We start from the raw sequence: 53,495 nt of genomic DNA on the forward strand, positions 1-53,495 counted from the left end.
GTTTGTTTACACCGGCTTGTTTTAACCAAACAGCTAATGATTCGTGACCGGCACCATCGGTTCCCAGTATTTGGCTGGCAGTAATGATATTATTTTCTATCGTATAAATCTTAAATTGTTCCGTATGACCGAAATGTTGGAATACAGAGCCATTTTCATAAGTAACAGCTATTTTCATATAATACCTCCCAAACTATCAAAAAACAGATTCTAAATATGCAGCCGTTTCTTCTAAATAATTTTTGTTAAAGCTTTCTATGTCACCGGCATCACAATGAGCTGCAAATTCCGGATCGATTGGTAACTTCATGGAATGAGGAATTTGATACTTTTCGGCGGTTTCTGCAACATGGCTGGCCCCAAAAATTTCATGCTGTTCATGACAATCAGGACATTCAAAATAGCTCATGTTTTCAATGAGACCTAATACGGGAATATGCATCATTTCTGACATTTTAAGTGCTTTTTCCACTATCATGGAAACAAGTTCCTGGGGAGAGGTGACTACAAAGATACCATCGACAGGAAGTGATTGGAAAACGGTTAACGGAACATCACCTGTTCCCGGGGGCATGTCTACAAACATGTAGTCGATGTCGCCCCAAACGATATCTGTCCAAAATTGTTTTACGGCGCCGGCAATGACGGGACCACGCCATACAACGGGCGAAGAAGTATCTTCTAATAAAAGGTTAATGGACATGACTTCAATGCCTTTTTTTGTATTTACTGGGAAGATTCCGTGTTCATCACCGGTAGCTTTTTCGGTCATACCGAAAATTTTTGGAATTGAAGGACCTGTAATATCAGCATCTAAAATCGCTGTTTTATATCCTTTTCGCTGCATTTGTACAGCTAATAAAGAGGTTACCAAGGATTTACCAACCCCGCCTTTACCGCTAACGATACCAATAACATGTTTTACGTGAGTGCCCATATGTGGAGCGACTTGCATGCTTTCTGGTTTTGTACGACTGTCACAAGAGCTGCCGCAGCTGGAACATTCATGATTACATTCTTCACTCATTTTATCAATCTCCTTTTTTTATGTGTTGTGTAGAACGGCAATGGCAGGAATTACAGCATTTGCCGGATTGTTTACATAGTTCAATATTACCGCCTTCGATAAGCAGGCGTTTTCCATGGACGAGGGCATCGGCAATTTTACGGCGGGCAACATCATAAATACCGGTAACAGTTGTTCGCGCAACATTAATTTGCAAAGCACATTGTTCCTGCGTTAATCCGACCAAGTCAATCAAACGGATTACCTCATATTCATCAATACTCATAATTACAGTATCTATAGTATTTGGACAAGCTATTCCAGCAGGAGCAAATTCTCCTGATCTTGGCATAGAACAAACACGGCGGCAACGTTGAGGACGTGGCATAGGAAAAAACCTCCCTTTTAAGGTATGGCATTATTATATGATTATTTGTGACATATGTCAATAATTAAAACCATATAAATAACATATATACACTGTTATTTAAAATCATTTGGTATACGTTGCCAAATGAAGCTTGCAATTTTTTTTCAGCTTGTTATAATGGAGAAGTACACTTGGGATTATAGCTCAGCAGGTTAGAGCGCCACGCTCACATCGTGGAGGTCGAGAGTTCGAGTCTCCCTAATCCCACCAAAGAGTTGTTTTTACTTTTATTTTGAAACTTTGCCACTGCATAAGGTAAGGTTTCTTTTTTTGTTTTCATTTGACTAGTATAATGTTTAGCCATCTTCGCCCTATTGTGCAGCAATTTACTATCGTCTCCACTCTCTCCTCCTGCGGTTTTGATCATAGCTGTTTGCCGGTTCTGTATAAGGAACATGTAAAAGGGACTGACCGATAAACCGTCAGTCCCCAATAAGTTAAATTTTAAGTAAACCGTCTATTTGTCTAGGGTGGGGCGGTTTACTTTTTTTGTTGCAAAAGTGCAACGAAGTGCGATTAAATATAACAAGATTATATTTTATTATATCGTTCATGCGTATCACTCTGTTTTAGAGGCAATATTGACTGTCTATCGTTTTGTAACAGTACCTTGTAAGAGCGTATCAGGTTCTAAGAAGTCAGTCGAGGTGTCCCCTTTATACGAGCACTGCATATGCGGCGGCTTTTTTTTATTTGCAAGCATACATTAGAATTCAATTATTTTAGGATTTGTTGTGAAAGAATAAATAGTAGCTGTGCCATGTTCAAAATAAAACACAGTCATTAAATTATCATCAACGGTGTACATACTGCTTAATACTGACTGGTTGGCATTCATCATAGCTGCTCTGGCTTCTCGGCGTAAGTCTTCTTTGACATTGCCTTCGACTCGAATCCATGTTCCTTTGTACATGCCGCATATTTCGATTTTTTCATTTTTTTTCATTTGATGATAAACTTTTTTTTGATTATTGGTAACAATGTACAATTTCCCTTCAAAGGAACATACCGCTCCAAATGGTCTAACATGAGCTTGTCCGGCATCACTGGTGGCAAGATAAAATGTTCCGCAAGATTTTAGATATTCCATTATTTCATTCATTTTAAAATCTCCTTCCATAGATACAGTTGTATTTGTTGTTATTTGCAAGTATAATTATAACGTACAGGATAAATAAAGCAAGTACGATATTTATTGATACCGGTATCAGAAAGGAACGTGTATGGAAAAGAAGGAATTGTTTGGACGTTGCCCTTATGTAACTGCGCAAAAGGTATTAACTGGAAAGTGGTCTATGTATATTTTATATCTTTTATCTGAGGGGGCGATTCGTTTTAATGAACTTCAGAGACGAATGCCTGAAGAAATGACACACACAACATTATCACGTCAATTAAAAACGCTGGAAAAGGAAGGATTGATTATTCGGACAGAATATCAGCAGATACCTCCCCGAGTAGAATATCGGTTAAGTGAAGTAGGCGAGAAATTTAAAAGTGTTTTGTCGGTGCTTAAAATATGGGGAGATGAATATATTTTGTATTTAAATAAAACAAAGAAATAGCGTAATAGATACAATTTATCTTTATGGCATATAGATTATTTTTTAAAGCTAATTTATTATAAAAATGCGTTACAAAAAAGCGATTCAGCCATCGTCTTTTTTGTAACGCATAAAAATCTTTTTCGTATTACTATTAAACTTTATTTGCCGCTTCCTAAGCGATAGGAGGCGCCGATGATAGCACCTTTATAGGTAAGATTGATATCATCATTAATTTCCGTATTGACATACCGATATCCTGCATTGACGTCCAGATTTTTAGATACAGCATAATTGATGCCGGCTTCCCACAAGGAAGTCTTTTTTGTTCCCAAAGCGCCTTTAGCGTACACATCAAAATTATTTCCAATAGATTTTTTTGCAATAACACCTAATTGCAGTACGTTATTTGTACAGTTATAATTGCGGGCACTTTCATCGCTTCCGACATTATTGAACGAATTTTTAATGCGGTTCCAGCCGCCATACACGGCAACATTTTTATTAAGAGAATATACAGCATTTATTTCCTGCGAATTTCCGGTAGTATCGTCATGCTTTGTCTTTAAACCGGAATATTCATATTGTACGGCCCATTGGTCGGTTAAGCCGTAGGTTGCACCGCCGTTTACATTCCATTTACTGCCCGTAGAACCGCCGGATTCGGCTTTCGCATTCCAAAGACCTAAATCAATTTGAGTTTCTCCTTTGTTCCATTGTGTCTGTGGGGCTGCAAAGGCAAAAGAAGTAATACATGTTGCTAACATAGCTGCTAATACTAAAGATTTATTTTTCATGTTTTTACATCCCTTTCTCGGTATAAGAACTTTTATAAACATAGATTATCATATCATTTTGTGAAATAAAATACAATATTATTTTGCAAAATGTAATTAAAATATTGGTCATATGCATAGGAATAAACATAGTGTTGACGTGATGCCGGGTTGGTTTATGTCGACGGATTTTTATTTGGAATAGGATTACATAAGGAAGGATGCAGCAAAAATATTTTTTATTATATAATACAAAAAAATAATATGGAAGTACCCCCTATATAGTTAATCGAAAAATAACATAGGGGGTACAATCTATTCCGGGTATATGTTGGTACAGAGTGTGATTCGGTTATCGTATATGGATTTGACAAGCCTGCATAGCAGTTAGGGCCGTTTGATGTGCGTCTTCAGTACTTCCGGCACAGCAGTTGCTGTATACTGCAATGTTTTTTTCAGGATAAAAAGCCTTAAGCAGCAGTGCATTGGAAATGATGCAAATATCGGTACAAAGTCCCATAAGGATCAGTGTATCATAAGGCACGGCTTCTTCTATGAGTGCAGTGCATCCAAATGTGGATTTTTCTAAAACAACAGCATCCAGTGTATACGGCAGAAGATCGCGACAAATATTCCAGCCATGACTATCCTTTTGACAGTGTTGTATGGGGAGATTTTTTCCTTCTTGTGTGTCCAAATACCGCTCATCGTGTGTATCTTGTGTGAAAATGAGTTTTGTCGTATCGGCTGCATTTTTCTTTACTTTGATAATTTCCTCTTCAATGCGGGGAACAATACGTTGTGCCGATGCCGATCCCAGCGTACCTGTAATAAAATCATTCTGCATGTCTATTATAATGTAAGCTTGCTTCATACGAAGGCTCCTTTTTAGAATGGCTATACAAGTAGTTAGTTATTGTCCAGCTGTCTTAAATATGCAGGTATATCGGAGCAAGTCATTAAGCTGGACATAAGCGCTATACCTGAAATAGGAAGAGCGTTCAGCGCAGCAATATTTTTTTCAGTAATTCCGCCTAAGGCATATACCGGAATGGAAACAGCATTACAAATATTTTTTAGTTCGCTGATTCCGATGGGAGGGGAATCCGGCTTGCAATTTGTCTCAAAGATGTGGCTGGCCATGATGTAGGTAGCCCCAAGTTCTTCTGCTTCTTTTGCTTCTCCTGCCGTATGCACAGAAACTCCTAAGGTAGTCATAAAATAACGAATAGAAGAATGAATCCGTAGATAGGACAAGGAACATTGAAATCGTGGAACATGAAGCTGAATAGCTGTTTTCCCAAAGTGATGGAGAATGCACGTCTTTCCGTGAGCATTGCAGATTTGCAATGCTTGCCGGGCATATGTCATGTAATCCTCTTCATTTAGTGTTTTTTCTCTCAGAATCAAGGTGCTTACATCCGATGCGGCTATTTTTTCTAATTGTTCCCAATAACTGTTGGGAGCTAATGTGCGGTTCGTTATGGCAAGTATATTTTGCACGTTATATCACCTGTTCATTGCAAGTTTATTTTATATATAATACTATACCTTAATATCATAGGTGAGTCAATGCATAGACTAACTTGCAGCATCTGGTAAAATATCTACCAGAAGTTTTACAATCAGGTTAGCTTCGTGGGCGGAACAAATAGCGACCCGGGGGGCCATAAGACCCCGCCCGGGTATGGCACCTTGTGTGCCGTCACCACAAAGATAAAAGTGGTCTGTAATTTTTCGTGTTTGAATATCGTTACTGTTTCCGTAACCTGCCATGCCAGAGGCAGATACAATATATTTTTTGGGACACTGTGTTAATATTGTATTAATAAGCATCGCTTTGGCAGCCGGATTATCAAAAGCTTCACAGATGATGCAATCATCTGCAAAAAGAGAAGCAGCATTTTCGCTAGTCACTTTGACAAAGTCTGTATGTACATGAATAAATGGGTTTATTTCTGCAATCTGAGCAGCTAGGGCAGCCGTTTTTTGTTTACCTAAATCATTGATTCTATAAGCTTGTCGATTTAAATTGCTGACATCGACAGTATCAAAGTCGACAAGATGCAGTGAACCTACCCCGGTACGTGCTAAAAAAATAGCAGCATGAGAACCGAGGCCGCCAAGTCCGGCAATAGCAACTTTTCCTTGCTTTACTTTCTCGTGAACATGAGGAGTATGACGGGAACACATCATTGCTTCTAATGATGTACGGGATGGCAATTTGTTCTTTTCGATAAAATAAATGTCATCACCTGTTTGCAACGGTAAGTTTTCAGTAGTGGCATATCCGTTTAAAATTGATAGATCTGCCGAAGGAAAGCAATGATGGTGCAAGTCTTGGAGAAACAGAAATTCTGTTGTTTGTGCCTGTCCGTTTATGTTTATTTTTTTTGTCATGGCATACCCTGCTTATAAATAAATGTATTCACTGGTCACAGGCTGGAGATGTTCTGATTTAACAGCAGCATAAATTTCGTCGAAAGAGCGGGTGTCGCTGATTTCAAACTGTTCATCGCCTTTTTGTTCATCTTCTATTATATGGCCGCCTATACCAGTACATACACCGGCAGATATTTTTGTAGCAGCGATTTTGATAATATTGTTGCGGAAATAAGGACTTTCTCTGCTGGAAACAACGATGCTGGCGTATGGCATAAATAAACGATAGGCACAAATTATCTGGACCAACTGCTTTTCATGTACGTCTTTTGGATTTATTTTATCATTATTAATAATAGGACGAAGGCGTGGACATGACAGCGAGATTTCTGCATGAGGATATTTTTTTTGCATAAGCCAGGCATGCATACCGGTAGCAACAGCATCTTTTTGATAATCATCAAGTCCTAAGAGTGCTGCAAAACCAACCCCTCTCATGCCGCCTAAAATAGCTCTTTCCTGAGAATAAAAACGATAAGGGAAAATACGTTTGTGACCGGCGAGATGAAGCGTTTCGTATTTGTCAGAATTATACGTTTCTTGAAATACGGTGACATAGTCTGCGCCGCATTCGTGTAAATATTTGTATTCATCTACATTTACCGGATAAATTTCTACACCTACAATACGGAAATATTCCCTGGCAATTTTAATGGCATTACCGATATACGCGACATCGGACATATGACGGCTTTCCCCGGTTAACATAAGAACTTCTTCTAATCCGGTTTTAGCAATATTTGTGCATTCTTGACGAAGTTCAGCATCAGACAACTTGGCACGATGTATTTTGTTGTGAGAATTGAAACCGCAGTAAATACAGTAATTTTCACAATAATTTGCAAAATAGATAGGTGTAAATAAGTTAATGGAGTTACCAAAATGACGACGCGTTATCGTGTGTGCCTTTTGAGCCATTTCTTCCAGAAAAGGCAAAGCTGCCGTAGAAAGAAGAGCCATAAAATCCTGAGGTTCCAAATGGGTTTTGGCAAGAGCGCTTTTTACATTTTTTGCGGTAAAGTCTTCATTGCGAAAAGCATCGTGATATTGCAGTACATCCTCCAGCATAGTAGAGTCGATAATTTCCATATCCGGTAAATATTTCATGTGATCGATACGTTTTTCTTCCATTATAACACCCCCTAATCTCCTAAAAAGCCTGTAAGCGGATCTGATGCAGAAGCCGTTTCACGAACTCTGCCAAGTCCAGATAGATAAGCGGCTCGGCCTGCTTCGATAGCTTGTCGGAATGCTTTTGCCATAAGCGGTATATTACCAGATGTGGCAAGTGCGGTATTAGCCATAATTGCGGAAGCACCCATTTCCATGGCTTCACAGGCTTGGGAAGGACGGCCGATACCTGCATCGATAATGACTGGCAAATCTATTTCATCAATGAGAATTTGAATGAAATCACGAGTAGAAAGTCCCTTATTCGTGCCAATTGGCGAAGCAAGGGGCATAATTGCGGCAGCACCGGCATCACGGAGAGAACGGGCCGCATATAAATCCGGGTACATGTAAGGCAATACGATGAACCCTTCTTTGGCAAGTTGTTCTGTTGCCTTGATGGTTTCGGCATTATCGGGGAGCAGGTATTTTGTGTCACGCATAACCTCGATTTTAATAAAATCTCCGCAGCCAAGTTCTCGGGAAAGATGAGCAATGCGAATTGCTTCTTCGGCAGTACGGGCACTAGACGTATTTGGCAGCAGTGTTATTCCTTTGGGAATGTAATCAAGAATGTTATCTTTTTGACCAGCTTCGACACGCCGCAAAGCCATCGTAATGATTTCTGCACCAGCTTGTTCGACCGCCGCTTTAATTAAATCTACATTATACTTACCTGAACCTAAAATAAAACGAGATGAAAATTCATGACCGCCTAATACGAATGTATCGTTTGTTTCCATTATGACCACTCCTTGTTTTTTTATAGGGTACAACTGTCTTTTAGATGACGGGTCAGCCGCCGCCGACAAATTGCACTATTTCTATTTTGTCGTTATCGGTAAGGCGCGTTTGCTCATAGGCACTGTGCGGTATGATGGAACCGTTAAGTTCAACTGCGACTCGTTCCTTTTGATAGCCCGCTTGTGTCAGATAGTTGTTTAACGTGATACCGTCAGCAACAACTTTTTTTCCATTGATGGTAAGCATAATATGAACCTCCTTTCTAAAAAAAATAAAAGCCGCACGAAGAATTACACCCTAGGTGGTGTACCCCTTCGTGCGGCTTTTATAGTTAGCACTCTAAGAAAAAGTATAGCCTTTTTTGCTGAAAAGTCAACTATTAATAGTGGAAAAATTTATTTCGTACATTTTCTGAATATGGTATGATATACATATGGGAGGTATCCGTCATGAGTGAAGAATATACGCATATTTCAAAACAATTTTATTGGCATGATGAACAATTGAAAATGTTTTCGGATCAATTTTGTCATTCTCTGCATGATGCGATGAATGGACGGCCTTCTTCTCTTTCCAAATTGGATGCGTGCATCGGATTACCGTCGGGATATGAAAAGGGAGTCTACTTGGCACTGGATTGGGGCGGCACAAATATTCGAGCTTCTCGTGTGCGATTAATAGGAAAACGGTGTTATATTATAGAAAGGCAAGTAGCACGGCCTTTGAAAAGTATAGGACAATATGATTTTACCAGCCCTGATACAGATATGGAGACATTATTTGATTTTATTGCTGATTGTGTAGCGGCAGTGGCTTTGCCAAATTGCACGTATGTACTGGGCCACAGTTTTTCTTTTGCTGTTTGCCAGGATCACATCCGAGATGCCCGGCTTCTGGCATGGTCTAAAGAAATCAAAGTACCTCATATGAAAGGGCGTTATATTAACGAATTATTGCAGCAGGCATTGAGGCGGAGAGGATTGACGCATATCATTCCGACCGCTTTGATTAATGATACGACGGCGGCTCTTTTGGCATCTTCTTATCGCGGCGGAGCATCCAAGGTAGCGGTTATCTGTGGAACTGGTTTTAATATTTGTTTTTATGATGCGGCAGCAGCCCGTATTTATAATATCGAAGCAGGAAATTATAATGGCGGAAGACAATTAAAATGGGATAAGGAAGTAGACAAAGAATCGGAAAAACCAGGAGATCATTGTTTGGAAAAAATGGTAGCGGGTCGCTATCTTTGTGAGATTTTCCGACGTACAGCGATGACTTATTTTGACATCGCAGACATTCCGGCGTGTACAACAGAGGAAATGAATGCGTTACTGCATATCACAGATGTACAGCAACTGCGGTTTATGATGGGGCGGCTATGGCATCGTATTATTATTCAGCAAGATATAGAACGGCTGAAGGATATGGCCGTTAGTATTTTTATTCGGTCAGCTCAGTTAACGGGCGCTGCATGCAGCGGTGTTTTGCGATATCTTTATCCGAGTGGAGAGGTTCCAGAACAGACGCTTGCTATTGAAGGCAGTGTAATAGCAAATGTTACAGGCAGTATTGTAATGGTCCAAGATGCAATGCGTGCCTGTTTAGCCGTCGATGATTCAGGCTGGACTCGCCCGGTACCAGTTAAGCCTCTTATTGTTAAAGAGGGACCTGTTATTGGCGCGGCGGTTGCTGCGGCTATGTGTGTTTCTTCATAAATGCGGGGCTGCAGTCCGGCGGTTTAAATCACGAAGCATTTGTTGGTCTTCACTAATAGTGCGTCCCTTTGTTGTCAGATAATCGCCAATCATCAATCCGTTTAAACCCCCGGTTAAGGCATAAGCCTGCATGGACCGGAGGTTTATTTCGCGTCCGCCGGCGGTGCGGATGAGGGCATAAGGCAGAATGAATCGGAATACAGCAAAGGCTCGGAGAATTTCCCAGGGATCAAGAGGGCTGTTGTTTTCAAAAGGGGTTCCTATGATGGGGTTCAAAATATTTAAAGGGATAGAATCAATGCCAAGAGACTTCAATGTAAAAGCCATTTCTATACGCTGACTGCGTGTTTCACCTAATCCGAATATTCCGCCTGAACAGAGTCGAAGACCAGCCTTTTGTGCAATATGAATGACGGACACTTTATCTGTAAATGTGTGAGTGGTACAAATTTGGGGAAAATATGAAGGTGCGGTTTCAATATTAGCATGATACCGGGAAATGCCGACTGTTTTTAGTGCTTTGGCTTGTGTAAGATTGATAAGACCCAAAGAGCAGCAGGTTTCTATTTTTATATCGTTTTTGATATGCTGCAGTGTTGTAAGAATTTGGTTGAATTCTTCTCCTTCTGAAACAGAACGTCCGCTGGTAACTATAGAGAAACGAGCAGCTCCCAAGGCTTTTGCTTTTCTTGCAGCGTTGATAATTGTATCGGAATCAAGTAATTTGTGGGTTGTGGCACCCGTATCGTAATGAATAGATTGAGCACAAAAACGGCAATTTTCAGAACATTTTCCCGAACGTCCATTAATGATGGCACAACAATCTACTTCATTATTTGCAAAATGCTGGCGGATTTTGTCGGCCATAGCCAGCAATAACGGAGTATCCTCATCAGTAACAGAAATAAGTTCATTTCCTTCTTGCGGGGTGATATCTTGCCCAGACATTACTTTTTTTGCGTATTCGATAATCATAAGTATGAATATCTCCTTTTTTTGTAGATAAGTATACGGTAAAAAAAGCCATAAGTCAACTTTTAAAAAATAAAATTGGTTTACAATTAAATAGTACAGATTTTTTATGTTTTACCTCTTTTCACTATGCCAGTTTTTGAGTACAATATATAGTATATCAATAATAAAGAAAAGTGATAGTATGTGGAAATTGGAGATATAATATGCTGCAGATAGAGAAAACAATTAAAAAACCATATTATGTACAGATATATGAATATTATCGGGATGAGATTGAAGCACGACGTATGCAAGCAGGAGATCGGCTTCCTTCCGTGCGTGAATTAGCACAGACCGTGGATGTCAGTAAAATGACCATTGAAAAAGCCTATTATCAACTGGCGAGTGAAGGGTATATTATGAGGCGCAATAAGGCACGTTATGAGGTAGCTTTTTTAGGCAGCGAAAAAGAGGATGGACAGAAAAAACCGATTTACCATCCCGGTACCGTACGGCGTTCCTTTTTTCGGTATGATTTTGGCAGTGGCGATATGGATATGGAACGATTTCCATTAGAAGTCTGGCGCCGCTATATGAATCATGTTCTTTCTCAGCCAGAATATTTGATGCAATGCAATGATGAGCAGGGAGTTCCGGAATTACGAGAAATTTTAAGCCAGTATATCTATCAAGTCCGTGGTGTTTATGCAAGTGCGGAAAGTATTATTGTGGGAGCCGGAACACCTTCCTTGCTCGGAATTTTAACAAACATACTTCGCTCCTATTCTTGTATTGGAGTAGAAAATCCTGGGTTTAAACTGGGGCGTGAAATATTTCGCAATAGTGGTTATGACATATTCCCTTTTTCCGTACAAAACGGTATGATGGATATGGATATTTTGGAAAAGAATGGGATTCGGTTAGTTTATGTCAGCCCGTCTCATCAATTCCCTACAGGTACCATTATGCCGGCAGGGATGCGGCATCGTTTGCTGCAATGGGCGGAACAGATGGATGGGTTAATTATAGAAGATGATTATGATAGCGAACTTCGTTATTATGGCAGACCTGTTCCGGCGCTGCAAGGTTTGGATACCCATGGAAGAGTCATATATATGGGCTCTTTATCTAAAGTACTTCCGTCTTTTGTACGACTTAGTTATATGGTGCTGCCGCCACGATTATTAGCACTTTATAATGAAAAACGCGGGTTATTCCGTCAAGGAGCATCTGTTCCGGAACAATGTGTACTGGCGGCTTACATTCGAAGTGGAGAAATGGCTCGTCAGGTACGAAGATTACGTAAAGATTATCAGGAAAAGGGAAATTTGATGAAGGAGCTTCTGCTTAGTGCATTCGGTAAAGATATAGAGGTCAGTAGTCTGGTATCCGGCGTATATTGCCGGGTTACTTTGAACAGCACGTATACTGCGGCAGAATTGCAGTACAGAGCTGAAAAAAAAGGCTGTCGAGTTTTACCGATCCAGGCTTTTTATGAAACACAGGAACAAGAGGAACGCAAAGAATTTCTTCTTTCCTTTTCAAAGATACCTAGTCATAGTTTAAAACAAGCCATCACCGTACTTCATGATGCATGGACAAAGAAAGAGGGAGACTAATGTCGACAAGTTTACGGTTTATTCACTGCGGAGACTTACATTTGGGAAGTCCATTTGAAGATATAATGATTACCGATGAAAGGTGGAAACGCATTATTGGAAAAGCTCCGGTACGAGCATTTCAAAAAATCGTTCAGGCAGCTATTGACAAGCAAGTACATGCGGTGCTTATTGCGGGTGATGTATATACCAGCGCAACACATAATTTGACGGCGCAGCTGGATTATGTTCGCTTGCTGCATAAATTGGGACAACACGGCATACAAGTGTTTGCTGTTCATGGAAATCATGATCCACTGGATGCGTGGAAAGCTAAAATTCCGCTGCCGCCGAATGTACATGTATTTAGTGCTGAACAAGTTGAACGAATCCCTTTACTGATAGATGGTGAGGAACGGGCAGAAATTTATGGCCGCAGTTATGCGCATAGTGAAGAAAGAGACAACCTTGCTAGAGAGTATATACGCCGCGAAGATGATCATTATGCTATTGGACTGATGCATACACAGGTCGGCGGAGAAAACTCAACATATGCGCCTTGTACGCTAAATGGTTTGAAAGACAGCGGAATGGATTATTGGGCATTGGGGCATGTTCATACTCCGCAGGTCTTGCAGGAAAAACCATGGATTGTATACTGCGGCAGTCCACAAGGATTGGATTGTACAGAAACGGGTGTCCATGGATGCTACTATGCTGAAGTGGGTCCCTATGGAACAACGTCACTGCAGTTTATAGATACCAGTATTGTTCGCTGGGAGAGTATCAGCGTACCGATCGATACGATTGAGTCTGTATCTGAAATTAGAGAAGCAGTCCGTCTGGCTAAAGAAAAAATACGAAAGGAAATTGGCAGACCGACTTTTCTGACGGTTAATTTTACCGGATCAGGCAGTATGTACAAAGTTATAAATAATGATGAAGCAGTTCAGTATTGGATTGATAGTTGGCGGGAAGAAGAACAGGGAAAATATGCATTTGTCATGGTAGAACGGGTTCGTAATATGGCTCGTCCTAAAATTAATCAAGAAGAACGCAGCAAATTGCCGGATATGGTTGGTGATTATTTGAATGTATCTGACAAAATAGATGGATTGCCACAGGAAGAAAAGTTGCAGATGCTGCGGGAAATACTCGAAAAACGTCCGGAATTTGAACGACTGGGAACTTATGGCCGGCATATTTCAGATGATCGTCTCCTAGAAGCTTTTGAAAAGGCAAAATGGTTGGGAATGCAGCGGTTGTTGGAAGATAGAAGAGGATAATATACATGAAAATTATACAAATGGATTTAGAAGATTTTGGAATTTATCATAATATTACTTGGAATCCGCCGGAAAACGGGCTTATTGTTATGCATGGACATAATGAAAGTGGCAAAACGACTCTTATGAAATATGTCCGGTCTATGTTTTTTGGATATTTACGCGGCGATTGGCAGGGGTTATACGGTCATATGGACATCCGTCGCATGAATGGCCGGGAATATCGAATTTATCGCAATGAGAAAGAGTCGTATATTTCTACTGGCGATGATACCATGCATGAAGAACCTTCTACTTTGTGGTGGCATGGCTTGGATCGCCAGACCTATGACAAAATATTTGCGATGGGATTAGAAGATTTGCAGGGATTTAAAATATTATCTAATGATGAAGTTCGAAGCCATTTTTTTAGTGTTGAGGGCGGTGTACGCATGGGTGTGACTCGGCGCGATTTGATTCGTCTCATGGGAGAGCTTCTTGTGGCATCACCACAAGGGAAAAAGACGGTCAATGTTCTTCTGAATGAGCAGAAAGAGTATGATCAGCATATTTACTCTTTGGCTTATGAGGAATCTGAATTTGCCGATTTACAAGCTAAGGAACAGGAAACACATGAAGAAGAAAATCGTATACGTATCAGTATCACTGAAACAAAACATCAAATAGAAAAGATTTCTATGCCGATTGCAGCGTGGGAAGTTTATAAACGGGGGCAGGATGCATTGGTGCAGATGCAGGCGTTGTCAGAAGTTTCGCAGTTTCCGGAAAACGGAGCACAACGCTGGAACGAATTGGAAACTAAAATTGGTGAAATTGATGATCAAATAAAACAGCTTGAAGAAGCTTCACAGAAAAATTCTGCGTATAAAGAAGAATGGAATCGATGGATTGCTTGTGGGAGTCAGTTGGAGAACCTTTTCCGTCAGATTCCGCAATGGAAACAAGGGGAAGAAGAAATTGCCAATTCTCAACAAAAAGAAGCCTCTTGGAAGTTGGAAATAGAACAACTGAAAAAATCTATGAATGGCTGGACCGGTGGCAGTGAAATCTCCCGTGTCGTTGATTGGGAAACGGGACAAGCCGTAGCTACAGATGTAGCATTATATCGTCAGGAACAGGAAAAATGGGAAGCTTCAAGACCGAAAAATGTTGGTGTGGAATTACCTGCCGATGATAAAGGGACTCCGGAACGGACAAAAGAAGAGTGGCAGGAAATTGGTTCGGCAGTGAATCACATTCAGCAGGATTTGATAGAACAAGACAAGGTTAAGGAACAATTAACATGGTTGCAGGAGGAACCGGCAGAAACGTCGCGTGCCTTCTTGTGGTTCGGTGGTTTATTAATATTGGCGGCGGCTGTACTGGCTGTTGGCGTCATTTTATATGGACTTGACCAGACTGCAGGATACATAGGATCCGGAGTTTGTGGTGTATTGGCTGTCGGAGCTTTCTGGAAACAAAATACGCGCACGAACAGAGCACCTGAAAAGATAGGAGAATTAAAAGGCAGACTGGAGTATTTGCATGGACATATTTCAGCACTGGCGGAAAAAGCAGGAATTACCGTTTCGGAGGATAGTGATAAAATTGCATGGGATACTCGCTTGGATGAAGTTCGTAAGCAGTACATGGAGTGGAAAACGCGAGAAACAAAAGGAGAATGGGAAAAACAACAGCAAGTGATATATGATTCGATGGTAAAAAAATGGCAGGATGATGGAAAAGTATGCCGTAGAAATTTGGAGGATAGTGAACAACGCTGGTCTAAATGGCGACAAATAAGTGGGCTAATGAATTTAGAAGCAGCCCAGGTTCCCGCAGCAAAGGATTGTTGGGAAAAATGGAGTACCATCACTAAAGAGTATCAGGATTGGATGGAACAGAAGGAAAATTGGAAAAAAATAATTTCTCAATTAAGGGATGATGCTGAGCAGGTATTCCGAGAAATTCATGTATCTGAAACAGTTACACCGCAAAGTATAGAGACTATGTATCGCCGCTGGCAGGATATTCGGATTCAGGCAGAAGTTGCCAAGGAACAAGATAAACAGCAGCAGGATAGAGAAGAACAAATTGCTCGTTGGATAAAAGACAAGGAAATCCGAGTTCATCAACAGCGGGAATTAATGCAAGCTGCCGGAGCTCGTTCGGAAGGAGATTTTCGCAGTAAGATATTAAAATTTCGACAATTTCATCAATATAAGGAAGTGTATGAGCAATCCGAAGCACATATTCGCCTTATTGCAAAAAACGATAAGAACCTCAGCGATTTACGACGAGAACTTAAGGTGCATGATATGAAATATTGGAAGCAGCAAATATCCCAATGCGAAAGTTTGATTGCTGAAGCTGAAAAACAGATGGCAGCTGTTGCTGAACGTCGTGGCAGCATTGTTGAACGGCTTAGCCAAATGGCTAAAAGTGATACTTACAGCAAAATGCTCCAGGAAAAAGAAAACAGGAAAACGATTCTTGATGGGAAAATTGATGTTTGGCTGACAATGATGTATGCACAGTATATATTAGGCGAGGCACAAACGTATTATGAAAAAGTTCGCCAGCCATTGGTTATTCGCAATGCAGGGGACTATCTCCGACTTATGACGCAGGGGCGGTATACATTGCAGGCTACTTTTGACGGCAGACAGCTTTTTGCTATTGATGAAAATCAACGGCGCATTCCAGAAAAACAATGGAGCAGTGGTTTGGGGGACCAAATTTATTTAGCGATTCGCATTGGTTTGGCGATGGCGTTTGCACAGCAAATAGAACCGATGCCGTTGATTCTGGATGATATTCTTGTCCGATTTGATGAACAAAGGCAAAAAGAAGCGATGCATTTTCTTGCGGATTTGGGAAAAAAGGAACAGATATTTTTGTTTACTTGTTCAAACGAAACACGCGAAATTGCGCAGCAAGTGCAACAGGAGCTATCTGGAGAAACAGATACGGTTCATCTTTTTGAAATCGAACAAGGAATCATCAATCCGGCTTGACAATAAAGATGGGTGAAAAAAATGACAGAAAGTCAAAAACTGAAAAGTATTACGCAACAGCTGATGATGGAGGCATTGGACAGTGTTCGCGATGGAGTTGTTATTGTTGACAGCAACTCGCGAATTATATATTTGAATGATGCTTATTTGAGAATTTTACAGGTTCGACGGGAAAAAGCCTTGAATAAACTGATGAGCGAGATTGAACCGGATGCGATTATATTGGACTCGCTGCGGGATAAAAAACCGCGCGTTAATGCACTTGTGCAGGTAAAATCTCGCAGTAAGCGGATACTTGCTAATATTACGCCTATTATTAGTGATAATATACTTATTGGTGCTATTTCTGTTTTCAAAGATATGACCGAGGTATATATGATCAGCCGTGAACTCAAAAATACGCAGCGTCTCAGCAAGTCCATATTTAATGCCGTATCTGTGGAAAATATGACGATACCTCCGGAATTTTCACATGTCATTGGACGGGATGAAAAATTTCTTCATTGTCTGCAATTAGCTAAAACAGTAGCGCCTACAGATGCGACAGTACTGATTGAAGGAGAAAGCGGTACAGGTAAAGAAGTTATTGTTAATGCAATATTAAGTATTAGTGGGCCCCGCCGTCAGCCTTTTGTGAATTTGAATTGTTCGGCGATTCCTGAAAGTCTTTTTGAGAGTGAATTATTTGGGTATACTTCAGGATCATTTACAGGAGCATCAAAAAACGGCAAAATAGGTAAATTTGAACTTGCCCACAAGGGAACGATTTTTCTCGATGAAATAGGGGAAATGCCGCTGTTTATGCAGTCTAAACTTTTACGAGTACTGCAATCGGGTGAGATTCAAAAAATTGGTTCGGATTATGCGGATGTTGTAGACGTAAGAGTGATAGCTGCGACCAACCGTGATTTAAAACAAATGGTACAAGAAGGAAAATTTCGGGAAGACTTATATTTTCGCCTTAATACCTTTAAAATCGTGATACCTCCACTGCGGGAAAGACGCGGTGATATTTTACTTTTGGCAGAATACTTTATTCGTAAATTTAATGATAAATATGGGAAACAAGTGTATTTAGGAAAGGAAGCAGCCGGTCATTTGCAAAAAGTTCCTTGGCTGGGTAATGTACGTCAATTGGAAAGTTGTATTGAATATGCTGTTATTGTTTGTAAAACACGTCAATTGCAGATACAAGATTTACCGGAAGATATACAAAATGGAATTTCTGAAGCAATGGAAACTTTACCGAAAACATCTCAGATATCTATACCCTTGCGACCGGCTCAAAGGTTAAAGAATGATATACAAAATATGGAACGGGAACAAATGCGGCAGGCACTTTTAGAAGCAGACGGCAATAAAACTAAAGCGATGGACTTGTTGGGAATCAGTCGACGCACTTTTTATAAAAAATGGAAGTTATATGGATTTGACAATGAAATATATACAAAGTAAACAATATTATGTATAAAAAGTATACATATCTCTTGGCCGTATATACAGTGTAAACAATCGGTCAAGAGATATTTTTTATCATTTTTTAAGTAAAAATAGGATGAATACTAAGTCTATGAAATATTACATTAATGCATGTATTAGTTGGCACGATAATTTCATATAAAAATGGTGTAGACTTAATTTGAGAAAAGAGGTTATCAGCATGAAAACAATCAGAATTGGTGGCGGCCAAGGGTTCTGGGGCGATTTGAACGATGCGCCGATTACCATGGCAAAACAGGACAATGTCGATTATATTGCCTGTGATTATTTGGCGGAACTTACATTATCCATTATGCGCCGGCAGCAGGAAAGACGTCCGGAAGCAGGATATGCGCGTGATTTTATTACAGCGTTAAAGAGCATGCTTCCTGATTTAAAAGAAAAAGGGACAAAAGTTATTACGAATGCCGGCGGTATGAATGTAAAGTCATGTGTAGAAAAAGTAAAAGAAGCCATTAAAGAAAGTGGCCTGCACATGAAAGTGGGGTATGTTCTTGGCGATGATGTCAAGGATATCATTCCTAAACTGCGGGCACAGGGAATTTCCATGGCTCATATGGATACGGGTGAAAATATTGATCGGATTCTTCCCAATATGGTAAATGCCAATGTATACTATGGAGTGGAACCTATTCTGGAATGCTTGGAAGGCGGCGCAGATATTATTATTTTGGGACGGTCCACGGATACCGCTATGTTTGAAGCTCCCCTTATTCATGAATTTGGCTGGAAAAAAGATGATTGGACAGCTAAAGCAACAGGCATTTTAGCGGGTCACTTATGTGAATGCGGGGCGCAGGCAACTGGCGGCAACTATGATTATGATTGGCGCAATGTTCCACGGCCGGAATTTCTCGGGTATCCGATTGCTGAAATCAGTGAACCGGGAAAATTGGTTTTGACGAAGACACGCAATACCGGTGGCTTAGTTACGCCACAGTCTGTCAAAGAACAACTTATGTATGAAATCCACGATCCATCAAAATATATTACACCTGATGTAATAGCTGATTTCAGTAACATTACTGTAGCTGAAATTGAACGTGATCACGTTGCCGTTAACGGTGTTACCGGTCACCCTGCACCAGATACATTGAAACTTTGTGTAGGATACCTTGAAGGGTATCGGAATATTGCATATCTTCCCTATAGCTGGCCGAATGCGTTGGAAAAAGCTAAAATGGCAGCTGAAATTCTTGACAAACGCATGGCGATGAAAGGGCTTAAAGCTATTCGTACACATGTTGATTATTTAGGATTGAATGCGCTGCATGGACCGCTTGCACCGGAAATAGAAGCTGATTTAAATGAAGTGGTTCTTCGCTATGCTATTATGACGGAAACCAAAGCGGAAGCGTTGAAACTGACACCGGAAATTGCACCTGTAAGCAATTTGAATGGTCCAGCTCAAGGTTGTTTCTTCGGCGGCCGCACGAAACCAAGTGAAGTATTTGCTCTCTGGCCTACATTGATTCCGAGAGATGCCGTTAAATTAACAAGCTATGTTGAGGAGGTCTAAAATAATGAAAGTCCAATTAAAAGATATTGCACATGGTCGTTGTGGAGATAAAAGTGATACATCCAATATTTGTATCTATGCAAGAAAGCCTGAATATTATGCTGCTATGGAAAAACAGCTGACAGCGGCTGCAGTACGCCGCCATTTTGAAGGACTTGTTTTCGGTGACGTTATCCGGTATGAACTGCCTCAGCTCGATGGATTTAATTTTGTTATGCATCATGCACTCGATGGGGGAGCAACTCGTTCGCTGCGATTAGATACATTAGGAAAATGCATGGAAGCAGCATTGCTTCGTATGGAAATTGAAGTAGACGAATAGAGGAGGGCGTTGTCATTATGACAAAACCGTTAAAGGGAATCAGAGTACTTGATCTGACCCGGGTACTCTCCGGTCCCTATTGTACAATGCTTCTTGCAGATATGGGTGCTGAAGTCATTAAAATTGAAACACCGGGTAAAGGTGATGACAGTCGTGCATATCCGCCTTTTGACAAAGGTATCAGTGCCTATTATGCTAATTTAAATCGAAATAAAAAAAGTATTGCCTTAAATCTTCGGGATGATAAAGCAAAAGATGTGTTACGGGAACTTATAAAAAAATCAGATATATTTGTAGAAAACTTCAAACCTGGAACCATTGAAAAAATGGGATTTTCTTACGATGCAGTTAAAAAATTAAATCCTAATATCATCTTTGCCTCTATTTCTGGTTTTGGACAAACAGGGCCGTATCGGCTGCTTCCGGGATATGATGTTATTGCTCAGGCACTGAGCGGTATGATGAGTGTTACCGGTTGGCCCGATTCACCTCCTACCCGTACAGGAACAGCCATTGGTGATGTGCTAGGTGGATTGAATTGCTGTATTGGTATTTTAGCAGCCTTACAAGGACGTAATTCACAGCATCATGGTGAACGTGTTGATGTAGGACTTGTGGATTGTTCAGTTAGTGCGATGGAAACGATAACTGAAATATATATGGTAGAAAATCGTATTCCTAAAAGAGCGGGAAATCGTTATGAATTTATTTATCCGTATGATTCTTTTGAAGCTTCCGATAACTGGATCGTTATTGGTGTAGGAAATGATGCTATTTGGAAACGTTTCTGTGAAGCTACCGATCATGCTGATTGGTTTGCAGAAGAAAAATTTCAGTTGAATAAAGATCGGGCAGCTCGTAAAGATGAATTAAATGAATTAGTTACAAACTGGACAAAACAACACACTGCGAAAGAGGTTATTGATATTCTGCGTGCACACAGTGTTCCTTGTGCGCCTATCCATACAGTAGCAGATGTTGTAAACGATGAACATATTGCGAAAGCACGGGAAATGATTTGTGAAGTCGATCATCCTATTGAAGGGAAAATGCGTGTTACCGGCAATCCTATCAAAATGACGGAGGCTGATGCGTACACCTATGAAAAAGCGCCTGTCCTTGGCAAAGATACAACAGATGTATTAGTAGATGTGTTGGGGATGAACGATGAGGAAGTAAGTTATTTTGTAAAATAGTATTATCAAAAAGTGCGAGTCTAACATATAGCTGCATGTAACCATTTGTTTTGCATGTGGCTATATACTGGGCTTAAAATAAGGCGCAATTTTTTAAAATACTAAGTAATAAATTTCACAAATTAAGCAACGCGTTATTCTTGTTTAGACAAATATTATGATATTATCTATGGGAGAGTGAACTATATGATCGCATTACTTGGCTTTATTACGGTCTGCTCCGCCGTTGTCCTGATTATGAAAAAAGTGATGGAACCGGTTCCATCCTTGATTTTGGTTCCAACTATCACTGGCTTGTTAGGCGGCTTTGGATTAGATACATTTAAATTTATTGTAAAAGGTCTCATATCCGTAGCACCGATGGGAACTATGTTCATATTCGCTACATTATTTTTTGGCATTATTATTGATGCAGGAACCGTTAAACCTATTATTCGCATGATTTTCCGTCTAGTCGGAAGAGACCCTGTCAAGATTTGTGTAGGCACAGGAATATTGGCTATGATGGTTCATATGGATGGCAATGGGGCTGTAACCTTTTTAATCGCTGTTCCAGCTATGATGCCTCTTTATGATGCCCTTGGCATGCGGCGCACAACGTTGGCGACAATCATTGCACTGAGCGCCGGCTTGATGAATACAGAACCTTGGGCAGGTACTGCGCAGCGGGCGATGGTATCATTGCATTTGACACCAGCAGATTTATGGACTCCGTTGCTTATCCCGCTTATTGTAGGAGGGATATGCATCTTAGCTGTTGATTATTATCTTGGCGTTTGTGAACGTAAACGAATCGGCGAAATTAATTTAGCCGGTGGCAGTTTGGAATTTCAGGATATGGATACAGAAGAGGAAAAAAGATTTGTACGGCCAAAACTGGCACCAGTCAACATGCTTCTCGTTGTGATAACTATTGGTTCTCTTATTTCAGATAAGATTCCGCCCGTTGTAGCATTTATGCTGGCTTTGTCTGTAGCTCTTTTGATTAATTATCCAAAGGTAAAAGATCAAAAAGATATTATGAATAAACATGCTAAAAATGCTCTTTTGATGGCGGGTATCGTTTTTGCAACAGGGGCATTGGTAGGTGTAATGAGCAATACCGGTATGATTACGGCTATGGCCAATGCTATTGTTTCCGTTGTTCCGACTTCATTGGGGCAGCATATGGCATTGTTTGTAGGTATAATCGGTATGCCTGCTAGTTTGCTTTTTGATCCGTCATCTTTCTATTTTGGTGTATTGCCGGTATTGGCAGAAGCAGGTGTAAGCTATGGCGTTCCTGCTGTAGAAGTTGCCCGGGCTGCGTTTTTAGGGCAGATGAATATGGGCTTCCCTATTAGTCCTTTGACAGGGGGAACCTTCCTCCTTGTGGCATTAGCTGGGATTGATCTTGGTGAACATCAGAAAAAAACATTTCCCTGGGCTTTTGGGATTACGTTGATTATGCTGGCAGTATCTATTGCCATTGGCGTCGTGTCTGCCTAATGATATGCAGTTGTGCAAGATATAAATTATATGTATTATAAATAATATAACAAAAAATCAAGGGAGATTGCTATAATATAAAAATGTATAGCGATCTCCCTTGATTTTTTGTATGTGTTTGTTTGCCGGGAATGATGACCATTACTCTTTGAAATACAAATGTATCATAATTTTAAAAGTAATGATGCAGAGATATCATTAGGGCCTGGTTATTTGTGCCAATGAATTTTGGCTTAATGTGGCAGAATCAATTCATGGATGTACTTAACAATTACTTTTTACATAACGTGTCCCGGTGTGTATTCCACATATAATACGTATCCAGCAATGCAGGACGGGATGATTTTGTGATGCAATAGCCTTTTCTATAAAAGACAAGGATATTCTTATTTACGTAAGAATAAAAGACACTTAAAGAATATACGGGTTGCCTGAATGTTCTTTTAATCATGGCGTTGTTATATTATATCGCATAATAAGCAAAAACGCTGCATCGACAGTATTTAAAATACAACGTCGGATGTTTTATGATAAAGAATGCCGCAGAGAACACTGCACTTATTCGGTAACGTCTTCACTGACTAGCGGATTTCCTGGCTTGACGAAAATCCAAGCTACAATAGCTATAATTCCAAATAAAGAAGTTGCAGTAAATGCTTGATTCCATCCATAGTTTGTAACTAAAAACGCCGTAACGATGGGTGCTAGAACACCGCCAATATTACCCCAAAAGTTCATCCAGCCTGAAACCGAACCTGTATATTTGCCGCCGAGGGATATAACCGTAGACCAGCCGGCACTAAAAGTTAAACCTAAAGATCCGAGAGAAACAGACATCCAAATAATATTCATGATAGGATTTGCCGTATGAGATGCGATATATAGACCGAATGAGCAAATTACTACACCGATAATAGCAGTAATAGTACGCATAGTATATTGACGGTTGCTATTGGCACTTTTTGCAAACTTGTCGGAAATATAACCGGCAAGAAAAACAACAGCCATTAATGCAATCCAAGGAAAAGATGCCCAAATCCCCATTTTTGTCAAAGAGAAACCTTGTGTTTCTGTAAGATATAAAGGAAGCCAGGCCAAAAATACATACATAATATAGTCGATGACACAAAATTGCAGGCCTACAGCCCAAAATTGAGAAGACCGCAGAAATTTTCCCCATGGGGCCATTGTTTTTTTATTATCTGTATCAGAAAGGCGCCCGTCATTGATATGAATTGCTTCTTCGTTGTTAACATAAGGACTGTCAGAGGGCGTGTCTTTTGCAAAATGAAACCAAACCCAAGCCAGAAGAGCTCCTACTAAGCCAAAAAGAACAAAGACAATATGCCAGCCAAAGGCTGCCATGAGAGCGACTGTTACAGCCGGCCCAACAACAGGACCGAAGAATGTACCTAATAAAATAGAAGAACTAGCGGAACCTTTTTCTTTGGAATTAAACCACTTGAAGGTTGCTGAACCCAATGATGGAAATACCGGTCCTTCACCAATTCCAAACATGAAACGGATAACCGCGAAACTGAATTTACCTTTGGAAAGTGCTGTTAGAACGGTAAAAACAGACCACCACAAAATTGCCAATGCACCTGTGCGGCGAAACCCAAGTTTTTCGGCAAGCATGCCTCCCGGGACCTGCATAAGTGCATATCCGGCAAAGAAACATGTTTGGATAAATCCCATATCAATTTTTGTAAAGCCAAATTCCTGCATAATAACAGGAGTGGCAACAGATAAATTAACGCGATCCATATAAGCGACAAAACTGATCAGAAAAATAAGAAATGCTATTTTCCAGCGGAAGTTTGTCATCGTCGATGTTTTTGACGTGATATTTTCCATGATGTTTTCCATGATAAAATCCCCCTTGATATACTTACAGAACAATAATAACGATACTTTCCGCAATGGTCCGTAAAGTATAAGAATGCCCCTGTTGTCTTCCTGATGAGAGAAGACAACAGGGGCGAAATAACTATTCGCGGTACCACCCTGACATTATACTCGATGCCGTATCGGCTTTCATTAACGCTGAATCACGTTTACACCTCATGTTTTTCTAGAATAACAAGTCGGTGCAAAAGCTCCGGAGCGAAGTCAAATAATTTTATTCCTGCCGAATTTCAGCAGATATCGGCTCTCTGGTAAGGAAGAAAAAATTATTTTTTACTCTTTCATGGCTAACTATAGCGCATATTTGAAATGAGAATATATGCGAATTTGTTGGAAAATATTGAGTACATTATCCACGGATATGAAGCTTTTGTCAAGAGAAATATTATAAAGTTTTAATTTTATTTTAACTTAAACGTTAAACCAAAAACGTTTAACGTTTAATGATGAACATCGTATTTATGCGGGTTATTTACTTTTTCAAAGAATAAAAAAATAAATTTTATTGCAGTAGTTTTATTTTTGGGGTAAAACGATAAACGTAATATTTTCTTTTTAGATAAAAAAATAAAATAATAAATATTCTCAAATAAAAATAATATATGCGGTTCTTGACAGATGAAAAAGTCATGGTATAATTATCACCAATACTATATAGCATTGATTGGAAAAAGTAAGGAAAATGTGAAGATTACAGAGAATTTGTCACATGGTGTGAGATAAGCATGGAACATGCTGTGAAAATCTCCCAGGAGCTGCCAGCTGAATACAAAGGTTATTAGATATGTCCGAGTGACAGTCGTTATCTTGACAGGTATTGAACAAAGTTGTATTTTGGGATGATGTCAATAAGATGGCTTAATTTTCGGCAACAAGAGTGGTCGCACAGTGTGTATGCTTTGTCTCTTAATAGAGAGATAAGGCGTATTTTTGTATTTAGATAATTAAAATGGCGGATGATTGTGCGGTAATTTTTTTGTTGAATATTTTTGCAGCGGCAGTAAATTTTAAAACAATTGAAATTTTCTTTTCTTGTGCTGCAGAATAGTTGTGGAAAGGTGTTTGGAAGCAGTTCATAACTGTGAAAATAGGAAAAAGTGAATGTTTTTGTTTCTATATGTAGGATCAGTATGATAAAATGTCAAGTTAAGTTACACGTTTAACTTTAAAAAGTTTCTTGACAAGTTTTATTAAAAAAATTATAATAAGTTTCAATATTTCTTAATTGTATATCATTAACTGTTGCTTCCTTCCCAGTATAGCAATTAGTTAATCATATAATAATGAGGCTGATGCTCCGATTAGATTGTATCCGGAGTATCAGCCTCGTTCTACTATTATGCTGCTGACTTCCATATACATGACGAATGTGGGTATTACGAAGTGGCTGCCGCGTGTTTTATATCAGTGGGGATACGCTTGTAAGGAAGTTCTTTCAGCAGCAGGTCCATGGCATTGCGGAGGATTGCCGGAGGCTGGTTAAGGACGGAAGCATCCTCGCGGCTAATGTTTCTGGTACTATATATGGTGAGTGTATCTTTTTGAAGATCATAAGCATATATTGCTAAATGATAATTATAGTCCGCAATCATTTCATCTTGCGCAAACATATAATATTGTTGCCAGGACCAATGTTTCACTATGGGGACTAAAAGGAGGTCAGCATTGTATTTTTGGGCCAGTTGGCGCAAACTTGTGGTAGAAATATTTTCAGGCGGTAAGGTCACATTCGTATCTAACTGTTCATAATAAGGCAGTCGGAAGAGTTCTTTGAGGCGCAGGGTCATGTATCGGGAAACATCTCCTTGAGGTGATGTTTGGACAAGTATAACCGTACGCATAGAATCAAACATGGGAGGACTGCTCTCTTGAGCCAACGCAGAACCGGTCCATAGGAACAGGTACAGAATGCAAAGTATAAGTTTTTTCATGATTCTCACCTTCAGATAAAATTTACATACAGTATCTTCTATTGATTGGGAAAATGTTTTGTATATCTGCATAAATATTAATTATAAAACAGTGGTAAATTATGAATTATTTTACTGCTTCATGTATTTTCGGAGGAACCTCATAGTATAGCTGTTATAAATAATACCTAATTAAAAATTTCCGGTATCATTTAGCAATGGAATGGTATCATCGGCTTGAGTAAGTAGTGATTTTATTTGAAGCAGCATTTTTTCTTTATCCATTGGCAGCGTACCGCCTACGGGATATAGGTTGGAAACATGATTGCTTCTGAAAATACAAGGATTTTTCATGTGGGTGTTAGCTAAGATAGTATATAATTCTTGAAGAAATCCGTGTTCGGTCAAAGGGGTAAAAGTACCGCGGATTACTTCCTGATATAAAGAAACTTGTGGTGGGATGATCAGTGATAAAGCGCTCAGCATAGTGGGGTTTATAGCAGACACTACGGTTGCTGTATGGAGAGCATGCTGTTTTGTCCGTGCTTGTCCGCCAAGTCCTAAGAGAATCATGGTGGAAAGTTTCATACCTGCATCCATAGCCTTTCGGCCGGCACGAATTGTTATTGCGGCAGTTGTTCCTTTACATACTTGCTGCAATACTTCGTCGTCGCCACTTTCTATGCCCATATACAGAATGTGCAGTCCTGCTTCATGCAGACGCTGCAACTCCAGAGGGGTTTTGCGGTCCAGGTCAGACGGCGTGGCATAGGCGCCGATGCGTGTAAGTGAAGGAAAAGCTGTATAACATTTTTTTATAATTTGCAATAATTGATCAGTTGGCAGAATGAGGGCATCTCCATCGGCGAGAAAAAGTCGGCGTATAAAAGGGTAGGCAGCAGCTCCCCGGGTAATAACTTCATCAATTTCCTTCATTGTTCGTATACGGAAACGGGAGTTTTTGTACATAGGGCAAAAAGTGCATGTATTGTGAGAACAACCGATAGTTACTCTTAAAATAAAACTTCTAGCTTCGCTGGGAGGACGAAATACCAGACCCTCTGCGTCGTCGATAAGCATAAAATCATCCTTTCTAATTTTTATTATATAACTATATTGTACCATAACTATAAAGCAGTCCCGCTGAATAAAATGTATTTTTCAGCGGGACTGTTGTAAAATATTTATTTTGCGTGTTTTTGAGTAAAAGCAATCATCTGGGCTTCTTCCGGAGTATGACCATCCGCTTCGGCTTGGGCAATGAGTCCTAATATTTCTTCATAGGCCTCGGGAATGACTTTTGTGATACGCCCTACTGTTTCTATCCAATTATCCAAGAGGCGCCCGCCAAGATCACTTCCTGTATAAGCTACATGTTTTTCCAGCATACGGCGGACAAGATCCTGCTCTATTTCATCGGTTAAATCTTTGAGCAGTACTAAGTCGTGATTGCATAGGGCTGGTTCCAAGTCCAGAACATAGGCAACGCCGCCGGACATCCCTGCCGCGAAATTTTGACCGGTTTTGCCGAGAATAAGAACACAGCCCCCTGTCATGTATTCACAGCCGTGATTACCAATGCCTTCGACAACGGCAGAAATGCCGCTATTGCGGACGCAGAAGCGTTCCCCCGCAATCCCGTTGATATAGGCCTCTCCATTTGTTGCACCATAGAAAGCCACATTGCCGATGATGATATTGTCTTCAGCAGGGAATTCAGCCTCCCGCGGAGGATAAACAATAATTTTACCGCCGGAAAGACCTTTTCCCAGATAATCGTTGGCATCGCCCTCTAATTCCAGTGTCAATCCTTTAGGAATAAAAGCCCCAAAGCTTTGACCGGCAGAACCAACAAAAGATAATTTTATGGTATCTTCTGCAAGCCCCGCTTCTCCGTAACGACGGGAAATTTCACTTCCTAACAAGGTTCCGGTGACACGGTCTGTGTTTTTGATACGCAAACGGGAACGGATATGTTTTTGCTGAGCAAGCGCGGGGCGGCACATGCGAACAAGTTTACTCATGTCTAGGGTATTATCTATGTTGTGATCTTGTGGCTTGGTAAAATGATGGCCTACACTGCTATCGGTATAGGGACGAAATAAAAGATTTTCTAAACTGATGGTGGCAGCCTTCCAATTTGCTATGTTTTCTTTTTGTTTCAGACGATCATATCGCCCCACCATATCACTTATAGTATGAAAACCGAGGCGAGCCATAATTTCTCGGAGATCTTGGGCAATAAAGCGCATGAAGTTAATGATATATTCGGGTTTGCCTTTAAATTTTTTGCGTAGTTTTTCATTCTGCGTGCAGACTCCGTAAGGGCACGTATTCATATGACAGACACGAAGCATATGACAGCCAATCGCAATAAGCGGAGCAGTGCCAAAACCAAATAATTCAGCACCAAATAAAGCAGCAATAGCTACATCACGACCAGTAAGTAATTTGCCGTCTACTTCCAACATAACACGGTCACGAAGCTGATTGAGAAGCAATGTTTGTTGTACTTCTGAAAGACCTAATTCCCACGGAAGGCCGGCGTGACGTAAACTGGTACGTGGAGACGCGCCGGTTCCCCCGTCATAACCGCTGACGAGAATTGCATCTGCCTTGGCTTTGACTACACCAGCAGCAATAGTTCCGATACCCGCTCCGGATGTTAGCTTTACGCTGATCCGGGCAAAACGATTGGCGTTTTTTAAGTCGAAAATCAATTCTGCTAAGTCTTCGATAGAGTAGATATCATGATGAGGCGGTGGAGAAATCAAAGATACCCCGGTTGTAGCATGACGAGTTTTGGCAATATCAGGGTATACTTTACTTCCCGGCAGATGACCACCTTCTCCTGGTTTTGCTCCTTGCGCACATTTGATTTGTAATTCTCGGGCATGGACCAAGTAATTGCTGGTGACGCCAAAACGTGCAGACGCAACTTGCTTGATTTGATCATTGGCGTTATCCCCATTTGTCCGCCGTTCAAATCGAGAGGGGTCTTCACCGCCTTCCCCCGTATTACTCATACCGCCGAGACGATTCATGGCAATTGCAATGCATTCATGTGCTTCTTTACTGAGCGCACCATAACTCATGGCACCGGTACGGAAGCGTTTTACTATGGTATCTACTGATTCTACTTCTTCAATTGGGATGCTGCAGCCCGTGGGATAGTCGAACTCAAGAAGGTCACGCAGACGGAACATAGCAGCATCATTTACTTTATGAGAATATTCTTTGTAAAGTCCATACTCGTTGGTTTGACATGCTTTTTGCAAAAGTTGAACGGTTTCCGGATCAATGATATGAGGCTGGCCGCCTTTATGATACATATAAAAATCACCAGTCGGAAGATTGTTTGTGCTTTCCTCGTATGCATTAGCGTGACGGAGTTCATTTTCTTTAGCGATTTCTGTAATTCCGATTCCTTCGATGCGAGAAGGAGTATTCACAAAGTATTTATTGATAAGATCTTTTTTGATTCCCACAGCTTCAAATATCTGTGCACCATGGTAGCTGTGAATCGTAGAAATACCCATTTTGGACATAACGGCAAGAATGCCGTTGACAGAAGCTTTGATATAATTGTTTTTAGCTGTTGTATAGTCCGTCTTTGGTAATTTCTTTTTTTGCATTAATTCTTTAATTGTTTCTAGTGCTAAATATGGATTGATGGCGGTTATGCCATATCCGATAAGAGCACAGAAATGATGGACTTCACGCGGTTCGCCGGATTCCAATATAAGACCTACGTCGGAACGGACCGTTCTTTTAATAAGGTAATTGTGCAGTGCAGCGGAGGCTAGAAGAGCGGGAATAGCCGCCATGCGGGAATTGACACCGCGATCTGATAAAATTAAAATGTTTGCCCCGTTTTTGATGGCTTTCAGTGCATCAATGCACAAGGATTCAATGGCTGTTTCCATTGCTTCGGGGCCGCCGTTGACCGGGTAAAGCATAGAAATGGTGGCTGAACGAAGTTTTGGGGTAAGAAGAGATTTAATAACCGACATTTCTTCATTTGTCAAAATAGGTTGTTTCATAAACAGCGCAGCAGTGCCGGATTCATTGGGATCCATGATATTAGCAACATTTCCGCACATGACGATCGGGGATGTAACCGTATTTTCACGTACCCCATCAATCGGCGGATTGGTTACTTGAGCAAAGTTTTCTTTAAAATAGTCATATAAGGGCTGTGGTTGTTCGGATAATACGGCTAATGGGACGTCTACCCCCATAGAATCAATAGCATGTTTTCCGTCACGAGCCATGGGCAAGATAATTTTGTCCATATCTTCTTGCGTGTATCCAAAAACCTTTTCCTGTTCCTTAATATCATAGGGGATTAAATTATCATTGTCGGCCATGTCACGGCCTTCCATCAGTTCATCTAAATCGACGATATGATCCTTATACCATTCGCCATATGGATGTTCTGAGGCAATTTGATGTTTGATTTCATCATCATCAATAATACGTTTTTGGCGAGTATCAACTAACAGCATTTTTCCCGGTTCCAAGCGCCCTTTATAGAGAATATTGCGTTGATCAATATTGACGGTCCCTACTTCAGAACTGACAATGACTCGATCATCCTTTGTTACATAATAACGAGTAGGGCGAAGACCATTTCGGTCGAGCATACCGCCAATAACGACACCATCGCAAAAAGCGATAGCTGCAGGTCCATCCCATGGTTCCATCATAAAATTATGATAACGATAAAAATCTCGTTTTTCCTGACTCATAAGAGGATCCTTTTCCCAAGGTTCAGGAATCATCATCATCATAGCGTGGGGTAAGGAATGTCCAGTCATATACAGATATTCCAGGCAATTATCAAACATTGCAGAGTCACTGCCGCTATCGTCAACAACAGGAAAAACTTTTTCTAAGTCTGGAAAAAGCGGGGATTGCGACTTGCTTTCGCGGGCATTCAGCCAGTTAATATTACCTTGAATGGTGTTGATTTCACCATTATGAACAATATAACGATTCGGATGGGCCCGGGCCCAGCTGGGAAAGGTATTGGTACTGAACCGTGAATGGACAAGAGCCATGGCTGTAGTAAAGTCTAAATCAGATAAGTCCAGATAAAAATGGCGCAATTGCAAGGAGGTAAGCATTCCTTTATACACAATGGTTCGGGAGGATAAGCTGGCAATGTAAAAATCAGTTCCCATTGCCTGGCTTTCCGGAATAATTTCTTTTTCTGCTAATTTGCGGATAACGTATAATTTTCGTTCAAAATCCATTTGTGTTTGTATTTCTGGACTTTTTTTGATAAATACTTGTAAAAAGCGAGGCCGAACATTTTTTGCAATACTTCCGATTAAGCTTTCATCAATAGGAACTTCACGCCAGCCCAGAATAGATTGTCCTTCGGAACGAACAATTTTTTCGAATGCGGTAATTTGTTTTTTTCGAAAATTTTCATATCGATGTGTGAAAATCATTCCCACACCATATTCGCCTTCATCAGGCAAAGAAAATCCCAGAACTTCACATTCACGACAAAAAAATTGATGCGGGATCTGAACCAAAATACCAGCACCATCACCACTTTTTGCGTCAGCACCTTCGGCACCGCGGTGTTTTAGATTTTCTAAGATGGACAATGCGTCATCAATGATATCATATGTTTTTTCTCCCTTAATGTTGACGACAAAACCGATGCCGCAGGCATCATGTTCATAGGAGGGATCATAAAGCCCTTGCGGGGCTGGTAAATCGCGCAATTTTTCATACATGGTATCCGGACCTCCTTTTGATAGTAAAAAAATAGCCGGACGCGGGGCTGCATGACAGCTGACGGTCGTCCGACCATGGTATTCCCCTTCTTTGGAAAAAATAATTTTATTATTTAAACGTAGTACTGATTATAAGCAATTATTGCTATAAATGCAAGCGTTTTTAGGGAAATAATATTGTATACATTCATTTTTTAATAAAACAATAAACAAAATAAATGATTTTTAGATTTTAATCACAAAAAGCTAAAAATGTAATTAAATATATGCATTTTAATCATGCCTATTCTGCCCTATCCATTCAGTAAATTGCTGGCGAAATTTGCCGGCACCGCCGTTTGCGGGATGACGCATCAAAGAAACATCAAAACCCGCTTGGTTAAGAGTAGTAAACGCTTTTTTACCGACAGTGCCAATAGTGATATTTGTCGGGCACAGTTGCAGTAATTGACGTGTATACCCTAAACCGTCCATTAATTCTTCTTCTGTTGGCGTACGGTTTGTAAACGGCGAGTTTTTATGGGGATGAAAAGGGAATATATTCCATAGAAGAACTTCTTCAGGAGATAGTTCATTATCAATAATAGAACCCCAGACATAGGTATCGGTTGGTTCATTCATTCCATCGCGGTGTTGGGGAAGACTTGTCATAAACGGGCAGTTGGGATGACTTGTACGGAGTCCTGTATGTCCTAATACCATCGTACTGGTGATTTGCTTATGTTTGTTTAAGAGCATGCGTTCACAAGTAAGAGCAATTCCAGTGAAACGGCAGCCTTGATAGCCGGCGGCTTCAGCAATAAAAAGATATTTAGCGTGGTTTATACGGCGCATTATATATTCTTCCAGCTGGCAGCTGCGAATATGTGGGGCATCGGGGCTGATGTCGCATGTATCATCATATGCCGACCAGGGGTTGAAAACTTGGCCATGTTTATATTTTTTTAGATCTTCTATGAAAGCAGAAATTAACATGGTACCTCCTAAAGATTTGTATATAAGCGATAATTTCCGAATTGGCCGGCAAAACGTGTTTGTGAAATAAAAATAGAATGTTCGTATTCTGTATAAAACTTTTCAGGAACTAGAATAGATAGAGGGTCTTTGCGCTGTAAAGATTGCAGCAGTGCATACGGATCTTCTTGTTTATATAAATGTTTTTTTGACCACACGTTACTGCGATGCAATGCGGCATTTTGATCTGTTCCCGGATTCTCGACAAAGGTAGCAGGAATCCCACTGTAATAGACAAAAGATGTTCGAAATTCTCCATAAAAAAACAATTTCCCTTTCATGTGGTCGGCAGCGGGAAGCGCATTATCGGCAGAACGGTAGGAATAAAAAGAAGTCAATCCCTGCTGCATGATAATACTATAAATAATGATAGTGCTTATCGTGATCAAGACCGGTATCGCAGGGTAAGCCCGCTGCCATTGTGAAAATACTACCATAAGTATACTTAAAGGAATACATATGTAAAGCCACCACCAATTGCCCCAAGAAACGAAAAAAGAAGCTGTAAGCAGGAGAAGCCAGTAGAAAATGGCCGGACCTGTAAGAATAGTCCATAATTTGCGGGAATCTTTATTATATATATCCTGAATTCCTAATGTACCCAATAAAATAAGCGGTATATTTGCAATATAAGAATATGTAGGATATTTAGTGGCCATACAGGAGTAAAAAAGGAGTGTTCCCAATGTCCATACGGTCATAAAAACGTATTCATCAGAACGACTCCGCCTTTTCCACAGAGCGTATAGGCAGGGACCGGTCCACGGTAATAGACTCACGGGAATGAGAACCAGATAATAATACCATACATTCATTTGTGGATGCTCAGAAACGGTGGCGCGAACAACATTATTAAGGCCAAGGAAGCCATCAATAAAGGCTTGTCCATGTAAGTTATACATAATTCCGTACCAAGGAAGCGCCAGTATGAAAAATATAAAAATCCCCCAGGGATTAAAAATTCTTTTGCCATATACGGCATTACGACACAGTGCTGCAAAAATAAGAAGAAATAGTCCTGGCAGGACAATTCCTACGGGGCCTTTTGTAAGGACAGCACCCGCTGCCATGGCATATGCAGCAATCATGTAACGTGATTTTCCCTCGGTCAAGCCGATATAAGAGAAAAACATGGTTCCAGCAGTAAAGAAAAATAATAGTTGATCTGTAATAATAGAATGGCTGATAGCCCATACTTCCAGAGATGTAGCAGTCATAGCGGCAGTTAATATAGATAATACCGTATTTTTGGTACGGCGCATTGCATACCAGGAGGTAATCACAACGGAGGCCATTCCAAATATTGCCCCCGGCAGACGTGAAGCAAAATCTGTGAAGCCAAACACGGTATAGGCTAAGCTAAGCAGCCAATAGATAGCAATTGGCTTATCATACCAATAAATTCCATAAATTTGCGGAGAAATCCAGTTGCCCGACAGGACCATTTCTTTGGCTGTCAATGCATAGTTTGATTCAACCGGGTCAGTGACTGGCAATGCAGAATTCCCTGAGAGAAAAAATGCCAGACTGATGACAGCCAGGCATATAAATATATAACGTCTTTGCATGAAACCTCCTAAGGGTGGTTAATTACAAGAATTTGTGTTGATGTCTCGGCAAGTACAGGATACTGCTGTAAAATCGGATATCGTGAACATAGTCGTCTATAATAGGACTTAGTCATCAAATAATATGTTTTATCAGGATGAGCAAAATCTTCTGCTTTGGCATGATTCCATTCAGTTCCGTATATGTTGCTGTAAAAAGCCATTCCGGGACGAACGAATTTGTCTATATATATAGGGGAAAATCCATCGTATACTTCTACTGTTTTTTGTGCCATAGGACGTATTGTAATATATTCTTCCAAAGAAGGCAATACGATTCCAAAGGCGCTGCTGATGAATAGCAGCATAGTAACTACTACAGCTCCTATTGCCGCTTGCCATTTTCTTTTATATAACAAGATGGCGGGTACGATCGTTAATATGGCAAAAAAAGAGGATCCCCATAGTATAGCCGGTTTAAAAAACTCAGCGTCTTGATGCAGCGGAAGTGCATTGCAGGCTATAAATAAGATGCAGAAAAAAATCATGGTCCCTATCCAAAGTTTGGGTAGATGATTTTCAATTCGGGTGCGGTATATATACCAGCCGATGATATATGCTGCTGGTGGAAACATCGGAGCAATATAGGTAACAAGCTGGGTTTTAGAAATAGAGAAAAATATAAAAATAAAAGATGCCCAGATAAGGCAAAAAGATAAAATATCTTTAAATGGATCCTGTCTTTTTATGCATCTGGCAATAGCGGGTATGATAGCACCGCTCCAAGGCATCATGGATATTAATAAAATCGGAAAAAAGAAAAAGTAATTATTTTGTCCGGGATGTTCCGGAGCAGTAAAGCGTGTAATGTTGTGATAACCGATAAAAGTGTCCAGAAAAGGTTCACCGTGAACATGATACATCAGTATGTACCATGGCAATCCAATCAGAAACGCAATACAAATTCCCTGTGGAATTTTCATGGTTTTTAAGAGAGACCAATGGCGGCAAAAGATAATATAACAGAGCATGATTAAGGCTGGGAATCCATAACCGATAGGGCCCTTTGCCAATAAAGCAAATCCACAGAAAGCATAAGCCCAATAATATTTTTCCTGATAAAAAGATACCATAGCAACGGTTAAGGTAAAAAGCAGTGTCATATCTGTAATCGAAGCCTTGCCGATATAAATAAATCCTAAACTGGTTAACAGTACCAGAGAAGAGGTAAACGCAATTTGCTTATTAAAGATATTTTTCCCCTGAATATATACGTAGCCTACGGTAATCATTCCTACAAGTGCACTTGGCAGCCGGGATGTGTAATCGGAAATTCCAAATATACTATAAGATATCATTTCCAGCCAATAAAAAAGAGGTGGTTTATCATACCAAAAATTGCCGAAAATACGAGGGGAAAGCCAATCGCCAGCAAGCAGCATTTCTTTCGCAGTTTCACCGTATACGGGTTCATCAGGATCAATTAAAGGGGACATTCCCAGAAAAGAGAACAGTAAGAGTGCTGACAAGAAAAATAAGAAAAGGCCATATTTGTTTTCTTTAATCCAATATTTCATTAGGACTGCCTCCGATGTCGATACTGTTTCCAAAGTAATCCGATGGCAATCAACGCGCATATAACGACCATTGCGATAAGCAATTCATGATTATATTGAATTAAATCACGCCAATGGCTGCCCAAAACGGAACCGGCCCAAACAAGCAGGAAAGTCCAAGGAATGGTTCCGATAATGGTATATACTACAAATTTTATAAAAGGATACCGGGCGACTCCGGCGGGAAATGAAATGAATGTTCGTACTCCCGGAAGGCATCGGCAAATCAATACTGCCATTCCGCCATAGGTATTGAACATTTTTTCCGCCATAATAAATTTATGCTCATTAAAAAATATATATTTACCATATTTTAAAAGAAGCGGACGACCACCGTATGCGCCGAGCCAATAGCTTAAAACGGAGCCGGTGACCCCGGCGAGGCAGGCAATAAAAAAGGTAGTCCAGAACTCAAAAATATTTTGTGAAATAAGAAAACCTGCGAAACCAAGTACTACTTCACTGGGAATGGGAATATTCGCATTTTCGGCAACCATGCAAAAGAACATAGCAATGTAGCCATACGATTCCATCATTTCCAATAATACATCCATTCGATTCACTCCTGTTCAAAAAAACAATTCATACTGAATAATTTAACAAATACTATCATAGCACATTTGAGCCGTTAGATAAAATAAAATCAATATGCGCATTATACGCATATAGCAAGCGAGGATCACTGGAAATAATGCTTTGTGTTAAAACAGCGAAGATGTATCAATGCATATTTTGCCAACATATACGCATACACTAATACCAGACTGCAAAGAAAAATAAATTTTAAACAACTGGGAAGTGTGAGCGGACGGATAAACCACGCCATATTTTGCAGTAATGTTTGGCTGAGAAAATAGACGGGATACGATAGGGAAGCGGCAGTAAGAGTAAGTTTATTATTCTGATTTCCCCAGGAAGCAAACGCGGCGATGCACGCCAGCAGGCCTGTCATTGATAAAATTGATTCAATAGCGGGAAGCGTATGAAAAAATAAAAATGGTAAAAATACAGCTGTTCTGGGATAAAAACATAAAACATAAAACAAGGTAGCAATTGTAAAAGGAATCAGCCAATGCAAAGACGGGACATAGCCTTGTAGTGTAAACCAGCGATGCTTGAAAGCATATATTCCTAATATAAAATATAATCCGCAATCGGCTAGATGGATTGGCTGAAAATTAAGTAGGTAGGCTATGTGAATCCAGTGATTTCCAAAAAAATAATGTAAGCCGTAGGACGCGGCGATGTCAATGGAAATAATCAATATCACGATAGCCGGAGATAGAGCGGCAGCGGCATTTCGCTGAAGGATATGCGGACGAAGTTTTTTGGCGGCCATAAGAAATATGAAAAATAACAGTAGGAGACTTAGAAACCAAAAGGGACCCTGCTGAAAGCATTCCTGCCAAAAATGTTCCGTATAAAAGGTTATAAAATTCATATCCGGAGTAGTCTGCAGTGCCGCCAGGTAAGCTAGTTCAGGCGTTAGAAAAAGACAGCCGAAAAGCCAAGGCAAACCGATACGGTGCCACTTTTCCTTAAAAAATGGGTTAAAGAGGCGAACACGTAACGAAGAAGCCCCGAAATAACCGCTGATAAAAAATAAGATGGGAAGAATAAGAGATTCTGCCCAAAGTGCAAACATATCAAAACCTATATTGCGTTCACTTTCTATAACATATACATGGGTTGGTAAAAAAATCATAAAACCAGATGCTGCATTATACAATACAGCCAATATAATCATAGCAGAACGTAAATTATCTAAATAAAAAATTCGTTTTCCCATGGTACCGTTCCTTTCTGTAATTTATTAATTTAGTTATAACATAAAATCGTTTAAATGTCTTATAGGAAAATCAAATGATATAAAAAGAATAAAATACAAATTTTACAACGCTATAAGCAATTCTTAAAAAAAGTAAAACATTGTTCGTTTTATGTAAGTTGCAGTTATCATACTGCTGAGCTATAATACAAATTATAAGGTGTAGGATAAGGCTGTAAAAAGTTGGGGGAGGAGTCGCGGCGATGATAACGACTATAGCAAGTATTGTTCGATTATGTATAGCCGTAATCCTGGGAGGCATCATTGGATATGAACGGCAGGCACAGAGCAAGTCTGCTGGATTGCGTACCCATATTCTTGTTTGCCTGGGGTCGTGTCTGTGCATGATTATTTCTATTAATATCGCCATGGATATGTATTTTCAATATGGCATTACCAATTCAGATCCTGAACGTATTGCGGCACAAGTTATTACCGGTATCGGATTTTTAGGAGCAGGGACTATATTAGCGAACCAAAAGGAACGCAATGTCAAGGGACTGACGACGGCGGCAAGTATTTGGGCAGTTGCCGCTGTCGGACTGGTTGTCGGAGCGGGATATATCGTGACAGCGGTAGCTGCGACTTTTTTGGTATTTATTGTATTGACTATTTTTATCCGAGTGGATGATTTGGTGCGCCGCCATAGAGAACGACAATATACATTTCATATTATTATGCGGAATACGGTAGGCCAGTCTCGGCGACTTGCTGATTTTTTTAAGAAAGAAGATATTCAAGTTGAATCTTTTCAATCTATTGCTGCGGAAGAACAGCCTCGTGCAGAACTTATAGTAAGTGTGTCAACCTTTCGCGATGTACATGAAAATAAAATTATTTTAGATTTATTGGCATTGAAAGGAATAGAAGAAGTGTATACAAAACCCAGTGACGGCAAAGAAAAAGATATGTAAGATATAGAAATATCCTCCCAGCATGCGGGAGGATATTTTTATAATAGAAGATATAAGTATGGTTTGAACCTGTACGGTTAATAGGATGTAAAATAATATATGATATTGATCATTGTAGTGCACATGTATTTTAAGGCAGCACTGTCCCATTGAAAATCTGATGAATGATGAAGTTCAACGGTACCGCTGTTTACACCGACATAATAAAACGCACTGGGAACCGCAGCACTGAAATAGGCAAAATCTTCTGATCCGGAGCTTCTGTCCTGCGGAACTACTTGTATAAAAGGAGTGCATTTATCTTTTAAAATAGAAGCGACTTTGGCTGTTGTGCGGGCATCGTTTACGCATACGGGTGCAAATGGTACGATTTGCAGTTCATAAGTGCCGCCGTAACAGGTTGTGACCGCATTTAGAATATGTTTCATCTTTTCTAAAATAAGAGTTCGTTTGGATTCATTATAGGTACGCAATGTTCCTTTAAGTTCAGCAGTATCGGGGATAACATTAGGATTAAAACCTGCTTGGAATTGACCAAAGGAAAGTACAATACCATCACCGTCCTGTCGGCAATTATATACATAAGACTGTATTTGCTGGAGACTATCGACGCCCATTTGAATCGGACTGATGCAATGAGATGGCTGGGAACCGTGTCCTCCTTTTCCGTGCAGCATAATTGTAAAATCATCGCAGGAGGCAGTAATGCCGCCGCTGCGTATACTTACTTTTCCTTGAGAAAGTCCGCCGGCTACGTGGAGACCTATCGCATAATCCACGGCTGGTTTATTTAATATACCGGCATCTATCATGCGGGCAGCTCCGCCGCAACCTTCTTCAGCCGGCTGGAAAGCTAAACGGATTGTCCCGCGAAGGCAATCCCGATGTTGTGTAAGAATCTTGGCGACACCGAGAAGATTTGCTGCGTGGCCGTCGTGACCACAGGCATGCATGACTCCTTTTTTTAAAGAAGCATATGCAATGTCAGCCTTCTCCGTAAGAGGCAAGGCGTCGATATCGGCACGTAAAAGGATAACCGGACCGGGAAGTTCTCCGCGGATAAGACCGGTAACTCCGGTGCCGGCTATAATTTTTGCATCTTCTATTCCCATGAGCGATAACTCTTGGAAAATCATTTTACTCGTAGTATATTCCTGATCACTCAATTCCGGGTTGGCATGAAAATATTCACGCATTTCCATCATATATGGCAGAACCTTGCGTACAGCTTCTTCAATATGGAATGTTGGTTTAAAACTATCCATGAATGTACCTCCTTAGTAAATCGCTGTTTTTATATAATTCTATATCGTTTTGTGAATATCCTGCTGAAAATAATAAATAAGCAGTTTGTGGTTTTCATTATTGTGGAATAAAGAATCAACGATTAGTGGAGTTTGTTTTTCTTAGCAGGGGCAGACGGAATTTATGATTTTCAAAGAATAAAAAGATAATAGGAATAATAAGCAGTGTAAATACCGTCGATGTTAAAAGTCCTCCAATGACAACCACGGCCATACTGGAGCGGGTTTCCGAGCCGGCGGTCATGGAAAGAGCGGTTGGCAGCATCCCGACGACCATTGTCAGCGTTGTCATAAAGATAGGCCGCAGTCGAACCCGGCCGGCCTCAATGATTGCCTGTCTTGCCGGCATGCCCCGTTCCATTAAGGTTAAGGTATAATCTAGCAGCAGTGTACCGTTTTTGGCAACCAGACCATCCATAACAAGTATGCCAATGAGAGAATAAAGATTCAAGGAGTTATTTGTCAAAAACAAGAAAAACAGAGAACCGATGAGGCCCAGTGGTAAGGAAAACATACGGATAAAAGGTGTTTTTACTGATTCATACAAAATAGCTAAAATCATATAAATTAAAATCAGTGACAAACCTAAAGCCATGGTTAAATCCTTGAACGTGTCATGCATTTGATCCGCTTGACCGGTAAAACGATAAGAAACTCCGCTCATATCTGTAGAAGATAGATGTGACTGAATATCTTTCATCGCTTCGCTCATTGGCCTATCTAGAAGGCTTCCGCCTAAAGTAATGCTGCGTTCCTTGTCGGTCCGACGAATCGTAACGGGACCTGTTTCTGCTTTGACATTAGCTACATCTGAGATGTATATGATATGGCCAGCGGCGTTAAGCGGAATTTTTTCCAAGTCAGAAATACGGAAACCATCAGAGCCTTTTAAACGAACATAGATATCGGTATCATTATTGTCGTTTTTGATATCGTTGGCTAGTACGCCGGCTTTTTTACCACTGATGGCATTGGAAAACGTATTTGTAAGGTCGTTAATAGAGGTACCATAATGTTTTAACTTTTCTCGGTCAACGACAAGCCGGTATTCCGGCATACCTTCTTCGTAACTGCTGCTTACGTCGCGCACTCCGGCAATGTCATTTTTCATCATATCCATGACGGTATAAGAAGTGTTGGCGAGCTGTTCATTGTTTTTACCCCGCAGTTCTAAACGGAGATTGCCGCTGCCGCCGCCGAATCCTCCGGATACACCGGAGACAGACGCTTGATTTTCTTGAACTCGCACATCTCCATCTAAAATATGCTTAGCAGCAAATTGTCGTACCGTATTTGTAATTTGCCAAATAGTGCGGGAACGATCTTGACGATTTTGAAGTGTGACTTGGATGCTGGATTCGTTTAAATTCTTGCCTCCGACCATAGAGGTATAGTAGGTAACCTCAGGGATAGAAGATAAATATTTTTCCAATTGCTGCGTAACTTTGTCAGTGCGATCTAAATTTGCATTTGTAGGCAGCTGAATAGAAATGCGAAAACCCGATTCGTCTGTTTGAGGCATAAATTCTGAACCAACTAACCCGGCAGGAATTAGTGCAACAGCTCCAAAAAAACATATCAATACAGGAATAAAAAGTTTTTTGCTGTTATCTAGTGTCCATGTTAGAAGGTGAGTATAATTATCACGGGCCCATTTTTCTAACGCATCCATTTTATGCCATATAGGTTTATCTGGTATTTTCAAGCCTAAGCGAAAAAGACGCGAAGCTAGCATCGGTGTCAATGTAAAGGAAACAAATAGAGAAAATAATGTAGCAAAAACAATGGTCAGACCAAACTGTTTGAAATACTGCCCAACCATACCTGTCATAAAAGCGATCGGCATGAAAACGACAACATCACAAAGGGTAATTGCAATTGCGGCCATACCGATTTCCATTCGGCCATTCAGGGCGGCTTCTTTAGGCTTTTCTCCTTTCATGAGATGGCGGTGAATGTTTTCCAAAACGACGATAGAGTCGTCTACTAATATGCCGATACACAAAGCCATACCCATGAGAGACATCATGTTGAAAGTGAAATTTGCGATATACATGATAAAAAAGGTAGAAACAAGTGAGGTTGGAATAGCGATCATAACAGCAGCTGTGGAACGCCATCCGCGCAAGAAGAAAAATAATACAAGGCCTGTAGTAATTAGACCTTCTATCAGGGTGTGGAGTGTATTGTTTAAAGAATTGCGGACATAAGAAGCCGATTCGTTGGTAACTGTAAAGGTGTAATCCGGATTATCCTGCCGCAGCAGCTCAATTTTTTTATTGACATTATCAACGGTAGAAACAACATTTGCGTCACTGTTTTTATAAACTACCATGACGACTGCGTCATCGCCGTTGACCCGGGCATAGCGAGTTACCCGCTGATCCTGTCGCCTGATGGAGGCTACTGAGCTTAGCGGGATTTTGGTCCCTTTGACATTTGGAATTTGAATATGGGAAAGTTCTGATTCATCCATAAATTGTGCTTTTACACGAACATCGGTTGTCGTATCGTTGGAATAAATAGAACCGGCCGGCATGAGAACGTTTTCATTTTGCAGGGCATTGACGACTTCTGTTAACGTCATATCATAATGCACTAACTTATCCTTATCGATTTCAACGGCGATTTCTTTATCACGGCCGCCATTCAATTCAATTTCTGAGACGCCATCGGCTTGCTGCAGTACATCTTGGAAGTCATTTTCAGCTTTTGTATATATATCATCTAAAGAGTGGTTGGACTGTACCGCAATGAACATGATAGGAGTGGCATTTATATCACGTTTTATAACAACGGGGTCATCGATATCGTCGGGAAGCTTACTGCGTATGGAATTCACTTTTTTGGTGGCATCGATAGCGGCATAGTCGGCATTTGCTGAAAAATCTAATTCTAATGTGATCCGGGCTTGACCATAAGACGCCATAGAAGTTATATGTTTCAAGTTAGATACAGAAGATAAAGCATCTTCAATCGGTTTTACAACTTGTTGTTCAATGGATTCGGCATTAGCGCCGGGATAATTGACAGACACCGTTACATAGGGCGTATTTAAAGCTGGCAGAAGTTCGACACCAATGCGGTAAAAACTAAAAAGTCCAAGTACGACAAAAAAAGCGACAATCATACAAATGCCTATAGGGCGGTTGATAGAAAATTTAGTTAAATTCATGATCCTATCACCCGACTTCCTTTTCTATAGTCACGTTTGTGCCATCTTTTAAGCGGGCGGTATTGGAAGTCGCAATAAGATCACCATCGGATAATCCTTCCAGAATTTCTACATATTCATCATTGCGTAAACCGGTTTTTACTTGACGTATTTCAATTTTATTATCAGCAGTAATTATATATAGTTTGCTGATGCCGTTAATTTCCAACAAGGCGTCTTTAGGTATGTACAGCGTGTTTCTGCGTTGTAAAACTTTTACAGAAGATTGAGCAAACATGCCGCCGCGCAAAGAACCATCTGGATTATCCAATGCAATGCGTATGATGTACGTCTTTGTTGTTGTATCCATTGTTGGACTGACATAGGTAATTGTTCCGGTATAGGTGTTTGCCAGCGATTCAATAGAGACAGATACAGGAATGCCTGGTTTTATTGAAGCGACATCAGCTTCCGATAAGGGGCAGTCAATATAAATGCCGCTGTTATCTGTAATTGATAAAACCTTCGTGTTAGCAGGGGCCATGCTGCCGACTTCGGCATTACGGTAACTGATAATTCCGGCACGCGGTGCGCGTATAATTAAATCATCACGTTGTTTCTTCATACTATCGATAACATACGCCGCTTTCGCTTGTGCTGCCTGTTTGCTGACAATTGCAGCCGGCGTATCACCGACATTTTGGGTTTGTAAATTATCTAACGTTGATTTTGCAGCAATAAGAGCTTGATATACCGTGTCCAAATCTTTTTGGGAAACAGCCCCTTCATTCTTTAATACAATATAACGATTATAATTCATTTGGGCAACTTCATAATCTACCTGTGCTTTCTGCAATTCTGAAGAAAATTGTGATTCAGCTGTCCTGGCATCGGCGGCAGCTTGATCATAGGCCGCTTGATCTTGATTAATCGTTAATTCTGAATCCATTGTATCTTGAACCAAAAGAACCTGTCCGGCGGCGACGGTGTCCCCAAGGTTTACATTGACTTCGACAATTTTTCCGGCATATTTTGGAGATAAATCAATTTGGGCAATAGGGACTGTTTCTCCGGAAAATGAAATCTTTTTCAACATATCTTTTTTTGACACACGATATGCTTGTACGGAGGCTTCCATGGGGTCACCTTTTACTTTAGTTGCGGCATTATAATGACTGTACATGTAGATTGCAGTAAAAGAAAATAATAATATAATACCAAAAGCAATTAATTTATTACGTTTACTTTTTACGAGTTGGTGCGGTAATCGAAATAACGACATGAAAAATCCCCCTAATAATAAAATACTATTTATCATACAGATAGTATACCTTATATAGGTTATAAATTCTTCATAATTTGTAAATATTTGTAATTTTTTTTAAAGATTAATTTTGCAAGTATAAAAAATAATTTAATATTGAAGATACAGGTGGTTTTTAGTTAAATATAACGTGTACTATAATTGGTAGATATATGCTGTGTTTAATATAATAATGCGCCGGCAACGATGCCAAGCCAGCAAAATAAAAAAGCACCGACAACATTCAAACCGCCGTATAAGAGGCCCAAGGCCATTTCATTGGCACGAATAAAAGTGAGTAATTCCATATTAAACGTAGAAAATGTGGTAAAACCACCAAGTATACCTGTAACGACAAAAAGTTTTATAGCAGCAGGCAAATTCATGTGAGAATTAAAATACATCATAAGAAAACCAATAAGAAATGAGCCGACAACATTGACAAATACAGTACCGTAAGGAAATAAAATACCTCCATGCTGATTTGCCAGAAGCGTGACTCCATAACGTAATGCTGCTCCGATTCCGCCGCCGATGGCAACAGCTAATAATTTTTCCATAATTCAGATCCCCCTAGAAAATTAAGTATAAAAAAAATGCTGATATTCCTACTGTAATAGTAGAAGTCATCAGCCAAATGGCAGTTTCGACAGAGTGCCGCGGGAGACATTCATTCCCGTTTCATATAAATAACAACAATCTTAATTTTAGCGGCAAGAAGCACTATTGTCAACACGATTTTTATGAATGTGTGTTATAATAAAATAAATTTTGTTTGATAGGATGGGGTAATTAGTTATGCATATACAAAGACCGCTTATTTCAACAATCCAGGCATTGAATCATTGGCCTCGTTTTCGTCTGCGGCTGTTTTTTGAAGGAATTGCTGTTGGAACGATTTCCGGCAGTATCATTAGCTTTTTTCGTTGGGCATTAGAGTATACAACTCATTGGAGAGAAACGATTTATGATATGCTGCCGAATGCAGGAATAATAGCTAACTTAATATGGTTTCTTGTTTTATTGCTGGCCGCATTTCTATTGTATAGTATCAGCCAGTACGAACCCATGGCGTCGGGAAGCGGTATACCTCAGGTGAAGGGGGTTATTTTAGGCCGGATTCGCATGCGGTGGCTGCGGATTCTCTGGGTAAAGCTTATTGGCGGAATTGTGGGAATCGGGTTAGGTTTATCCTTGGGACGAGAAGGACCTTCTATTCAAATTGGAGCAGTTACGGCTCAGGGGTTAAGCCGCTTGCTGGGACGTCTGCGAATGGAGGAACGTTATCTTATTACTGCCGGAGCCAGTGCCGGTTTGGCGGCAGCCTTTAATGCCCCGTTAGCGGGAGTTATGTTTGCTTTGGAGGAATTGCATCGGAATTTTTCCGGAGTAGTATTGGTACCGGCTATGATGGCAGCTCTTATGGCGACCATTGTGTCCCGTATCGCCTTTGGTTCGGCCTCTATTTTTCATTTTGGCAGTTTGCCGCCGTTTCCCATGAATTATCTATGGCTGATTGTTGTACTATCCATCATTAATGGCATGGCAGGGAATATATTTAACAAAGGGTTGTTGGGTGTACGTTCTTTTTATGAGCTTCCCGTATTTTTTCATCCGTATATTAAGATTGCGTTTGCCCTTGTTACGGCAGGTGTGCTGGGGTACTGCCTGCCGCAGGTACTGGGCGGTGGAAATGAATTAATCAATCATTTATCAGAAATGCCCTTGTCCATATCTTTATTCGGACTGCTGCTTGTGGGAAAATTTTTGTTTACGTTAATTAGTTATGGATGCGGTGTACCTGGCGGATTTTTTTTACCTATGTTGGTTATCGGAGCACTTACCGGTGGTGTCTTAGGTATTGTTTTTATAGAATTAAACCTTATTCCAGCGATATATTTATCGGATATTATCGTTATCTCCATGGCTGCTTTTTTTGCGGCTTCTGTGCAGGCACCTGTTACCGGAACTATTCTTATTATGGAAATGACCAGTTCCTATGACCATTTATTGGTATTATGTATTGCTTCTATGGTAGCATTAGTCTCAGCAAGACTTTGTAAAGGCGAACCTATCTATGATTCCTTGCTGTATCGGCTGCCGGAATTTAAAAAAACTAATATACCTGATAATGAGCGGCGTAATGTTGTAGAATTGACAGTCGAAAGCGGCAGTTCTGTTGATGGTAAAAGTGTGGGCAGCATTTCATGGCCCGTGCATACGGTATTAGTAGATATCAAGCGCGGAGATAAGCAGATATTACCGGATCAGGAGGTGCATCTGCGAGCGGGAGATTATATTTATCTGTTGACGGACCATATAGGTGCGGCAGAAAACGTTAGAAATATGGTGGAACAGCAAATGTATAATAATTATAAAAATTAGTACCAGGTACTAAAATCAACTTATAAAACATAGATATAGTCTGGATGATGATGGAAACAGCATGAAAGAACGAAGAATAAAAATGAATAAAATAATGAATAAAAATACATTTTTTTGACTTATTGCTGAAATTTTGTTAAAATGTAATTGCTTGTTGTTAAAGCGTCATTTTTCAAAGAGGTGGTAATTTGAAGAAACGTATGATAACGATATTGATGATGTTGTTTGTTTTGTCGATATCCTCTGTCTCATTTGCGAAACTTGAACAAGGAATGAATAGCCCGGAAGTTCAATATATGCAATATATGTTGATAGATGCAGGGTACTTAAGTAATGGTGCGGATGGAGTGTTTGGCAGTGGTACGCGAGCCGCTGTTCAGCAGTTTCAGTCCGATCATGGCTTAACTGTGGATGGTATTGTTGGAAATCAAACACTGGCTGCATTGGTACAAGCCGACACTTCAGCGACGTCTGTTGTTTTTCGTCGCGGCGATTCTGGTGATGCGGTTCGGGATATTCAGACGCGTTTATCCAATAATGGGTATAGTGTAGGTACAATCGATGGTATCTATGGCGGTGGTACGGCAAATGCTGTTAGTACTTTTCAGTCTAGTTTAGGACTAGCTGCAACGGGGATTCTCGATGTTCGGACGGAACGTGCTCTGTATGCTTTGGGAAATAGTGCTTCGTTGTCTTCTAATACTAGTGCGGGTGGACAGGAAATTGTCATGCAGGCAACTGCCTATTCGGCACATGATCCTGGGAATAGCGGGTATACCGCAGGCGGACATGCATTGATACATGGACTTGTTTCTGTGGATCCCAGCGTTATTCCTTTAGGCACAAAGTTATATATTGAAGGGTATGGATATGCGGTAGCAGATGATACAGGCGGTGATATTACTGGTACGCGCATTGATTTGGGAATGAATTCCAATTCGGAAGCAATGAATTTTGGCAGAAGAGATGTAGTAGTTCACATCTTGGGATAAGAGCACATATAAAAGGAGAGGCTGCAGCCTCTCCTTTTATATGTGCTGAGGTGAAAAATTGTATCGGCAGTAATAAATAATATTGTATATATGAACAGGTTGTAAAGTGTTAAATCATAAGATAGTTGGGGTAATTCTGCAGACAGCTTAAAAAAAGTATATATTTTAAGTCGGTTTTGTGGTATCCTGATAAAGAAATTGTTGTAGTTTTGATTTCTGGGGAGGATTTGGAATGAAAGAAACCATTGCACTTATATTGGCGGCCGGAAAAGGAACACGAATGAAATCCAAGCTGCCAAAAGTTTTGCACAAGGTGGGTGGACTGCCTATGGTAGAACAGGTGCGCCGTACAGTACAGAACGCGGGGACAATAAGACAAATTGTCGTCGTTGGTTTTGGCGGCGAGGCTGTACAGGAATATCTAGGAGATACAGCGGAAACTGTTATGCAGAAAGAACAGTTAGGAACGGGACATGCGGTTCTTCAGGCGGAAGCACTATTGAAAGAGGAACAGGGAACACTGTTGGTTACTTGCGGTGATACTCCGTTGGTTACGTCGGAAACATTTGCATCTCTCATGGCTTGTCATGAACAAACACATGCGGCAGCTACGGTCCTAACCGCAATTATGCCGGATCCCACGGGTTATGGCAGAGTTATTCGCGATCAGAGCGGACAGGTTGTGAAAATAGTAGAACAAAAGGATGGATCACCGGCAGAATTGGCAGTATCGGAGGTTAATGCCGGCATTTATTGCTTTGATATGCCGCTTCTGTGGGATATGCTGCACCGTGTAACGAATAAAAATGCTCAGGGAGAGTACTACTTGACTGATATTATCGGAATGCTTGTTGCCGAAGGCAAGACCGTTAGTGCATTTGCTTCGTCAAATTATAAGGAAACATTGGGAGTTAACTCTCGGATGCAGATGGCGGAAGCTGAGAGTGTTATGCGGCAGCGAAAACTGGAGCAAATTATGACTGATGGGGTTACTGTTATTGACCCGGGGAATACGTACGTTGACATGTCTGTTTTTGTTGGCCGGGATACAGTACTCTATCCGGGAACTATATTGGAAGGAAATACGGTGATCGGTGAAGGGTGCCAGATAGGTCCATATGTTCGTTTAACTAATGTGCAGATGGGAAATGAAGATCATCTGCAGTTTACCTATGCCCATGATTGTCAGATTAAGAACGGCTGTGAGGTGGGGCCTTTTGTTCATTTCCGGCCTAATACTGTTATTGGCAATCAGGTGAAAGTTGGTAACTATATGGAAGTTAAAAATTCTGTTATAGGAGATGGGACAAAACTGCCACACTTGAGTTATATAGGAGATAGTGATGTAGGCAGTGGTGTTAATATCGGATGTGGTACGATAACTGTAAATTATGATGGTAAAATTAAACATCGTACAACGATTTCCGATCATGCATTTGTGGGATGCAACAGTAATCTTATAGCGCCGGTCGGCATCGGAGAGTACGCTTATGTAGGAGCTGGATCTACTATTACAAAAGATGTTCCGGCCAGAGCGTTAGCGGTAGGACGGGCTAGACAGCGCAATATAGAACAATGGGTGAAAGACGATACATATAAAAAATAGAAATACTATTATGTACGTATGAAACAATAAATGATAGAATACATATAGAAGACAACTAATTTGAGGAGGATCTATCATGTCATATGAAGATGGGAAAAAGCTGAAAATTTTTACAGGAAATGCCAATCCGGCATTGGCCAAGGAAATCGCTGATTATTTGGGTTTAGAATTAGGAAAAGCGTTTGTTGGTAAATTCAATAATGGTGAAATTCAGGTCATGATCGATGAAAGCGTTCGCGGTAAAGATGTGTTTATTGTCCAGCCGACGAGTGAACCTGTAAATGATAATATTATGGAATTGCTGATTATGGTGGATGCGTTAAAGCGTGCCTCAGCAAGACATATTACGGCAGTTGTTCCCTATTATGGTTATGCACGTCAGGATCGCAAAACTCGTGGTCGTGAACCTATAACATCCAAGTTGGTAGCAGATTTGATGAGCACCGCTGGTGTCACTCGTATGGTTACGATGGATCTTCATGCCGGTCAGATTCAAGGATTTTTCAATGTTCCTGTTGATCATTTGGCTTCGGCATCTATTATTGCAAAATATATTAATCAGAAAAAATCAGAAAGTGATATGGGTGATATTGTTGTTGTATCTCCCGATCTTGGCGGCGTGACACGTGCCAGAGACTTAGCAGACCGTGTAGGTGCTCCGATTGCTATTATAGAAAAGCGCCGTCCCCGTCCGGGTGTAGCAGAAGTGATGAATATTATTGGTAGTGTAGAAGGTAAGACCTGCATTATTGTTGATGATATTGTTGATACAGCAGGATCCTTATGTGAAGGGGCCAATGCATTGAAGCGCATGGGTGCAAATAAAGTATATGCTTGTTGTGCTCATGCTGTATTAACAGATCCGGCTATTGAGCGTATTAGTAAATCTCCTATTACGGAATTGATCATTACCAATACCATTCCTCTGGCAGAAGAAAAAAATATTGACAAAATTACGGTTCTTTCAGTTGCACCTCTTCTTGGAGAAGCCATTATGCGTATTTTTCATGATGTTTCTGTGAGCCGCCTTTTTGATAAATAGTATAGGCGGTATATAGCATTGAATATGATAGTAGGTCTGGGAAATCCCGGACATGAATACGAAAAATCAAAACATAATACGGGTTTTCGCGTTGTAGATGAATTAGCTGCTCAATGGCATGTTACTGTGTGGCAAAGCAAAATGAATGCAGCGGTTGCATCGGTGCCGATAGATGGAAGAAAAATACTGCTTGTTAAACCGCAGACGTATATGAATAATAGCGGAGATGCGGTGGGAGCTCTTATGCGCTGGTATAAATTGGCGGAAACAGATGTCTATGTTATTTATGATGATATGGATTTACCTGTGGGAAAATTACGTATTCGTACCACTGGCAGTGATGGCGGGCATAATGGAATTAAGAGCCTTTTTGCCAATGGCGTGCGGGATTTTATTCGCTTCCGAGTAGGTATTGGCAGACCGCTTCCGCATCATGATGTGATTGATCACGTTTTGACTCCGTTTCCTATAGAACTGCAAGAGCCGTATCAAAGGGGAATAAAAGCGGCGGCTGCGGCTGTAGAAGGATGTTTAGAGCTAGGAATAAGTAAAGGCATGAATCGCTTTAATTCGACAAAAAAATAAATTTGTTTTTTGCAAAGTTGCAAAAAATAGTTACGGATCAGCGCTGTTTACGCATTGATAAGCAGCGCTGATTCTGTTTCTCGAGATAACGTGATGTCCAGGTTCGTTCTTGCATTGGCCCCCGTGTGTATTCTATGCTATACTTGACATGAAACTGATACGGAGTATGTATTATATAAATATGCAGCAGGGGGATTATGATGCCTGATAATAGAATACTGGCGCAGAGCATTGCCGATGATATTATGGCAATGATTACGATACAAAAGCGATTTAAAGTGGGAGATAAACTGCCCAATGAGAACGATTTTTCCAAGGAATTAAACGTTAGCCGCAATACGCTGCGTGAAGCGATACGTATTTTAAATACGTATGGTATTTTAGAAATTCATAGGGGAAAAGGGACCTTTGTTACTGCGGCTGCGTTGAAAGGAAAAATGAATGCGGAATTAGATCCGGTTTCATTTGCTAAAATAGATATAAAAGATCTTTATGAAATTCGATTGATCCTAGAGCCATCGGCAGCCTATTTAGCAGCAAAGAGAGGTACGGATGCGGAAATTTCAAGAATTGTTAAATTAGGAAAAGTCATTGAAGAAAAAATTTATAAACATGAGGACCGCACTAAAGAAGAACATGCGTTTCATACAGCTATTGCGCAGGCGACACACAATAAATTCATGAATAATATGATTCCTATATTACATGAAGCGATTTTGAAAGGGGTTGTTCTTTCCCATATTCATGGTCGTGTAGCGGAAGAAACAGTTGCGGATCATTTTATGGTAACGGATTTCTTGAGCCAGCGAAATGCGGAGGGAGCAAGAGATGCTATGCGGATACATATACTTCATGCGATACGTTCTATGGAAATTCAATAATAAAAAGGCATTATCAAGACTCTTTTGGTAATGCCTTATATTTTTTGCTCATATTGTTCAACAACTGATTGACATTCTACAATTGCTTTTTTATAATGCAAGTATAGATGTTGAACAATGAGCTTGCAATGTTCAACATGCGCGCGCTTTTCTAGTATTCAAGTGTATATAACGGAGGAAATCGATATGCGGAGTGATATAGTAAAAAAAGGAAGTACCCGGACAGCCCATCGGACGTTGTTCCATGCCATGGGGTATTCGGACGAAGACTTGGAAAAACCGTTGATCGGGATCGTCAATGCATTCAATGAAATTATTCCGGGGCATATGCATCTGCGGGAAATCGCCCAGGCGGTAAAGCTTGGGGTTGCGGCAGCCGGCGGGACGCCGATCGAGTTTCCGGCGATCGGGATCTGTGATGGGATCGCCATGGGCCATGACGGTATGAAGTATCCGCTGGCCAGCCGGGAACTGATTTGCGATTCTATCGAAGCCATGGCCAACGGCCACGCCTTCGACGGATTGGTCATGATCCCGAACTGTGACAAGATCGTGCCCGGTATGCTGATGGCGGCAGGGCGGGTAAATATCCCGGCAGTGGTAGTCAGCGGCGGGCCGATGCAGGCGGGACGCTATAAAGGCAAGGATATCAGTGTCAGCACAATGTTTGAAGCCGCGGGGAAGCTGGAATCGGGACAGATTACGAAAGCGGAAATGGCAGATATGGAAAATAAGGCCTGCCCCGGGTGCGGGTCCTGTGCCGGCCTGTTCACGGCCAATACGATGAACTGCATGACGGAAGTATTGGGGATGGGACTGCCGGGGAACGGGACGATCCCGGCCGCCTATTTCGGAGCGCGGCGGATCCTGGCCAAGAAGGCCGGCGCAGTCATCCTGGATCTGGTGAAACGGGACATCAAGCCGCGGGATATCATGACGCAGGAATCCTTCGAAAATGCCATTGCTGTAGACATGGCGATCGGCGGGTCGACGAATACGGTGCTGCATCTGCCGGCCATCGCCCATGAAGCAGGAATCAAACTGCCGCTGCAGAAGTTCGATGA

43 protein-coding genes, 1 tRNA gene, 1 riboswitch and 1 other annotated feature (1 of these 46 cut by a window edge) are annotated in these 53,495 nt (G+C 40.7%); of the genes, 19 read left to right on the plus strand and 25 right to left on the minus strand.

From position 1 onward, the window contains the following. The 3 genes in view from BLR11_RS01825 to BLR11_RS01835 are tightly spaced (at most 18 nt apart) and all read right to left on the minus strand, a layout consistent with a single transcriptional unit that may run on beyond the window. Positions 1 to 178, minus strand: partial view of a NifB/NifX family molybdenum-iron cluster-binding protein gene (locus BLR11_RS01825; RefSeq protein ID WP_091647672.1) — the beginning only. 206 nt of this gene lie to the left of the window's left edge; 178 of the gene's 384 nt are visible here — the first part of the coding sequence; it begins with the start codon at positions 176 to 178; its stop codon lies beyond the left edge, outside the window. An 18-nt stretch (positions 179 to 196) separates the two neighbouring features. Next, on the minus strand, positions 197 to 1,027 hold the full coding sequence (locus tag BLR11_RS01830; RefSeq protein ID WP_091647673.1) for an Mrp/NBP35 family ATP-binding protein: 831 nt from the start codon (positions 1,025 to 1,027) through the stop codon (positions 197 to 199). Positions 1,028 to 1,031: 4 nt separating this feature from the next. Further along, on the minus strand, positions 1,032 to 1,394 hold the full coding sequence (locus BLR11_RS01835; protein WP_091647674.1) for a DUF134 domain-containing protein: 363 nt from the start codon (positions 1,392 to 1,394) through the stop codon (positions 1,032 to 1,034). A 175-nt stretch (positions 1,395 to 1,569) separates the two neighbouring features. Between BLR11_RS01835 and BLR11_RS01840 the strand changes: the two genes are divergently transcribed. After that, positions 1,570 to 1,646: transfer RNA gene (locus BLR11_RS01840), tRNA-Val, on the plus strand. 496 nt (positions 1,647 to 2,142) lie between these two features. On the opposite strand, the gene BLR11_RS01845 is transcribed toward BLR11_RS01840, so the two are convergent. Further along, on the minus strand, positions 2,143 to 2,538 hold the full coding sequence (locus BLR11_RS01845) for a pyridoxamine 5'-phosphate oxidase family protein (RefSeq protein ID WP_091647675.1): 396 nt from the start codon (positions 2,536 to 2,538) through the stop codon (positions 2,143 to 2,145). Positions 2,539 to 2,659: 121 nt separating this feature from the next. Here BLR11_RS01845 and BLR11_RS01850 point away from each other — a divergent pair, with 121 nt between their 5' ends. Next, on the plus strand, positions 2,660 to 3,001 hold the full coding sequence (locus BLR11_RS01850; protein ID WP_091647677.1) for a winged helix-turn-helix transcriptional regulator: 342 nt from the start codon (positions 2,660 to 2,662) through the stop codon (positions 2,999 to 3,001). A gap of 140 nt (positions 3,002 to 3,141) precedes the next feature. Here the strand turns inward: BLR11_RS01850 and BLR11_RS01855 are convergent, their stop codons facing one another. From BLR11_RS01855 to thiS, 7 genes are all read right to left on the minus strand, one after another. Beyond that, positions 3,142 to 3,777 carry an outer membrane beta-barrel protein gene (locus BLR11_RS01855; RefSeq protein ID WP_091647679.1) on the minus strand — a complete coding sequence of 212 codons (636 nt, stop codon included), beginning with the start codon at positions 3,775 to 3,777 and terminating at the stop codon, positions 3,142 to 3,144. Positions 3,778 to 4,108: 331 nt separating this feature from the next. Continuing rightward, complete coding sequence (locus BLR11_RS01860) at positions 4,109 to 4,630, minus strand: cysteine hydrolase family protein (RefSeq protein WP_091647681.1); 522 nt, start codon at positions 4,628 to 4,630, stop codon at positions 4,109 to 4,111. A 35-nt stretch (positions 4,631 to 4,665) separates the two neighbouring features. Next, the gene (locus tag BLR11_RS01865; protein WP_091647683.1) at positions 4,666 to 5,259 is read right to left on the minus strand and encodes a thiamine phosphate synthase; all 594 of its coding nucleotides are present in this window, start codon (positions 5,257 to 5,259) and stop codon (positions 4,666 to 4,668) included. Positions 5,260 to 5,337: 78 nt separating this feature from the next. Further along, a complete protein-coding gene (thiF, locus tag BLR11_RS01870; protein ID WP_091647684.1) occupies positions 5,338 to 6,156 on the minus strand; it encodes a sulfur carrier protein ThiS adenylyltransferase ThiF in 819 nt (272 codons plus the stop codon). A 12-nt stretch (positions 6,157 to 6,168) separates the two neighbouring features. Next, entirely contained in the window at positions 6,169 to 7,329 is a 1,161-nt protein-coding gene (gene thiH / locus BLR11_RS01875; RefSeq protein ID WP_091647686.1) for a 2-iminoacetate synthase ThiH, read from the minus strand. Between the two features lie 11 nt (positions 7,330 to 7,340). After that, a complete protein-coding gene (locus BLR11_RS01880; RefSeq protein WP_091647687.1) occupies positions 7,341 to 8,111 on the minus strand; it encodes a thiazole synthase in 771 nt (256 codons plus the stop codon). A gap of 52 nt (positions 8,112 to 8,163) precedes the next feature. Further along, positions 8,164 to 8,358 carry a sulfur carrier protein ThiS gene (gene thiS / locus BLR11_RS01885; RefSeq protein ID WP_091647689.1) on the minus strand — a complete coding sequence of 65 codons (195 nt, stop codon included), beginning with the start codon at positions 8,356 to 8,358 and terminating at the stop codon, positions 8,164 to 8,166. 203 nt (positions 8,359 to 8,561) lie between these two features. Between thiS and BLR11_RS01890 the strand changes: the two genes are divergently transcribed. Beyond that, positions 8,562 to 9,830 (plus strand): hexokinase family protein, encoded by a 1,269-nt coding sequence (locus BLR11_RS01890; protein ID WP_176762835.1) that lies wholly within the window; start codon positions 8,562 to 8,564, stop codon positions 9,828 to 9,830. Here BLR11_RS01890 and bioB read toward each other — a convergent pair. Then, positions 9,825 to 10,805, minus strand: a complete 981-nt coding sequence (gene bioB, locus BLR11_RS01895) for a biotin synthase BioB (protein WP_091647692.1) — start codon at positions 10,803 to 10,805, stop codon at positions 9,825 to 9,827. The two genes, BLR11_RS01890 and bioB, sit on opposite strands and share 6 nt — an antisense overlap. A 203-nt stretch (positions 10,806 to 11,008) precedes the next feature. On the opposite strand from bioB, the gene pdxR reads away from it, so the two are divergent. The 8 genes from pdxR (at position 11,009) to BLR11_RS01935 (ending at position 22,689) form a co-directional block, all read left to right on the plus strand. After that, a complete protein-coding gene (gene pdxR, locus BLR11_RS01900; RefSeq protein ID WP_091647694.1) occupies positions 11,009 to 12,403 on the plus strand; it encodes a MocR-like pyridoxine biosynthesis transcription factor PdxR in 1,395 nt (464 codons plus the stop codon). Continuing rightward, complete coding sequence (locus BLR11_RS01905; RefSeq protein ID WP_091647695.1) at positions 12,403 to 13,668, plus strand: metallophosphoesterase family protein; 1,266 nt, start codon at positions 12,403 to 12,405, stop codon at positions 13,666 to 13,668. The genes pdxR and BLR11_RS01905 overlap by 1 nt, the downstream gene beginning before the upstream one ends. A 5-nt stretch (positions 13,669 to 13,673) precedes the next feature. Beyond that, positions 13,674 to 16,664 (plus strand): AAA family ATPase, encoded by a 2,991-nt coding sequence (locus tag BLR11_RS01910; RefSeq protein ID WP_091647697.1) that lies wholly within the window; start codon positions 13,674 to 13,676, stop codon positions 16,662 to 16,664. Between the two features lie 21 nt (positions 16,665 to 16,685). Next, positions 16,686 to 18,119, plus strand: a complete 1,434-nt coding sequence (locus tag BLR11_RS01915) for a sigma-54 interaction domain-containing protein (protein WP_091647699.1) — start codon at positions 16,686 to 16,688, stop codon at positions 18,117 to 18,119. A 205-nt stretch (positions 18,120 to 18,324) separates the two neighbouring features. Beyond that, positions 18,325 to 19,683 (plus strand): acyclic terpene utilization AtuA family protein, encoded by a 1,359-nt coding sequence (locus BLR11_RS01920; protein WP_091647700.1) that lies wholly within the window; start codon positions 18,325 to 18,327, stop codon positions 19,681 to 19,683. A 4-nt stretch (positions 19,684 to 19,687) separates the two neighbouring features. Continuing rightward, complete coding sequence (locus tag BLR11_RS01925) at positions 19,688 to 20,005, plus strand: AtuA-related protein (RefSeq protein WP_218118688.1); 318 nt, start codon at positions 19,688 to 19,690, stop codon at positions 20,003 to 20,005. 17 nt (positions 20,006 to 20,022) lie between these two features. Then, the gene (locus BLR11_RS01930; protein WP_091647702.1) at positions 20,023 to 21,201 is read left to right on the plus strand and encodes a CaiB/BaiF CoA transferase family protein; all 1,179 of its coding nucleotides are present in this window, start codon (positions 20,023 to 20,025) and stop codon (positions 21,199 to 21,201) included. A gap of 186 nt (positions 21,202 to 21,387) precedes the next feature. After that, on the plus strand, positions 21,388 to 22,689 hold the full coding sequence (locus tag BLR11_RS01935) for a CitMHS family transporter (protein WP_091647703.1): 1,302 nt from the start codon (positions 21,388 to 21,390) through the stop codon (positions 22,687 to 22,689). Between the two features lie 558 nt (positions 22,690 to 23,247). On the opposite strand, the gene BLR11_RS01940 is transcribed toward BLR11_RS01935, so the two are convergent. From BLR11_RS01940 to BLR11_RS01980, 9 genes are all read right to left on the minus strand, one after another. Next, complete coding sequence (locus tag BLR11_RS01940; RefSeq protein WP_245675049.1) at positions 23,248 to 24,558, minus strand: MFS transporter; 1,311 nt, start codon at positions 24,556 to 24,558, stop codon at positions 23,248 to 23,250. Between the two features lie 105 nt (positions 24,559 to 24,663). Then, positions 24,664 to 24,891: a binding site (T-box leader), on the minus strand. A gap of 1,082 nt (positions 24,892 to 25,973) precedes the next feature. After that, a complete protein-coding gene (locus BLR11_RS01945; RefSeq protein WP_091647705.1) occupies positions 25,974 to 26,528 on the minus strand; it encodes a hypothetical protein in 555 nt (184 codons plus the stop codon). Between the two features lie 171 nt (positions 26,529 to 26,699). Continuing rightward, complete coding sequence (locus BLR11_RS01950) at positions 26,700 to 27,587, minus strand: radical SAM protein (RefSeq protein ID WP_091647707.1); 888 nt, start codon at positions 27,585 to 27,587, stop codon at positions 26,700 to 26,702. A 104-nt stretch (positions 27,588 to 27,691) separates the two neighbouring features. Then, positions 27,692 to 32,260, minus strand: coding sequence for a glutamate synthase large subunit (gene gltB / locus BLR11_RS01955; protein ID WP_091647708.1), 4,569 nt, complete (start codon positions 32,258 to 32,260; stop codon positions 27,692 to 27,694). Between the two features lie 273 nt (positions 32,261 to 32,533). Beyond that, positions 32,534 to 33,235: a uracil-DNA glycosylase gene (locus tag BLR11_RS01960; RefSeq protein WP_091647710.1), complete on the minus strand. Its 702-nt coding sequence runs from the start codon at positions 33,233 to 33,235 to the stop codon at positions 32,534 to 32,536. 8 nt (positions 33,236 to 33,243) lie between these two features. After that, positions 33,244 to 34,842 (minus strand): ArnT family glycosyltransferase, encoded by a 1,599-nt coding sequence (locus BLR11_RS01965; RefSeq protein ID WP_091647712.1) that lies wholly within the window; start codon positions 34,840 to 34,842, stop codon positions 33,244 to 33,246. An 8-nt stretch (positions 34,843 to 34,850) separates the two neighbouring features. Further along, on the minus strand, positions 34,851 to 36,398 hold the full coding sequence (locus BLR11_RS01970; RefSeq protein WP_091647714.1) for an ArnT family glycosyltransferase: 1,548 nt from the start codon (positions 36,396 to 36,398) through the stop codon (positions 34,851 to 34,853). Continuing rightward, on the minus strand, positions 36,398 to 36,991 hold the full coding sequence (locus tag BLR11_RS01975) for a DedA family protein (protein ID WP_091647716.1): 594 nt from the start codon (positions 36,989 to 36,991) through the stop codon (positions 36,398 to 36,400). Before BLR11_RS01975 ends, BLR11_RS01970 begins: the two co-directional genes overlap by 1 nt. A 125-nt stretch (positions 36,992 to 37,116) precedes the next feature. After that, the gene (locus BLR11_RS01980) at positions 37,117 to 38,226 is read right to left on the minus strand and encodes an acyltransferase family protein (protein WP_091647718.1); all 1,110 of its coding nucleotides are present in this window, start codon (positions 38,224 to 38,226) and stop codon (positions 37,117 to 37,119) included. A gap of 242 nt (positions 38,227 to 38,468) precedes the next feature. Between BLR11_RS01980 and BLR11_RS01985 the strand changes: the two genes are divergently transcribed. Further along, positions 38,469 to 39,179, plus strand: coding sequence for an MgtC/SapB family protein (locus BLR11_RS01985; RefSeq protein ID WP_091647720.1), 711 nt, complete (start codon positions 38,469 to 38,471; stop codon positions 39,177 to 39,179). A gap of 77 nt (positions 39,180 to 39,256) precedes the next feature. On the opposite strand, the gene BLR11_RS01990 is transcribed toward BLR11_RS01985, so the two are convergent. From BLR11_RS01990 to crcB, 4 genes are all read right to left on the minus strand, one after another. Next, on the minus strand, positions 39,257 to 40,444 hold the full coding sequence (locus tag BLR11_RS01990) for a M20 metallopeptidase family protein (RefSeq protein ID WP_091647721.1): 1,188 nt from the start codon (positions 40,442 to 40,444) through the stop codon (positions 39,257 to 39,259). A 115-nt stretch (positions 40,445 to 40,559) separates the two neighbouring features. Then, on the minus strand, positions 40,560 to 43,658 hold the full coding sequence (locus BLR11_RS01995) for an efflux RND transporter permease subunit (protein WP_091647723.1): 3,099 nt from the start codon (positions 43,656 to 43,658) through the stop codon (positions 40,560 to 40,562). Between the two features lie 7 nt (positions 43,659 to 43,665). Next, the gene (locus tag BLR11_RS02000; protein WP_091647725.1) at positions 43,666 to 44,919 is read right to left on the minus strand and encodes an efflux RND transporter periplasmic adaptor subunit; all 1,254 of its coding nucleotides are present in this window, start codon (positions 44,917 to 44,919) and stop codon (positions 43,666 to 43,668) included. Between the two features lie 203 nt (positions 44,920 to 45,122). Continuing rightward, the gene (gene crcB / locus BLR11_RS02005) at positions 45,123 to 45,500 is read right to left on the minus strand and encodes a fluoride efflux transporter CrcB (protein ID WP_091647727.1); all 378 of its coding nucleotides are present in this window, start codon (positions 45,498 to 45,500) and stop codon (positions 45,123 to 45,125) included. A 53-nt stretch (positions 45,501 to 45,553) separates the two neighbouring features. After that, a riboswitch (Fluoride riboswitch) is annotated at positions 45,554 to 45,627 on the minus strand. A gap of 111 nt (positions 45,628 to 45,738) precedes the next feature. Here crcB and BLR11_RS02010 point away from each other — a divergent pair. From BLR11_RS02010 to BLR11_RS02040, 7 genes are all read left to right on the plus strand, one after another. Next, positions 45,739 to 47,325 carry a ClC family H(+)/Cl(-) exchange transporter gene (locus BLR11_RS02010; protein WP_091647728.1) on the plus strand — a complete coding sequence of 529 codons (1,587 nt, stop codon included), beginning with the start codon at positions 45,739 to 45,741 and terminating at the stop codon, positions 47,323 to 47,325. Between the two features lie 188 nt (positions 47,326 to 47,513). Continuing rightward, positions 47,514 to 48,317 carry a peptidoglycan-binding protein gene (locus tag BLR11_RS02015; protein ID WP_245675050.1) on the plus strand — a complete coding sequence of 268 codons (804 nt, stop codon included), beginning with the start codon at positions 47,514 to 47,516 and terminating at the stop codon, positions 48,315 to 48,317. A 232-nt stretch (positions 48,318 to 48,549) separates the two neighbouring features. Further along, on the plus strand, positions 48,550 to 49,923 hold the full coding sequence (glmU, locus tag BLR11_RS02020) for a bifunctional UDP-N-acetylglucosamine diphosphorylase/glucosamine-1-phosphate N-acetyltransferase GlmU (protein ID WP_091647730.1): 1,374 nt from the start codon (positions 48,550 to 48,552) through the stop codon (positions 49,921 to 49,923). Between the two features lie 76 nt (positions 49,924 to 49,999). Further along, positions 50,000 to 50,965, plus strand: a complete 966-nt coding sequence (locus BLR11_RS02025; RefSeq protein ID WP_091647732.1) for a ribose-phosphate diphosphokinase — start codon at positions 50,000 to 50,002, stop codon at positions 50,963 to 50,965. A 24-nt stretch (positions 50,966 to 50,989) separates the two neighbouring features. Continuing rightward, a complete protein-coding gene (gene pth, locus BLR11_RS02030) occupies positions 50,990 to 51,550 on the plus strand; it encodes an aminoacyl-tRNA hydrolase (RefSeq protein WP_091647753.1) in 561 nt (186 codons plus the stop codon). A gap of 197 nt (positions 51,551 to 51,747) precedes the next feature. Beyond that, positions 51,748 to 52,431, plus strand: coding sequence for a FadR/GntR family transcriptional regulator (locus BLR11_RS02035; protein ID WP_091647734.1), 684 nt, complete (start codon positions 51,748 to 51,750; stop codon positions 52,429 to 52,431). 186 nt (positions 52,432 to 52,617) lie between these two features. Beyond that, positions 52,618 to 53,495, plus strand: an 878-nt coding sequence (locus BLR11_RS02040; RefSeq protein ID WP_176762836.1) for a dihydroxy-acid dehydratase domain-containing protein, incomplete at its 3' end; no start/stop codon positions are given.

Source organism: Megasphaera paucivorans (genome assembly GCF_900103535.1).
Classification (GTDB): domain Bacteria; phylum Bacillota; class Negativicutes; order Veillonellales; family Megasphaeraceae; genus Megasphaera_A; species Megasphaera_A paucivorans.

Excerpts from the sequence above, each read along its gene's own strand:
- bioB (WP_091647692.1), bottom strand. The coding sequence starts at position 10,805 with ATGATTATCGAATACGCAAAAAAAGTAATGTCTGGGCAAGATATCACC.
- BLR11_RS02035 (WP_091647734.1), top strand. The coding sequence starts at position 51,748 with ATGATGCCTGATAATAGAATACTGGCGCAGAGCATTGCCGATGATATT.
- BLR11_RS01835 (WP_091647674.1), bottom strand. The coding sequence starts at position 1,394 with ATGCCACGTCCTCAACGTTGCCGCCGTGTTTGTTCTATGCCAAGATCA.
- BLR11_RS01960 (WP_091647710.1), bottom strand. The coding sequence starts at position 33,235 with ATGTTAATTTCTGCTTTCATAGAAGATCTAAAAAAATATAAACATGGC.
- BLR11_RS01830 (WP_091647673.1), bottom strand. The coding sequence starts at position 1,027 with ATGAGTGAAGAATGTAATCATGAATGTTCCAGCTGCGGCAGCTCTTGT.
- BLR11_RS01860 (WP_091647681.1), bottom strand. The coding sequence starts at position 4,630 with ATGAAGCAAGCTTACATTATAATAGACATGCAGAATGATTTTATTACA.
- BLR11_RS01855 (WP_091647679.1), bottom strand. The coding sequence starts at position 3,777 with ATGAAAAATAAATCTTTAGTATTAGCAGCTATGTTAGCAACATGTATT.
- BLR11_RS01850 (WP_091647677.1), top strand. The coding sequence starts at position 2,660 with ATGGAAAAGAAGGAATTGTTTGGACGTTGCCCTTATGTAACTGCGCAA.
- BLR11_RS01880 (WP_091647687.1), bottom strand. The coding sequence starts at position 8,111 with ATGGAAACAAACGATACATTCGTATTAGGCGGTCATGAATTTTCATCT.
- BLR11_RS01980 (WP_091647718.1), bottom strand. The coding sequence starts at position 38,226 with ATGGGAAAACGAATTTTTTATTTAGATAATTTACGTTCTGCTATGATT.
- BLR11_RS01975 (WP_091647716.1), bottom strand. The coding sequence starts at position 36,991 with ATGGATGTATTATTGGAAATGATGGAATCGTATGGCTACATTGCTATG.
- crcB (WP_091647727.1), bottom strand. The coding sequence starts at position 45,500 with ATGGAAAAATTATTAGCTGTTGCCATCGGCGGCGGAATCGGAGCAGCA.
- gltB (WP_091647708.1), bottom strand. The coding sequence starts at position 32,260 with ATGTATGAAAAATTGCGCGATTTACCAGCCCCGCAAGGGCTTTATGAT.
- BLR11_RS01930 (WP_091647702.1), top strand. The coding sequence starts at position 20,023 with ATGACAAAACCGTTAAAGGGAATCAGAGTACTTGATCTGACCCGGGTA.
- BLR11_RS01995 (WP_091647723.1), bottom strand. The coding sequence starts at position 43,658 with ATGAATTTAACTAAATTTTCTATCAACCGCCCTATAGGCATTTGTATG.
- BLR11_RS01845 (WP_091647675.1), bottom strand. The coding sequence starts at position 2,538 with ATGAATGAAATAATGGAATATCTAAAATCTTGCGGAACATTTTATCTT.
- BLR11_RS02025 (WP_091647732.1), top strand. The coding sequence starts at position 50,000 with ATGTCATATGAAGATGGGAAAAAGCTGAAAATTTTTACAGGAAATGCC.
- thiF (WP_091647684.1), bottom strand. The coding sequence starts at position 6,156 with ATGACAAAAAAAATAAACATAAACGGACAGGCACAAACAACAGAATTT.
- BLR11_RS01890 (WP_176762835.1), top strand. The coding sequence starts at position 8,562 with ATGAGTGAAGAATATACGCATATTTCAAAACAATTTTATTGGCATGAT.
- BLR11_RS01920 (WP_091647700.1), top strand. The coding sequence starts at position 18,325 with ATGAAAACAATCAGAATTGGTGGCGGCCAAGGGTTCTGGGGCGATTTG.
- thiH (WP_091647686.1), bottom strand. The coding sequence starts at position 7,329 with ATGGAAGAAAAACGTATCGATCACATGAAATATTTACCGGATATGGAA.
- pth (WP_091647753.1), top strand. The coding sequence starts at position 50,990 with ATGATAGTAGGTCTGGGAAATCCCGGACATGAATACGAAAAATCAAAA.
- glmU (WP_091647730.1), top strand. The coding sequence starts at position 48,550 with ATGAAAGAAACCATTGCACTTATATTGGCGGCCGGAAAAGGAACACGA.
- BLR11_RS01925 (WP_218118688.1), top strand. The coding sequence starts at position 19,688 with ATGAAAGTCCAATTAAAAGATATTGCACATGGTCGTTGTGGAGATAAA.
- BLR11_RS01990 (WP_091647721.1), bottom strand. The coding sequence starts at position 40,444 with ATGGATAGTTTTAAACCAACATTCCATATTGAAGAAGCTGTACGCAAG.
- BLR11_RS01945 (WP_091647705.1), bottom strand. The coding sequence starts at position 26,528 with ATGAAAAAACTTATACTTTGCATTCTGTACCTGTTCCTATGGACCGGT.
- BLR11_RS01950 (WP_091647707.1), bottom strand. The coding sequence starts at position 27,587 with ATGCTTATCGACGACGCAGAGGGTCTGGTATTTCGTCCTCCCAGCGAA.
- BLR11_RS01970 (WP_091647714.1), bottom strand. The coding sequence starts at position 36,398 with ATGAAATATTGGATTAAAGAAAACAAATATGGCCTTTTCTTATTTTTC.
- pdxR (WP_091647694.1), top strand. The coding sequence starts at position 11,009 with ATGCTGCAGATAGAGAAAACAATTAAAAAACCATATTATGTACAGATA.
- BLR11_RS01965 (WP_091647712.1), bottom strand. The coding sequence starts at position 34,842 with ATGCAAAGACGTTATATATTTATATGCCTGGCTGTCATCAGTCTGGCA.
- BLR11_RS01915 (WP_091647699.1), top strand. The coding sequence starts at position 16,686 with ATGACAGAAAGTCAAAAACTGAAAAGTATTACGCAACAGCTGATGATG.
- BLR11_RS01940 (WP_245675049.1), bottom strand. The coding sequence starts at position 24,558 with ATGGAAAACATCATGGAAAATATCACGTCAAAAACATCGACGATGACA.
- BLR11_RS01935 (WP_091647703.1), top strand. The coding sequence starts at position 21,388 with ATGATCGCATTACTTGGCTTTATTACGGTCTGCTCCGCCGTTGTCCTG.
- BLR11_RS01905 (WP_091647695.1), top strand. The coding sequence starts at position 12,403 with ATGTCGACAAGTTTACGGTTTATTCACTGCGGAGACTTACATTTGGGA.
- thiS (WP_091647689.1), bottom strand. The coding sequence starts at position 8,358 with ATGCTTACCATCAATGGAAAAAAAGTTGTTGCTGACGGTATCACGTTA.
- BLR11_RS01910 (WP_091647697.1), top strand. The coding sequence starts at position 13,674 with ATGAAAATTATACAAATGGATTTAGAAGATTTTGGAATTTATCATAAT.
- BLR11_RS01985 (WP_091647720.1), top strand. The coding sequence starts at position 38,469 with ATGATAACGACTATAGCAAGTATTGTTCGATTATGTATAGCCGTAATC.
- BLR11_RS02010 (WP_091647728.1), top strand. The coding sequence starts at position 45,739 with ATGCATATACAAAGACCGCTTATTTCAACAATCCAGGCATTGAATCAT.
- BLR11_RS02000 (WP_091647725.1), bottom strand. The coding sequence starts at position 44,919 with ATGTCGTTATTTCGATTACCGCACCAACTCGTAAAAAGTAAACGTAAT.